The organism is Desulfurella multipotens, from assembly GCF_900101285.1.
Taxonomy (GTDB): domain Bacteria; phylum Campylobacterota_A; class Desulfurellia; order Desulfurellales; family Desulfurellaceae; genus Desulfurella; species Desulfurella acetivorans.
Genome location: NZ_FMYU01000003.1, coordinates 57,672 through 115,029, shown reverse-complemented (window position 1 = coordinate 115,029; position 57,358 = coordinate 57,672). Strand labels below are relative to the sequence as shown.

66 protein-coding genes and 1 pseudogene (2 of these 67 only partly in view) are annotated in these 57,358 nt (G+C 31.0%); 19 read left to right on the top strand and 48 right to left on the bottom strand.

Features of this window, described 5'->3' with window-relative positions; translation table 11 throughout:
- The 6 genes in view from BLQ93_RS02645 to rpsB are tightly spaced (at most 9 nt apart) and all read right to left on the bottom strand, a layout consistent with a single transcriptional unit that may run on beyond the window.
- A protein-coding gene (locus tag BLQ93_RS02645) for a phosphatidate cytidylyltransferase (RefSeq protein ID WP_092128002.1) crosses the window boundary here: on the bottom strand, window positions 1-662 show its 5' portion. 106 nt of this gene lie to the left of the window's left edge; only the first 662 of its 768 coding nucleotides appear in the window; it begins with the start codon at window positions 660-662; its stop codon lies off the left edge, out of view.
- Window positions 655-1,359, bottom strand: coding sequence for an undecaprenyl pyrophosphate synthase (locus tag BLQ93_RS02640; RefSeq protein WP_092128000.1), 705 nt, complete (start codon window positions 1,357-1,359; stop codon window positions 655-657). Before BLQ93_RS02640 ends, BLQ93_RS02645 begins: the two co-directional genes overlap by 8 nt.
- Before the next feature lies 1 nt (window position 1,360).
- Complete coding sequence (frr, locus tag BLQ93_RS02635) at window positions 1,361-1,915, bottom strand: ribosome recycling factor (RefSeq protein WP_025392105.1); 555 nt, start codon at window positions 1,913-1,915, stop codon at window positions 1,361-1,363.
- A 9-nt stretch (window positions 1,916-1,924) separates the two neighbouring features.
- A complete protein-coding gene (pyrH, locus tag BLQ93_RS02630) occupies window positions 1,925-2,638 on the bottom strand; it encodes a UMP kinase (RefSeq protein WP_025392106.1) in 714 nt (237 codons plus the stop codon).
- 3 nt (window positions 2,639-2,641) lie between these two features.
- The gene (gene tsf, locus BLQ93_RS02625; RefSeq protein WP_025392107.1) at window positions 2,642-3,238 is read right to left on the bottom strand and encodes a translation elongation factor Ts; all 597 of its coding nucleotides are present in this window, start codon (window positions 3,236-3,238) and stop codon (window positions 2,642-2,644) included.
- A gap of 3 nt (window positions 3,239-3,241) precedes the next feature.
- Entirely contained in the window at window positions 3,242-4,027 is a 786-nt protein-coding gene (gene rpsB, locus BLQ93_RS02620) for a 30S ribosomal protein S2 (RefSeq protein WP_025392108.1), read from the bottom strand.
- Between the two features lie 239 nt (window positions 4,028-4,266).
- Here rpsB and BLQ93_RS02615 point away from each other — a divergent pair, with 239 nt between their 5' ends.
- The 6 genes from BLQ93_RS02615 to murJ are packed head-to-tail and all read left to right on the top strand — an operon-like array spanning window position 4,267 to window position 11,087.
- Window positions 4,267-6,768, top strand: a complete 2,502-nt coding sequence (locus tag BLQ93_RS02615; RefSeq protein WP_092127998.1) for a sugar phosphate nucleotidyltransferase — start codon at window positions 4,267-4,269, stop codon at window positions 6,766-6,768.
- 13 nt (window positions 6,769-6,781) lie between these two features.
- Entirely contained in the window at window positions 6,782-8,038 is a 1,257-nt protein-coding gene (gene eno / locus BLQ93_RS02610; protein WP_092127996.1) for a phosphopyruvate hydratase, read from the top strand.
- A 22-nt stretch (window positions 8,039-8,060) separates the two neighbouring features.
- Window positions 8,061-8,297: an FtsB family cell division protein gene (locus BLQ93_RS02605; protein ID WP_159427475.1), complete on the top strand. Its 237-nt coding sequence runs from the start codon at window positions 8,061-8,063 to the stop codon at window positions 8,295-8,297.
- Window positions 8,298-8,300: 3 nt separating this feature from the next.
- Window positions 8,301-8,948 (top strand): FAD-dependent thymidylate synthase, encoded by a 648-nt coding sequence (gene thyX / locus BLQ93_RS02600; RefSeq protein ID WP_025392112.1) that lies wholly within the window; start codon window positions 8,301-8,303, stop codon window positions 8,946-8,948.
- Window positions 8,945-9,616 (top strand): 16S rRNA (cytidine(1402)-2'-O)-methyltransferase, encoded by a 672-nt coding sequence (rsmI, locus tag BLQ93_RS02595; RefSeq protein ID WP_025392113.1) that lies wholly within the window; start codon window positions 8,945-8,947, stop codon window positions 9,614-9,616. Before thyX ends, rsmI begins: the two co-directional genes overlap by 4 nt.
- On the top strand, window positions 9,609-11,087 hold the full coding sequence (gene murJ / locus BLQ93_RS02590; protein ID WP_092127994.1) for a murein biosynthesis integral membrane protein MurJ: 1,479 nt from the start codon (window positions 9,609-9,611) through the stop codon (window positions 11,085-11,087). Before rsmI ends, murJ begins: the two co-directional genes overlap by 8 nt.
- Here murJ and ftsY read toward each other — a convergent pair.
- From ftsY to BLQ93_RS02560, 6 genes are read right to left on the bottom strand one after another with little or no spacing between them, the layout of a single operon-like run.
- Window positions 11,064-11,957, bottom strand: a complete 894-nt coding sequence (gene ftsY, locus BLQ93_RS02585) for a signal recognition particle-docking protein FtsY (RefSeq protein WP_092127992.1) — start codon at window positions 11,955-11,957, stop codon at window positions 11,064-11,066. The genes murJ and ftsY overlap by 24 nt on opposite strands.
- The gene (locus BLQ93_RS02580) at window positions 11,954-12,709 is read right to left on the bottom strand and encodes an enoyl-CoA hydratase/isomerase family protein (RefSeq protein WP_025392116.1); all 756 of its coding nucleotides are present in this window, start codon (window positions 12,707-12,709) and stop codon (window positions 11,954-11,956) included. Before BLQ93_RS02580 ends, ftsY begins: the two co-directional genes overlap by 4 nt.
- Complete coding sequence (gene mtnA / locus BLQ93_RS02575; protein ID WP_092127990.1) at window positions 12,706-13,719, bottom strand: S-methyl-5-thioribose-1-phosphate isomerase; 1,014 nt, start codon at window positions 13,717-13,719, stop codon at window positions 12,706-12,708. The genes BLQ93_RS02580 and mtnA overlap by 4 nt, the downstream gene beginning before the upstream one ends.
- Complete coding sequence (locus BLQ93_RS02570; protein ID WP_092127987.1) at window positions 13,706-14,599, bottom strand: NAD-dependent epimerase/dehydratase family protein; 894 nt, start codon at window positions 14,597-14,599, stop codon at window positions 13,706-13,708. The genes mtnA and BLQ93_RS02570 overlap by 14 nt, the downstream gene beginning before the upstream one ends.
- Window positions 14,596-15,063 (bottom strand): BCAM0308 family protein, encoded by a 468-nt coding sequence (locus BLQ93_RS02565; protein WP_092127985.1) that lies wholly within the window; start codon window positions 15,061-15,063, stop codon window positions 14,596-14,598. The genes BLQ93_RS02570 and BLQ93_RS02565 overlap by 4 nt, the downstream gene beginning before the upstream one ends.
- Window positions 15,064-15,075: 12 nt before the next feature.
- On the bottom strand, window positions 15,076-15,930 hold the full coding sequence (locus BLQ93_RS02560; protein ID WP_143338664.1) for an HDOD domain-containing protein: 855 nt from the start codon (window positions 15,928-15,930) through the stop codon (window positions 15,076-15,078).
- 71 nt (window positions 15,931-16,001) lie between these two features.
- On the opposite strand from BLQ93_RS02560, the gene BLQ93_RS02555 reads away from it, so the two are divergent.
- Entirely contained in the window at window positions 16,002-16,772 is a 771-nt protein-coding gene (locus tag BLQ93_RS02555; protein WP_092127981.1) for a tetratricopeptide repeat protein, read from the top strand.
- On the opposite strand, the gene BLQ93_RS02550 is transcribed toward BLQ93_RS02555, so the two are convergent.
- From BLQ93_RS02550 to BLQ93_RS02495, 12 genes are all read right to left on the bottom strand, one after another.
- Entirely contained in the window at window positions 16,732-18,165 is a 1,434-nt protein-coding gene (locus tag BLQ93_RS02550; RefSeq protein WP_092127979.1) for a ComEC/Rec2 family competence protein, read from the bottom strand. The genes BLQ93_RS02555 and BLQ93_RS02550 overlap by 41 nt on opposite strands.
- Complete coding sequence (amrB, locus tag BLQ93_RS02545; RefSeq protein ID WP_025392123.1) at window positions 18,162-18,953, bottom strand: AmmeMemoRadiSam system protein B; 792 nt, start codon at window positions 18,951-18,953, stop codon at window positions 18,162-18,164. Before amrB ends, BLQ93_RS02550 begins: the two co-directional genes overlap by 4 nt.
- Window positions 18,946-19,209 carry a phasin family protein gene (locus tag BLQ93_RS02540; protein ID WP_025392124.1) on the bottom strand — a complete coding sequence of 88 codons (264 nt, stop codon included), beginning with the start codon at window positions 19,207-19,209 and terminating at the stop codon, window positions 18,946-18,948. Before BLQ93_RS02540 ends, amrB begins: the two co-directional genes overlap by 8 nt.
- Window position 19,210: 1 nt before the next feature.
- Window positions 19,211-21,799, bottom strand: coding sequence for an alanine--tRNA ligase (gene alaS / locus BLQ93_RS02535; RefSeq protein ID WP_092127977.1), 2,589 nt, complete (start codon window positions 21,797-21,799; stop codon window positions 19,211-19,213).
- Window positions 21,796-22,206 (bottom strand): regulatory protein RecX, encoded by a 411-nt coding sequence (locus BLQ93_RS02530; RefSeq protein ID WP_092127975.1) that lies wholly within the window; start codon window positions 22,204-22,206, stop codon window positions 21,796-21,798. Before BLQ93_RS02530 ends, alaS begins: the two co-directional genes overlap by 4 nt.
- Complete coding sequence (locus BLQ93_RS02525; protein ID WP_245670436.1) at window positions 22,206-23,276, bottom strand: type IV pilus twitching motility protein PilT; 1,071 nt, start codon at window positions 23,274-23,276, stop codon at window positions 22,206-22,208. The genes BLQ93_RS02530 and BLQ93_RS02525 overlap by 1 nt, the downstream gene beginning before the upstream one ends.
- Complete coding sequence (gene recA / locus BLQ93_RS02520) at window positions 23,263-24,279, bottom strand: recombinase RecA (RefSeq protein WP_025392128.1); 1,017 nt, start codon at window positions 24,277-24,279, stop codon at window positions 23,263-23,265. The genes BLQ93_RS02525 and recA overlap by 14 nt, the downstream gene beginning before the upstream one ends.
- Before the next feature lie 64 nt (window positions 24,280-24,343).
- Entirely contained in the window at window positions 24,344-26,101 is a 1,758-nt protein-coding gene (locus BLQ93_RS02515) for an acetate--CoA ligase (protein ID WP_092127973.1), read from the bottom strand.
- A 72-nt stretch (window positions 26,102-26,173) separates the two neighbouring features.
- Window positions 26,174-27,271, bottom strand: a complete 1,098-nt coding sequence (locus tag BLQ93_RS02510; RefSeq protein ID WP_092127971.1) for a polysaccharide deacetylase family protein — start codon at window positions 27,269-27,271, stop codon at window positions 26,174-26,176.
- Entirely contained in the window at window positions 27,264-28,214 is a 951-nt protein-coding gene (locus BLQ93_RS02505) for a glycosyltransferase family 9 protein (protein ID WP_092127969.1), read from the bottom strand. The genes BLQ93_RS02510 and BLQ93_RS02505 overlap by 8 nt, the downstream gene beginning before the upstream one ends.
- Entirely contained in the window at window positions 28,211-29,233 is a 1,023-nt protein-coding gene (waaF, locus tag BLQ93_RS02500; RefSeq protein WP_092127967.1) for a lipopolysaccharide heptosyltransferase II, read from the bottom strand. Before waaF ends, BLQ93_RS02505 begins: the two co-directional genes overlap by 4 nt.
- Window positions 29,230-29,973, bottom strand: a complete 744-nt coding sequence (locus BLQ93_RS02495) for a glutaredoxin family protein (protein WP_092127965.1) — start codon at window positions 29,971-29,973, stop codon at window positions 29,230-29,232. Before BLQ93_RS02495 ends, waaF begins: the two co-directional genes overlap by 4 nt.
- Before the next feature lie 80 nt (window positions 29,974-30,053).
- On the opposite strand from BLQ93_RS02495, the gene BLQ93_RS02490 reads away from it, so the two are divergent.
- From BLQ93_RS02490 to minE, 3 genes are read left to right on the top strand one after another with little or no spacing between them, the layout of a single operon-like run.
- Complete coding sequence (locus tag BLQ93_RS02490) at window positions 30,054-30,695, top strand: septum site-determining protein MinC (RefSeq protein ID WP_025392134.1); 642 nt, start codon at window positions 30,054-30,056, stop codon at window positions 30,693-30,695.
- 4 nt (window positions 30,696-30,699) lie between these two features.
- On the top strand, window positions 30,700-31,494 hold the full coding sequence (minD, locus tag BLQ93_RS02485) for a septum site-determining protein MinD (protein WP_025392135.1): 795 nt from the start codon (window positions 30,700-30,702) through the stop codon (window positions 31,492-31,494).
- A 2-nt stretch (window positions 31,495-31,496) separates the two neighbouring features.
- On the top strand, window positions 31,497-31,736 hold the full coding sequence (gene minE / locus BLQ93_RS02480; RefSeq protein WP_025392136.1) for a cell division topological specificity factor MinE: 240 nt from the start codon (window positions 31,497-31,499) through the stop codon (window positions 31,734-31,736).
- A gap of 4 nt (window positions 31,737-31,740) precedes the next feature.
- On the opposite strand, the gene BLQ93_RS02475 is transcribed toward minE, so the two are convergent.
- The 17 genes from BLQ93_RS02475 to BLQ93_RS02395 all read right to left on the bottom strand — a co-directional run bounded on the left by BLQ93_RS02475 (window position 31,741) and on the right by BLQ93_RS02395 (window position 44,721).
- The gene (locus BLQ93_RS02475) at window positions 31,741-33,138 is read right to left on the bottom strand and encodes a tRNA nucleotidyltransferase/poly(A) polymerase-related protein (RefSeq protein ID WP_092127963.1); all 1,398 of its coding nucleotides are present in this window, start codon (window positions 33,136-33,138) and stop codon (window positions 31,741-31,743) included.
- Window positions 33,135-33,779 carry an HAD family hydrolase gene (locus BLQ93_RS02470; RefSeq protein ID WP_092127961.1) on the bottom strand — a complete coding sequence of 215 codons (645 nt, stop codon included), beginning with the start codon at window positions 33,777-33,779 and terminating at the stop codon, window positions 33,135-33,137. Before BLQ93_RS02470 ends, BLQ93_RS02475 begins: the two co-directional genes overlap by 4 nt.
- Window positions 33,772-35,013, bottom strand: coding sequence for a beta-ketoacyl-ACP synthase II (gene fabF / locus BLQ93_RS02465; RefSeq protein WP_092127959.1), 1,242 nt, complete (start codon window positions 35,011-35,013; stop codon window positions 33,772-33,774). Before fabF ends, BLQ93_RS02470 begins: the two co-directional genes overlap by 8 nt.
- A 6-nt stretch (window positions 35,014-35,019) precedes the next feature.
- Window positions 35,020-35,259, bottom strand: a complete 240-nt coding sequence (gene acpP / locus BLQ93_RS02460) for an acyl carrier protein (protein WP_038572357.1) — start codon at window positions 35,257-35,259, stop codon at window positions 35,020-35,022.
- Window positions 35,260-35,288: 29 nt separating this feature from the next.
- A complete protein-coding gene (gene fabG / locus BLQ93_RS02455; RefSeq protein ID WP_092127957.1) occupies window positions 35,289-36,032 on the bottom strand; it encodes a 3-oxoacyl-[acyl-carrier-protein] reductase in 744 nt (247 codons plus the stop codon).
- Window positions 36,011-36,961, bottom strand: coding sequence for an ACP S-malonyltransferase (gene fabD / locus BLQ93_RS02450; protein WP_159427474.1), 951 nt, complete (start codon window positions 36,959-36,961; stop codon window positions 36,011-36,013). The genes fabG and fabD overlap by 22 nt, the downstream gene beginning before the upstream one ends.
- A 1-nt stretch (window position 36,962) precedes the next feature.
- On the bottom strand, window positions 36,963-37,907 hold the full coding sequence (gene fabK / locus BLQ93_RS02445; protein WP_092127954.1) for an enoyl-[acyl-carrier-protein] reductase FabK: 945 nt from the start codon (window positions 37,905-37,907) through the stop codon (window positions 36,963-36,965).
- Window positions 37,908-37,917: 10 nt separating this feature from the next.
- Window positions 37,918-38,886, bottom strand: a complete 969-nt coding sequence (locus BLQ93_RS02440; RefSeq protein WP_025392144.1) for a beta-ketoacyl-ACP synthase III — start codon at window positions 38,884-38,886, stop codon at window positions 37,918-37,920.
- Window positions 38,876-39,922: a phosphate acyltransferase PlsX gene (gene plsX, locus BLQ93_RS02435; RefSeq protein ID WP_025392145.1), complete on the bottom strand. Its 1,047-nt coding sequence runs from the start codon at window positions 39,920-39,922 to the stop codon at window positions 38,876-38,878. The genes BLQ93_RS02440 and plsX overlap by 11 nt, the downstream gene beginning before the upstream one ends.
- Entirely contained in the window at window positions 39,919-40,098 is a 180-nt protein-coding gene (gene rpmF / locus BLQ93_RS02430; protein ID WP_025392146.1) for a 50S ribosomal protein L32, read from the bottom strand. The genes plsX and rpmF overlap by 4 nt, the downstream gene beginning before the upstream one ends.
- 12 nt (window positions 40,099-40,110) lie before the next feature.
- A complete protein-coding gene (gene ndk / locus BLQ93_RS02425) occupies window positions 40,111-40,524 on the bottom strand; it encodes a nucleoside-diphosphate kinase (RefSeq protein WP_092128051.1) in 414 nt (137 codons plus the stop codon).
- The gene (locus tag BLQ93_RS02420) at window positions 40,499-40,759 is read right to left on the bottom strand and encodes an FmdB family zinc ribbon protein (protein ID WP_092127953.1); all 261 of its coding nucleotides are present in this window, start codon (window positions 40,757-40,759) and stop codon (window positions 40,499-40,501) included. Before BLQ93_RS02420 ends, ndk begins: the two co-directional genes overlap by 26 nt.
- A complete protein-coding gene (locus tag BLQ93_RS02415; protein ID WP_092127952.1) occupies window positions 40,746-41,021 on the bottom strand; it encodes a DUF167 domain-containing protein in 276 nt (91 codons plus the stop codon). The genes BLQ93_RS02420 and BLQ93_RS02415 overlap by 14 nt, the downstream gene beginning before the upstream one ends.
- A 64-nt stretch (window positions 41,022-41,085) precedes the next feature.
- Window positions 41,086-42,498, bottom strand: coding sequence for an undecaprenyl-phosphate galactose phosphotransferase WbaP (gene wbaP / locus BLQ93_RS02410; RefSeq protein WP_143338662.1), 1,413 nt, complete (start codon window positions 42,496-42,498; stop codon window positions 41,086-41,088).
- Window positions 42,488-43,333 carry a dTDP-4-dehydrorhamnose reductase gene (gene rfbD / locus BLQ93_RS02405; RefSeq protein WP_092127948.1) on the bottom strand — a complete coding sequence of 282 codons (846 nt, stop codon included), beginning with the start codon at window positions 43,331-43,333 and terminating at the stop codon, window positions 42,488-42,490. Before rfbD ends, wbaP begins: the two co-directional genes overlap by 11 nt.
- On the bottom strand, window positions 43,330-43,878 hold the full coding sequence (rfbC, locus tag BLQ93_RS02400) for a dTDP-4-dehydrorhamnose 3,5-epimerase (RefSeq protein ID WP_092127946.1): 549 nt from the start codon (window positions 43,876-43,878) through the stop codon (window positions 43,330-43,332). Before rfbC ends, rfbD begins: the two co-directional genes overlap by 4 nt.
- A 12-nt stretch (window positions 43,879-43,890) precedes the next feature.
- The gene (locus tag BLQ93_RS02395; RefSeq protein WP_092127944.1) at window positions 43,891-44,721 is read right to left on the bottom strand and encodes a glycosyltransferase family 2 protein; all 831 of its coding nucleotides are present in this window, start codon (window positions 44,719-44,721) and stop codon (window positions 43,891-43,893) included.
- Window positions 44,722-44,843: 122 nt separating this feature from the next.
- Here BLQ93_RS02395 and BLQ93_RS02390 point away from each other — a divergent pair, with 122 nt between their 5' ends.
- The gene (locus BLQ93_RS02390; RefSeq protein ID WP_092127942.1) at window positions 44,844-45,029 is read left to right on the top strand and encodes a ferredoxin; all 186 of its coding nucleotides are present in this window, start codon (window positions 44,844-44,846) and stop codon (window positions 45,027-45,029) included.
- Between the two features lie 27 nt (window positions 45,030-45,056).
- On the opposite strand, the gene BLQ93_RS02385 is transcribed toward BLQ93_RS02390, so the two are convergent.
- Window positions 45,057-45,674 carry an MBL fold metallo-hydrolase gene (locus tag BLQ93_RS02385; RefSeq protein ID WP_092127940.1) on the bottom strand — a complete coding sequence of 206 codons (618 nt, stop codon included), beginning with the start codon at window positions 45,672-45,674 and terminating at the stop codon, window positions 45,057-45,059.
- Window positions 45,675-45,756: 82 nt separating this feature from the next.
- Between BLQ93_RS02385 and bioB the strand changes: the two genes are divergently transcribed.
- Window positions 45,757-46,734 (top strand): biotin synthase BioB, encoded by a 978-nt coding sequence (bioB, locus tag BLQ93_RS02380; protein WP_092127938.1) that lies wholly within the window; start codon window positions 45,757-45,759, stop codon window positions 46,732-46,734.
- Here bioB and BLQ93_RS02375 read toward each other — a convergent pair.
- Window positions 46,694-48,568 (bottom strand): ATP-dependent DNA helicase, encoded by a 1,875-nt coding sequence (locus tag BLQ93_RS02375; protein ID WP_092127936.1) that lies wholly within the window; start codon window positions 48,566-48,568, stop codon window positions 46,694-46,696. The two genes, bioB and BLQ93_RS02375, sit on opposite strands and share 41 nt — an antisense overlap.
- Window positions 48,569-48,656: 88 nt before the next feature.
- Here BLQ93_RS02375 and BLQ93_RS02370 point away from each other — a divergent pair, with 88 nt between their 5' ends.
- The 4 genes from BLQ93_RS02370 to BLQ93_RS02355 are packed head-to-tail and all read left to right on the top strand — an operon-like array spanning window position 48,657 to window position 51,535.
- Entirely contained in the window at window positions 48,657-49,328 is a 672-nt protein-coding gene (locus BLQ93_RS02370) for a 2,3-bisphosphoglycerate-dependent phosphoglycerate mutase (protein WP_092127934.1), read from the top strand.
- Complete coding sequence (locus tag BLQ93_RS02365; RefSeq protein ID WP_092127932.1) at window positions 49,325-49,738, top strand: LUD domain-containing protein; 414 nt, start codon at window positions 49,325-49,327, stop codon at window positions 49,736-49,738. The genes BLQ93_RS02370 and BLQ93_RS02365 overlap by 4 nt, the downstream gene beginning before the upstream one ends.
- Window positions 49,726-50,130 (top strand): archease, encoded by a 405-nt coding sequence (locus BLQ93_RS02360; protein ID WP_092127930.1) that lies wholly within the window; start codon window positions 49,726-49,728, stop codon window positions 50,128-50,130. Before BLQ93_RS02365 ends, BLQ93_RS02360 begins: the two co-directional genes overlap by 13 nt.
- Window positions 50,123-51,535 carry an RtcB family protein gene (locus tag BLQ93_RS02355; protein WP_092127928.1) on the top strand — a complete coding sequence of 471 codons (1,413 nt, stop codon included), beginning with the start codon at window positions 50,123-50,125 and terminating at the stop codon, window positions 51,533-51,535. The genes BLQ93_RS02360 and BLQ93_RS02355 overlap by 8 nt, the downstream gene beginning before the upstream one ends.
- Window positions 51,536-51,566: 31 nt before the next feature.
- Here BLQ93_RS02355 and BLQ93_RS09855 read toward each other — a convergent pair whose 3' ends face one another.
- The 4 genes and pseudogenes from BLQ93_RS09855 to BLQ93_RS02335 form a co-directional block, all read right to left on the bottom strand.
- Window positions 51,567-52,265, bottom strand: a complete 699-nt coding sequence (locus BLQ93_RS09855; RefSeq protein ID WP_425389227.1) for a dehydroquinate synthase/iron-containing alcohol dehydrogenase family protein — start codon at window positions 52,263-52,265, stop codon at window positions 51,567-51,569.
- Window positions 52,266-52,313: 48 nt separating this feature from the next.
- Window positions 52,314-52,829, bottom strand: a pseudogene (locus BLQ93_RS09850) (iron-containing alcohol dehydrogenase); the annotation flags it as partial.
- A gap of 9 nt (window positions 52,830-52,838) precedes the next feature.
- The gene (locus tag BLQ93_RS02340; RefSeq protein WP_092127925.1) at window positions 52,839-54,131 is read right to left on the bottom strand and encodes an acetamidase/formamidase family protein; all 1,293 of its coding nucleotides are present in this window, start codon (window positions 54,129-54,131) and stop codon (window positions 52,839-52,841) included.
- A gap of 79 nt (window positions 54,132-54,210) precedes the next feature.
- Window positions 54,211-54,918: an N-acyl homoserine lactonase family protein gene (locus tag BLQ93_RS02335; RefSeq protein ID WP_092127924.1), complete on the bottom strand. Its 708-nt coding sequence runs from the start codon at window positions 54,916-54,918 to the stop codon at window positions 54,211-54,213.
- 150 nt (window positions 54,919-55,068) lie between these two features.
- Between BLQ93_RS02335 and BLQ93_RS02330 the strand changes: the two genes are divergently transcribed.
- The 3 genes from BLQ93_RS02330 to xerA are packed head-to-tail and all read left to right on the top strand — an operon-like array spanning window position 55,069 to window position 56,913.
- A complete protein-coding gene (locus BLQ93_RS02330; protein ID WP_025392175.1) occupies window positions 55,069-55,629 on the top strand; it encodes a D-sedoheptulose-7-phosphate isomerase in 561 nt (186 codons plus the stop codon).
- The gene (gene rfaE2 / locus BLQ93_RS02325; protein ID WP_216818723.1) at window positions 55,617-56,102 is read left to right on the top strand and encodes a D-glycero-beta-D-manno-heptose 1-phosphate adenylyltransferase; all 486 of its coding nucleotides are present in this window, start codon (window positions 55,617-55,619) and stop codon (window positions 56,100-56,102) included. The genes BLQ93_RS02330 and rfaE2 overlap by 13 nt, the downstream gene beginning before the upstream one ends.
- On the top strand, window positions 56,086-56,913 hold the full coding sequence (xerA, locus tag BLQ93_RS02320) for a site-specific tyrosine recombinase/integron integrase (RefSeq protein ID WP_092127920.1): 828 nt from the start codon (window positions 56,086-56,088) through the stop codon (window positions 56,911-56,913). Before rfaE2 ends, xerA begins: the two co-directional genes overlap by 17 nt.
- Before the next feature lies 1 nt (window position 56,914).
- Here xerA and BLQ93_RS02315 read toward each other — a convergent pair whose 3' ends face one another.
- Window positions 56,915-57,358 carry the 3' portion of a peroxiredoxin gene (locus BLQ93_RS02315; RefSeq protein ID WP_092127918.1) on the bottom strand. 216 nt of this gene lie beyond the right edge of the window, so the window shows 444 of its 660 coding nt (coding positions 217-660); the start codon falls outside the window, past its right edge; its stop codon occupies window positions 56,915-56,917.

The window sequence follows — 57,358 nt, the reverse complement described above, 5'->3', positions numbered from 1 at the left end:
TCTTTTTTGTTATATATACGCTTTACAACAGACTCAGACAAATCTCCAAAAATACCTGCCATATTAGATACTAAACCTACGCCAAAAGCTACTTTTAAATCAATATTTAAAAAATAAGCAAACATGATAGAAGAAATTGTGCCAAAAATTACGCCACATATGGCTCCTTCATAAGTTTTGTTTGGACTGATATTTGGAGCCAATTTAATTTTTCCAAATGATTTTCCACAAAAATATGCAAATGAATCACCAACCCATATGCTTACACAAACAAGCAAAAATAGCCATCTACCATTATCTAATTTTACAATGTTTACAAAAAATGTATATAGCGATACATATAATATACCACCAAGCAAATAGTAATGAGTCAAAATTCTATTTTTATCAATATTTTTAAAACCAATAATCATATGTATTAAAAAAATTAACATCAAAACAATAAATATATACTCAAAGTAAAACAAAACAGTTGATAAAAATACTGCAGTCAAAACAAAATACAAATATCTTTCTTTTAATCCAGTAAAATTTGACCATTCAAAGTATGATAATAATCCAACCATTAAAATTATAAGCTTTATAAGCCACAACGGCGCATATAAAATAATTGCAAGGACAAGAGGTATTAACAGACCTGCACTTATAATTCTTTTAATCATCAAGTCCACCAAATCGTCTTTTTCTTTCTGAAAATTCTTTTATGCAATACTCTAAATCATCTTCATTAAATTCTGGCCAGTATTTATCTAAAAAAATAATTTCCGCATATGCGATTTGCCATAGCAAGAAATTACTTATCCTTTTTTCACCACCAGTTCTAATTAACAAATCAACATCTGGTATATCTTTAGTATATAGGTATTGTTCAAATATATTTTCATCAATATTATCACAATTAAGTTTATTCAAACTAAAATCCATACATATGTTTTTACAGGCTCTTATAATTTCCATATAAGATCCGTAATTTATTGCAAAATTTATCGTTAAATCTGAATTGTTTTTTGTTTTTTCTTGAAGGTTTAATATAGCTTCCTGTTGCTTTTGAGGTAATTTTGTGATATCTCCAATACAGTTAAATTTTATATTTTCCTTCATCATAAAATCTGATTTTTTCCTTACCTGTATACCAAGTAATTTCATTAAAAAATTAACTTCATTTTGCGGTCTTTTCCAGTTTTCTGTAGAAAATGTATATAAAGTCAAATATTCGATTTTTAATTCTTTGGCTTTTTTTGCAATTTTATCAATAATTGTAGAGCCAATAAAATGACCATAAATTCTTTTTTTCCCTTGGAGGTTGGCCCAACGGCCATTACCATCCATTATAATAGCTATATGTTTGGGAATATTCATTTTAAACAGATAAAATCTCTTTTTCTTTTAGGCTAAATAAATTATCTATTTCTTTAATGTATTTATCCGTTAATTTCTGCATTTCATCTTCTTCTTTTTTTAGATCATCTTTAGATATAGCTTTATCTTTTTCTAAATCTTTTAGAATTGTATTTGCCTTTTTTCTTATGTTTCTAATATTTACTTTATATTTTTCACTTTCTTGTTTAAGTTGCTTCACAATACTTTTTCTATCTTCTTCGGTTAGTGGTGGCATGTTAATTTTAACAACTTTACCATCATTATTTGGTGTCAATCCTATATTTGATTTTAAAATCGCCTTCTCAATAGCTTTTAGTAAACTCAAATCCCACGGTTTAATTATTATCGTTGTAGCATCAGGAACCGAAATAGAAGCGACCTGCTTTAGCGGCATTTTTTTTTCGTAACTTTCAATAAGAATATTTTCAACAAGCAGACTGTGAGCTTTACCTGTTTTGAGAGACGTAACATAGTTTTTATAGGCTAAAAGAGCTTTTTCCATTTCAGAAGCAATGGGTTTAACTTCATCTATCATACTGCCTCCTTAGCTAACTAATGTGCCTACCTTTTTGCCTTCTATTATGCTTTTTAGAATACCCTCTTTGTTTATATTTAAAACAATAATAGGTAATTTATACTCCATACACATAGATATTGCCGTTGAGTCCATAACTTTTAAATTTTGATCAAGAACTTGAATGTATGTGATTTCTTCTATCAATTTGGCATTTTCATAAACCATTGGATCTTTATCGTAAACACCATCAACTTTCGTAGCTTTAAGTAATACTTGAGCGCCCATTTCCATAGCCCTAAGTGCTGCTGCTGTATCTGTAGTAAAGTAAGGGTTTCCAGTACCAGCAACAAATATTACCACCCTACCTTTTTCTAAGTGTCTCAAAGCCCTTCGTCTAATATATGGTTCAGAAATCTGCCTCATTTCTATTGCGCTAATAACGCGGGTGGGCACATCAAGTTTTTCTAAACTATCTTGTAGAGCTAAACCATTGATTACTGTAGCAAGCATACCCATATAGTCTGCACTTGCTCTATCCATACCAAGCGCAGCACCTTTAATACCTCTAAAAATATTTCCACCACCGATAACAATAGAAATACTTACACCCATTTCCCACACTTGTTTAACTTCGAAGGATATTTTTTTTATCATTTTGTCATCTATGCCAAAAGGAAGCTCGCCAAGCAAAGCTTCCCCACTGAGTTTTAATAAAATATTATTATAAGCAGGTTTAGCCACGACTTATTCTTCTCCTAACTTAAATCTTACAAATCTTCTAAGTATAATATTTTCGCCAAATTTTGCTATAGCATTATTAATTAAATCTCTTACTTTAATCATATCGTTTTTTACAAAAGGTTGATCAAGTACGCAAATTTCTTCAAGGTATTTGTTAATTTTGCCTTCTAATATTTTATCAATAACATTTTCAGGTTTACCACTTTTTATTAGCTGCTCCCTTTGAAAAGTTTTTTCCTTTTCAATTACTTCTTGAGGAACACTTTCTTTGTCAACATAAAGTGGATTTGTAGCCGCAATATGCATTGCTATGTCTTTTGCAAGTTGAGCAAACTCGTCTGTATTTGCTACAAAATCCGTTTCACAATTCAATTCTACCATTACGCCGATTTTACCACCTGCATGTATATAGCTTACTATTTTACCTTCATTTGCAACCCTAAGCGATTTTTTTCTAGCACTTGCAAGCCCCATTTCTCTGAGTTTTTCTATAGCTTTATCAATATCGCCATTTGCTTGCTCAAGAGCTTTTTTGCAATCCATCATACCAGCGCCAGTGCGTTCTCTTAACTCTTTAACTAATTGGGCATTTATTTCCATTTCTTATAAATCCTCCTCTTCACTAAACTCTTCTTCACTTTCAACTTTTTCAGCTACAGCTTCTTCAAATTTTTCTGCTTCTATTTTATCTGCTACTTCTTTATTGTAGCGTTCTCTTCCTCTCAACACAGCTTCTTGCATCTTTTGTGCAAGCAAACTTATTGATCTAATTGCATCGTCGTTGCCTGGAATAATGTAATCTATAGGATCTGGATCACAATTTGTATCAACTAGTGCAACTACAGGAATTTTTAATTTATTTGCTTCTTTAATAGCAAGTTCTTCTCGTTTGGTATCAACTGCTATAATTACATCCGGTAATTTTGTCATATTCTTTATGCCAGAGAGGTATTTTTCTAGCTTTTCTTTCTTTTTCATTAAAATTTTTGCTTCTTTTTTGGTATACTTATTTATCTCGCCACTTTCTTCAAGTTCTGTAAGTCTTTTTAGATTCTCTACGCCTTTTTTGACAGTAGAAAAATTTGTAAGCAAACCGCCAAGCCACTTATAAGTAACATAAGGCATACCGCAAGCTATAGCTGCCTCCCTAATTTCGTCTTGACCTTGTTTCTTTGTGCAAACAAACAATATTGTTTTGTTTGCAGCAGCCTGTTCTTCTACAAATTCGTAAGCTTTCTCAAAGTAATAGAGTGTTTGCTGCAAATCAATAATGTGAATACCTTTCCTTGCAGCAAAAATGTAAGGTTTCATTTTTGGGTTCCAGCGTTTGGTTTGGTGACCAAAGTGAACCCCTGCTTCTAAAAGTTCTTTCATCGTAATGTGCGACATACAAACTCCTTAAAAAATGGATTTACCACCACTTGCTAAATGTGCACAAATCTAATATTAGACTCCATGTGCACACAAGATTAAGCAAGTGTGCGTTTTTTCAGATTGGCATTTTATCATAAACTCTATTATATTACAATAATAAAATTTTAGCAGCATCGTGTGTAATTTTTTAATTTACAAACAACAGAAACTGAAGTATAATTCAAATAAATGAACCAAACATTGAGGTGAAAAAAGTGAAAACAATACTAATGGCAGGCGGATTTGGAACAAGACTTAGACCTCTTACTATTAAAATACCCAAACCAATGGTTCCGGTAGTCAATAAACCTATCATGCTACATGTAATTAATTTACTAAAACGTCATCAACTGCTCAACATAAGTGCTTTGTTATTTTTTCAACATGATGTTATAAAAAATTTCTTCCAAGATGGACAGGAATTTGGTGTTGATTTAAGTTATATTCTGCCAGATGAAGATTATGGCACAGCTGGAGCGGTAAAATATGCAATTGTAGAAGAAAATATAAACGAAACAATACTTGTTATAAGTTCTGATATACTATGCGATTTTGATCTCACAAAAGCAATTGAATCACATAAAAAAAAGCATGCAAAAGCTACAATTATTTTAACACACACAAAAGATCCCACATCATATGGCATAGTGATTACAGATTCCAATTCAAATATTGAAAAATTTTTAGAAAAACCATCATGGGGTGAAGTATTTTCTGATCTTATAAATACAGGAATATACATATTGGAAAAAGAAGCGTATGATCTTATACCAGAAAAAACAGAGTTTGATTTTAGCAAGGATCTTTTTCCACTTTTGCTTGAAAAAAACATAAAAATAAATGCATATATAGATAATGGTTACTGGAAAGATATAGGGAATATATCTGAGTATTTTGCAGCAAATATGGATTGCTTAGAAAGTAAAGTACGCATTGAATTAAACGAAGAAAGGATTGAAAATACAAATTTTTATGTTGGTAAAAATACAAATATAAATTTCACATCAACTTTAGAAGGTAGTGTTGTTATTGGTGAAAATTCTATCATTGAACCCAAGGCAAGAATCAAAAACTCTATTATTGGTAAAAATGTACACATTGGAAAAAATTGCAATATAGAAAACACTATTGTATGGGACAATACACAAATTTTGCAAGATAGTCAGATAAGAAACTCGATAATTTTAGATAATGTTACAATAGGCTGTCAAACAATTATTGATGATAATTGTGTTGTATCAAGTTCAGTAAAAATAGGCAATAATGTTATTATAAAACCAAATGTTAAAATCTGGCCAAACAAAGAAGTAGAATCAGGTGCAATTTTATCATCATCTCTAATTTGGGCCGAAAAATGGTCATACATGCTATTTGCAAAGTACGGTGTTACCGGACTTGCAAATTTGGAAATTACACCTGAGTTTTGTACAAAACTTGGCTCGGCATATGCAACAAGCTTAAAAGAAAAATCTACTGTAGTCTGCGGTAGAGATACGCACCCCGTATCGAGATTGCTAAATAGAGCTTTAATGTCTGGTGTTTTATCATGCGGTGTAAATGTAGAAGATTTAAGTGATACACCAATACCTATTATAAGGTACATTATAAAAACTACGGGTAAATCAGGTGGTTTTTACTTGAGACGTTCACCATTTGACACAGAATTTGTGGATATTAAGTTTTTTGATAACAATGGGATGGATATTGTTAGTTCAAAAGAAAAAACTATAGAAAGGCTTTTTTTTAGAGAAGATTTTAGAAAGTCACCTATTAATAAAGTGGGAAATTTAAATTTTCCATATCATGTAATAGAAAGCTACAATAACTCAATTTTGAATAAGCTAAACATCGATAGTATAAAACAAAAGAGCTTAAGGGTTGTTATTGACTACTCATATGGCAGTGCATCAAAAATTTTACCAAATATTTTAGGCAAAATAGGTATTGAAGTAATAAGCTTAAATGCTTTTATAGAACCCAATAAAACAACACGTACTAAAGAAGAATTTGATCAAGCTCAACACACATTATCAATTATTACAAAAAGTACAAATGCAGATTTAGGTATAATGCTTGATTCTGGTTGTGAAAAAGTTTTTTTAGTTGACAACCATGGAGAAATAGTAGATAATGAAAGTGCTGTAAGAGCATTAATCTTACTCCAGGCTCAAAAACTAAAGGGCAAAAAGATTATTTTGCCAATAAATGCTTCTTTTATGTGCGAAAAGCTTTGCAACGATTTAAATATAGAATTTTATGAATCGCCATTCACTATGAAAGAATTAATGTATAATGCTTATAATTTAAAAGCTGATTTTAGTGCAGATGCAAATGGTGGTTTTTTGTTTAGCGAATACCAGTATTTTTTTGATGGTATATACTCTACACTTAAAATACTAGAACTATTGAGTTTACAAGAAAAAAGCATATCTCAGTTCGTAAATATGTATGAATCAACACCAAAAAGAAAAGTTTTGATTCCTTGCCCTTTTGACAAAAAAGGTAGTGTAATGAGAAAGTTGTTTGAAGATACACAAAATACAGATAGACTAACTACCTTTGGTATTAAAATATACCATAAAGATATGGAAGGTTGGGTTTTGCTTTATCCAGAAGAAGATAAGTCTTATTTTGCCATAGAAGCAAATGCAAAAACTCAAAAAGATTTGGAAAATCTTATTGACACTTACAAAGAAATGGTAAAAAAATATATTTAATTTAGGAGGAAACATGAGCGCAATAATTGAAGTTAACGCGATTGAAATTTTAGATTCAAGGGGAAATCCTACCATTAAAACTATCATTAAAACAGAAGATGGTGCTATTGGAAAAGCTGAAATCCCATCCGGAGCATCAACTGGCTCAAAAGAAGCTTTAGAATTAAGGGACAACGATCCACAAAGGTACAATGGCAAGGGTGTACTTCAAGCTGTATCCAATGTAAATGATAGAATTGCAGATGAAATAATTGGGATGGAAGTTTTAGAACAATCAGAAATCGATAATTTATTAATAGAACTTGACGGAACTGAAAACAAATCAAATTTAGGCGCAAATGCAATTTTATCTGTATCGCTTGCCTGTGCAAAAGCAGCTAGCAGAGAGCTCAACATACCTCTTTATAGATACATTGGCGGTCTTGGAGCAAAAACACTGCCTATTCCAATGCTTAATGTAATTAATGGTGGTGTTCATGCAGATAATAACATTGATTTTCAAGAATACATGATCGTACCTGTTGGTGCCCAAAATTTTGCAAGCGCAATGCAAATGGCATCAGAAACATTTCAAATGCTTAAAAAACTTCTAAAAGAAGATGGTCATTCAACAGGTGTTGGTGACGAAGGTGGCTTTGCACCAAACCTAAAATCAAACGAAGAACCACTACAATACTTAGTAGATGCAATTGAAAAAGCCGGATATGTTCCAGGTGAAGATATCGACATTGCACTCGATTTAGCAGCAAGCGAGTTTTACAAAGATGGATATTATTATGTTTCAAATAAAAAAATATCCAGCAATGAGCTTATAGATTTGCTTGGCAACTTAATAGAAAAATACCCAATTTTCTCAATTGAAGATCCAATGTCAGAAGATGATTTAGAAGGCTGGGCAAAAATTACAGAAGAGCTTGGTGAACATATAATGCTTGTTGGAGACGATGTATTTGTAACAAACGAAAAAATCTTTGCAGAAGGTATAGAAAAAGGTATTGCTAATGCTATTTTGATCAAACTAAATCAAATTGGAACGTTGACTGAAACACTTAATGTTATAAATATGGCTCAAGAAAACGGCTATAACTATGTAATTTCTCACAGATCCGGTGAAACAAAAGATACATTTATAGCTGATTTAGCTGTTGCTGTAAATTCTGGATTTATTAAAACAGGTTCTGTTAATAGAGGAGAACGCATTGCAAAATACAATAGACTACTCGAAATTGAACAAGAGTTAAAATCTAATGCGATTTACCCGACTTGGTAAAATTTTTGAAAATGTTCTTATTGTGATTTTTATTATTGTCATAGGAGTTTTAATAAAAAGCTTCTATGACAACTATACAAATTTAAAAACACTTCAGCAAACTAAAGAACAACTAAACAAAGAAATATCAAAAGAAAAAAAAGATGTGCAACATCTCAAAGAAAATGTAAATTCTACAAACTCGACAATTGAACAAAAAGCAAGGAGCCAATATTACATGCAAAAAGATAACGAAACTGTTATAATATTTAAGAAGTAAGTTATGGAAGTAAAACTATTAAATTTCACACCAAATCCCGATGATATTTGTTTTGAAACAGCAAAAATTTGCTATCAATCAAAAACTAAAGATAAAGAAGGTTTACTCAGCAAAATTATCAAATCAGGTCATTTATCTATTTTAGAACATGCAAGTTTTACGTTTTTAATAAAAGGTATAAGCCGCGTAGCATCTCATCAGCTTGTAAGGCATAGAATCGCAAGCTTTACTCAACAATCTCATAGATATACAAAAGCTTCTGGTTTTTTTGTGCCTGAAAAAATCTTAAACAATACTAAAGCAAAAGAAATCTTTGATGATATAATCAAGAAAGCTCAGTCTGCCTATGAAGAACTATTAAACTTAGATTTACCAAAGGAAGATGCCAGATATGTTTTGCCTTGCGCAATAGTATCCGATATAATTGTTACTATGAATGCCAGAGAATTACTTCATTTTTTTACATTAAGAACGTGCAAAAAAGCCCAAAAAGAAATCCAAGATATTGCGATCGAAATGTTGAAAATTTGCAAAAAAACTGCCCCTATTATCTTTAAAAATGCTGGTCCTTCATGCATACGAGGCAGATGTTATGAAGCAAAACCATGCGATGATATTAGCCAGATAAGGCAATTTTTCGCCAACCTATGAATACCAGACTTTATGTAGTTGCCACCCCTATTGGTAATTTAAAAGACATAACATATAGAGCCATCGAAACATTAAATTCTGTAGATGTAATTTTTGCAGAAAATCCTAAGCATTCAAAGATATTGCTATCAACATACAACATAAAAAAAGACGTAACATCCTACAATGATCATAATTATCAAAAAAAAATACCAATTGCTTTAAATATAGCAAGTCAGGGTAAAACCATAGCTCTAATTACAGATGCTGGCACACCAACTATACAGGATCCAGGATATAGAATTGTTAAAGCTTTTATAGAGCACGGATACAAAGTAGAACCCATACCTGGAGCAAGCGCATTTGTATGTGCTCTACAAGCAAGTGGTCTTGCAACAGATAAATTTATATTTTTGGGTTTTTTACCAAAATCACTATCTAAACAATCAAAAATTCTTTTAAAATATGACCTTGACGCAACAATAATTATATATGAATCGCCAAACAGACTTATAAAAACACTTGAAAATATAAAACAAACTCTAGGAAATAGGCATATCGTATTAGCTAGAGAATTAACAAAAGTCCATGAAGAATTTATAAGAGGACCTGTTGATGATGTAATCAAATTGTTTGAAACAAAGAAAATCATAGGTGAATTTGTTATTTTAATAAAAAAAAATGTTTAAAAATATAAAAATTATTGCTTTTTTTACAATACTATCTAGAATTTTAGGTTTTTTCAGAGATTTTTTGATAACACGGTATTTTGGTGCAGATATTTATACAGATATGTTCTTTGTAGCTTTTAAAATACCAAACCATTTTAGGAGAATATTTGGTGAAGGTGCAATAAATTCTTCTGTGGTACCTGTTTTATCAAAAATAGATAAAGATAACCCAGAAAAAGCAAAAGTTGCTATAGGAAATTTAATTATAATTTTTGGAACTATATTGCTTATCTTTACAATTATTGGCATAATTTTTTCAAAAGTCTTAATTTTAATTTCTGCGCCTGGCTTACTTTTGGACCCTCATGTTAAAACATTAGATTTGCTTGTTAAGATCAATTTTAGCTACATATTCTTTATTGGTATGGCAATATGTTTTATGGGTATAATGAATAGCTATAACCAGTTTGGTGTTGGAGCTTTTTCCCCATCTTTACTAAATATCAGCATGATTGTATCTATATTAATTCTATATGATTTTTTTAAACCTCATATTTTTACTTTATGCTTTGGTGTTGTGCTTGGTGGGATACTTCAGATGATTTTTTCTTACTATGGTTTAAAATGGGGTAAAATTCCAATTCAATATACATTTAAAATAGAAGACTCAACAAAACAGATTTTAAAACTAATGTCAGTTACAGCAATTAGCGGCTCTGTCTTACAAATTGGTGATATGATAGATACATTCATTGCCAGTTTTTTAAAAGTAGGCAGTATATCTTACCTTTATTATGCCAATATTTTATTTCAGTTGCCATTTGCTATTGTTGTTCTTGCAATCTCTCAAGCCACATTACCTCAGCTTAGTAAATTAGAAAAGCCTCAATTGGTAGAAAATACAAACCAATTACTAAAAATCATACTTAACTTATCCATACCAATTACATTGTATTTTATATTTTTTGGTAAAGATCTGATTACAATAATTTTTCAACATGGCAAATTCACATCAAGTGATACTGCAAATACCGATATAGCGTTAACCATGTTTATGTTAGGTTTTTTGTTTTTTTCACAATTAAGAATAGTAAATAACGCATTTTATGCTATAAAAGATGTAAAAACTCCACTTAAAGCATCAATGATCTCAGTTTTAGCAAAACTAATAACCTCTGTTGTATGTGCCTATCTATTTGGTTTTTGGGGGCTAGCTTTATCTTTAAGTATTGTAGGATTTATTAATTTAGCAATACTGAACCACTATTTTAAAAGAAAAATTGGAAAAATTGTATATAAAATACCAAAAGAAAGTCTAGTTATTTTTTTTGTACTTATTTTCTTATCAATTGGGCTAAAAAACATAAATTTTAGTAAAACATACGTTGTCAACGCTTTATTTCGTTTACTATTATCTGCTTTAATTTATGGACCAATAGGGTTTTATATAATAAAAAAAGAATTACTAAGCTATAGGATCAAGCAATGATTCAATAAAATCTCTTGCAACAAATGCCCTTAGGTCTTCTATTTTTTCACCCATGCCAATGTATCTAATTGGAATTTTAAGTTCTTGGCTTATTGCAAAAATAATACCACCTTTGGAAGTACTATCAAGTTTGGTTAAAACTATTCCGCTTACACCTAATGCATTATTAAACTCTTTTGCTTGTACAAGTGCATTTTGACCGATTGTTGAATCGAGTACAAGTAATATTTCTTGTGGGTAATTGCCTAGTTTTGCAATAGAACGCTTTATCTTTTTTACTTCTTCCATTAAATGCTTTTGTGTATGGAGTCTACCAGCCGTATCAATTAAAACTACATCGTAATTTTTTGCAATTGCTTTGTGAACACCGTCATATGCAACAGCTGCAGGATCAGCTTTAGTTTGTAATGCTAAAATATCGCATGAGCTTTTTTTAGCCCATTCCTGAAGTTGCTCAATTGCCGCAGCCCTGAATGTATCCGCTGCAACAAGCAACACATTTTTACCCCTTTCTGAGTATAAACTTGCAAGTTTTCCAATAGTTGTAGTTTTTCCAGAACCATTTATTCCAACAACCATAATAACAAATGGAGATCCTTTTAGATAAAGAGGTTTCTCGACGCTTTCAAGAACACTTAAAAGAATATTTCTAATTACAAACTCAGCATCTCTAATTGTTTTAACAGATCCACCAATATTTTTGTTTATTTCTTCAATAATTTTCTGTGTAATTTCAACTCCAAAATCCGAAGTAATAAGTAATTCTTCAAGCTGATCTAAGTAATTTTGATCTATAGGCTTATCTTTGAGTGTTTCTTTTTCTTGAGTAAAACCAGATTTTATTTTTTTAAATATATCAAAAATGCTCATTTTCTCCTCTTTGTAAATTTATCCATTACAAATTGCCTTTTCCCAAGCATCCATGTATCAGAAAAAATATCACGTTCTAAAGCCATAGCATTAAAGTTATTCAAATGCTCCGATTCTTTAACAAGAGTTTTGATTGATTTAATAAGATCTAAATTTTCTTTCGAAAAACTTTTACAAAACTTTAAAGCTTCTTGAACTATTATTTCTTTGTCAAAGTAATTATTAATTAAGCCGATGCTTAAAGCCTCCTCTGGCATTATTGGCCTTGCACAAAGCAAAATCTCTAAAGCTTTAGATCTACCCACAAGATTTACCAACCTATAAGTACCCCCCCACCCTGTAGTTACACCCATTTGTATTTCTTTAAATTGAATAAAACTATCACTTTGTAAAAATCTAATATCAAAAGCCAAAATAAACTCTGCACCACCACCAACTGCACTACCATTTATACAGGCTATTGTTGGAATTTGCAAATTTTCTATCTCATTTAATATATTATGCATTAAAAAAGCCATATCTTTAGCTTTTTCTTTTGAATCCAAAGTTGCAAAATAATCAATATCACCACCTGAGCAAAAAACATTACCGCTGGATTTAACAAGCAAAGCTTTGATATCCAAATTTTTAATATCAGATATAATTTTACTAAGCTCATACATAAATTCTAAATTAATAGCGTTTCTTTTTTGGTAACGATTTAATGTCAAAATACCTATGTCGTCAATATTTTCAAATATGATATAACTCATAGCTCAAAATCAGGCCTGTATATACCTTTTTCGGTAATTATAGAATCTATCAAATAATTCGGTGTAACATCAAAGGCAAAATAAAGGGCTTTTGCGCCATCTGGTGCTAAATTAACACCATTAAAATTTAATATTTCGCTTGAATCTCTAATTTCGATATCAAGATCACTTAGATTATTAAGACTTCTATCTATTGTAGACTCTGGTGCAGCGACAAAAAATTTTACATTATGCAATTTTGCAAGTTGTGCTAAGCAATATGTACCTACTTTATTTGCTACATCACCATTTTTTGCAATTCTATCAGCACCAACAATTATACAATCGATCAACTTTTTTTGCATTAAAATGCCACATGCACTGTCAGTTACAATTTTATAATTAATATTTTCTTTTGATAACTCAAAAGCAGTTATTCTACTTCCTTGAAAATACGGTCTTGTTTCATCAACATAAACTTCTTCCACTAGATTTTGTTGTGCTGCATATTTTATTATTCCAAGAGCTGTGCCTATACCACCTGTAGCAAAGCTTCCCGTATTGCAATGTGTTAAAATTCTCATTTTTTTATCGAATAAAACAAGTGCGTTTTTTGCCATTTCATAATCAGCTTTCTTTTGGTCTTCAAAAATACCAAAAGCGTTCGCTCTTACTTTTTTTATTATTTTTTCTACAGGCAAAAATGCATTTTGTTCTATTAGTTTCTTTTGACTTTCAACAGCCCATTTCAGGTTTACAGCGGTAGGTCTTGTCGCAAGAAGGTTTGTATATGCTGTCAAAGAAGCTTGATTAAGTTCGTCTAAATCTTTAGCGTTTTTTATTGCAAGATAATAACCAAACGCAGCTACAATGCCAATCAGTGGTGCACCTCTTACAATCATATCCTTTATGGCCATACAGGTATCGTTTAAATTTTCTAATTTCACTTTTTTTATCTGAGGTAAAAACCGCTGATCTATAACAATAAATTCATCGTTATCAGTAAATATAAAAGGACTATAACCACCCATTTTGCCTATACCACCTTATGGTTTTATACATCCCATTAAATAAATTGAACTTAGGTTCAAATCCAAAGTCTAAGCAAAATTCATTTGGCTTACAAACCCATTTTTGTACTCTAATTTCATTTAGCTTATCAAAAAAAATCCCACCTGTTTTTAAACCAAAATTTATTGAATCAAATAAAATTTCAGGTAAAACAATTTTATTTAGACGTTTCCCTAAATGATATTCGATAATGTCTGCTATTTTATAAAAATCATAACAGTAATTTTCGCATATTGTATATATTTTTGTTCCAAAAAAGCTATAATTAAGAGCATAATCAATAGCATCAATTAGATCATCAATATAAATAAAACTTAATTTCATTTTTTTTACAATAAAAAACAAACTAGTTTCATATGCAAATTTAATCAGTTTATATACTTCTTGCTCATGTGGTCCATAAATAACAGGGGGCCTTAAAATTAACAAATTGTATTTGTGCGAATTTTTTAACAATTCTAGCTCTGCAAGTCTTTTTGTATAGCCATAATAAGAAACAGGCTCATTTTTTTCTAAAGGGCCTCTTGCAGCTAGTGAACTCACATATATTAGCTTTTTTACATTATGTTTAGCAGAAAGCTGACTTAAATTTTTTGCACCCTCAACATTTGTTTTATAAAAGGCTTTTTTTGAGCCCTTAATTAAACCAGCTAAATGTACTACAGTATCTACATGTGCTATAGCATTTTCTAAATCCTTAATATTTGATATATCTCCCTGAAAGTATTCAATTCCATTAATCTTTCTTCTTGAGAAACCATAGATTTTATATTTAAAGGATAACTTATCAATTAAATTTTTACCAACAAAACCGCTTGCACCTGTTAGGAGTATTTTCATTTAACCCAATAAACCCTTGCTACTTTATCATTTTCTTTATATTTAATATCCAAATCACCTTTAAAAGCTCTCTGAATAGCTTTGCCAATAGCTACTGCTAAGTGTTCAAATGTAGTGTATACATTCATTTCATTATCACTTATTTGTTCAATTTTTCCTATTCTTCTTAATGGATTAATATTTTCACTCTCTTTTTCTTTATTTTTCATTAAATTAATTATTTCTTCTTTTTTTGATTTTATAATGTCGCTTTTTAAATTCAATATACCTCCGTAATAATTATCTTGAATCCTTCTGCAAGCTGGGCATATATCTTCATAATATTCTCCTCTTGGTTTTTCAATTTTTTTCCAAATACCATCAATAAAAACAAGCCCACAAACTTTACAAACTGTTGGTTCTTTGTATTTCTTGTTTTTAAGATAAAGCCTTTCGTTCCTTTGCGCATAAAGGTTTGTTTTCATAAAAACCTCCATTTAAAAAATATCTTTTGAAAAATTTATTCTTGCTAATATTTCTTGCAAAAAATCATCCATATTATCAATACGGATTTTTAAAAAATTAAACGATTCTAGGTCTTGCAAAGGAACAGCTCTATAAGGCTTTATCCTTCCAATCGACAGCCAGTTAACTACATAATCAGAAAAATTAACAATAGCTGAAAGTTTGCCTGCATCTGTATCAACAAATTTATCGCTATGGTGAAGATAGATTGCCTCAACAATCAAATTATCAAAGTTCCATAAACCCAGTAATTCTTTTGCTACATCACAATGATTAAAACCATACAATTCATTTTCTAATTTTATACTCAATAAATTATCGTTGGAATCAACCTGTTTTATTACAGTTTCATATCTTATTAGTTTACTTTTATACATAACTGTTTTGCCTATATCGTGTAGTAAACCTGCTACATAACTTACGTTTTCATTAAATAAATTAAACTTAAAGCTAATTGCTTGTGCACATGTAGCTACGCCAATCATATGTTCCCATAAAAGTTTATCAAACTCATCATAGTCTTTGAATATTGATCTTGCACTAATGGTTAAAACTAACCTTTTTACACTTTCTAAACCAATAATTGATATAGCATGCATTAGGTCTGTAACTTTATTTTTAACACCATAAAAAGGAGAATTAGCCAATCTTATTAGAGTAGCTGCTATATATGAATCATGCGAAACCACTTTGGATAAACTATAAATACTGACATTTTCATCGTTTAAAAGATTGAGTATTTGATTTGCAGCTTGAGGAAAAGCTTCTAAATGAACTTGCTCAATCATGTTTTGTATTAAAAATCTTTTTTCTTGTTCTAAAGCCACCAATAAACACTCCTTATTAATATTGTTACTTGCAAATTATACACAATTCAAGTATAATTTACAATTGAAATATGAGAAAGATTGCAATTGTTTTAATTTTATTAGTTAGTTTTTCTATAGTATCGTGTCAAACTATGCCTTCAAGTACACAAAGCGATGGTAGTAAAGTAGCTCAAATATACTATGAAATGGCAAAAAATATCATAGTAAATAAAGATTATTCTAAACTTTCCGAAGCTTTTGTTTATCTCAATAAAGCAAAAGATATTGAACCATCAAATCCTAATATTTACTTTATTTACGCTTTAGCTTATAGGCTTAAAAAAGATGATAACACAGCAAAACAATATTTGGAAAAAACTATTAATTTAGATAAAAATTACTATGATGCATACAATGAATTAGGTGTAATTTATTATGAAGAAGGTAATTATTCAAAAGCAAAAGAGTTATTTGATAAACTTATTGACACACTTACTTATCCAAATATCGATGTGGCATATTATAACCGTGCTATTTTGTATTTGACGCTAAAAGAAAATCATAAAGCAGTAAACGACTTAGAAAGCGCCATAATGTACTCTGACTACAAAAATCCTCTATACTGGCAAAAACTTATAGAAGTGTATTTAAATGAAAATAATTACCAAAAAGTACTTATTGTGGCTCAAGAAATGGAAAGCCATTTAGGTCCATCCGATTACATACATTACATAAAAGCGTTATGTTATTATCATTTAGGCTTATTTGATCAAGCAAAAGATTCTTTATCAAAAATAAATAATCAAGATAATTACTTTTCTATTGAGAAAGATTTGCTTTTGAAAAAGATGCAGCGCTAATTTTACTTACTATCAATTCAACTAAAGCAATTAAAACAATGTATAAAAGCACCACAACTACGTTATTAATAGGGTTTATATGAATTATTTTTGTAAGATTGCTCAAAAAAACCAATATTTGAAAATAAATTTTGATTACAAAATCAAAAATAGCAAAAAATGGCCATTTAAAATAATATGGTAAAAAAGTAAATACAATACTCAAAAACGACATAGGCATTATTAAAAAACCAAAATAAGGATCAAGGATTAGGTTTGAAACAAAACTTGTTGTAGAAACATATCCAAAATAATAAACTGACAGTGGTATTGAAAATACACTCATGCAAAAACTAAAAACAAAAAATGCATACAATTTTTTTAATTTCAGCCTTTGAATTACAAATGCAGTGTAAATAGCAAAAAATGTCATTACAAAAGATAAAACAAAAGAAATATCACTAAAAATTTCAAATCCATAAAAAATAAAAAATAGAGTTGCAACAAAAAATAATATATTATAAGCATTTTTCTGCAAACCAAATATCATTGATAAAACAAAAAGCATAATCATAATAAAAGAGCGCACAGCAGGAATCTGTCCACCGCTTATACTAAAATATACCAATGTAGATACGATACCAAAAATAGATGAAATAATTTTTAAATTGTACCGTTGGTATATTGATTTTATATTTGAAACAATCTTGAAAAATAAAAAGTAAAATATAGCAAAAGCAAAACTCATATGTACACCGGAAACACTCAAAATGTGAATAGTTTGAGTATTTTTAAAATAATCTATAATAGGAAAGAGACGTTTTGTATCCCCAAAGACTGCAGCTTCTATCAATCTATCATGCGGATCTTTTAAAAAATAATAGTTTTCAGTTATGATTTTTCGTCTAAAATTATCTAGCATATTGCCAGTTGACAAACATTTTGCATAATAAGCAAATCCGTAATAATAAATACCTTTACTTTTTAAGAAATCTCTAAAATCATCATCTTTTAGCGCATCAATGCTTTTGATTTTAGCATAAAATAGGTATTTGCCACTATCGTTTATTGTATATTTTTTTGGTACATACAAAAAAACATTTTTAGAACTTTCGCTTCTTGCAATAACACTCAAAAATCTACTTTGTTCTTTTACCGATATTATTTTAGCTTTAAATTCACTGTCTTGTTCGAAATTTAGTGGCAAGGTTTGACTTTTTTTAAAAGCAAAAACCAAAATTACTAAAAATGCAGTTAAAATAATTAGTTTAAACCTAAATATTGCAATTGTAAAAGCTATAAGACTAAAAATTAGTAAAGAACTTTTTGTAAGAAAAAAATAAGTACTTAATATCCCGCTTAAAACAAAAGCAAATGGATATTGCCAAAGGATTTTGGAGATTTTCGATCTCATTGAATTAAAATACTTGCATATCCTACAGTTTGGTCCATTTGTCCATTTACATCAAAACTCGTTTTATGCTCAATTAGCTTTGCATTTTTAGCACCAAGATCTTTGCTTGCTACAAGCGCTGCATAAGCAATATTGGCACCACACATTGAAATATCGTATTTTTCAATAGTATTTGCAAATTCATTTTCAGATAGAGAAAGAATTTTTTCTATTGCTAAATTATCTTTATAAATGGTTGTTTTTTGATCTTCATAATGATTAAAATCACTACTTACAATAATTAAAGCATTTTTTGACTTTAAAGCATTGCTAAGCAAATGCCCAAATTCTGCCAATATATTCCAATCAGCTGTTCCAACAACAATAGGTACAATACAAAAATTATTTTTATTTGTAAATTGTATAAATGGTAACTGTACCTCAATGCTATGCTCTTTTATATGAGCCAGACTATCTTTTTTAACCAAATAACTTTTTGTTATTTCGTTAATTATTGACTCGCATGGCTTTATTTTGCCAAGTGGCGTTTCGTATATTCCATCAAATACAGATATATATTCTCCAAGTCCAGTGTGGTTTGGTCCTAGAACAACATATATGTCATATGGTTCGATAATACTGTATGCTTTTGCTGCAATATAGCCACTATAAACATATCCAGCATGCGGTACAATTATAGCTTTTGGCTTATACAATGGTTTATAATCAATTACACTATTTAGATATTCTATAAGCTCAATCTTGTCTGATGGGTAAAAATAACCAGCTACAATAGGCTTTCTATTCATGTTTAAAGTTTTTAAGTTCCTGTCTTAATTTTTCTATATCCTCTTTTGTTGCCATCCCAATTTTAGAAAAAAATTCATTCAAAGATTCTGATATAATTTTGTCAATATCTTCTTTCTTTTTTGTTACTTCAGAACTAATATACTCGCTTACATTTTTTTCTTTTAATATGCTTTTGCCATCTTCAATTGCTTTTGTTATTTTCTGGTTTATGTTGTATGCCAAACCAACACCTGCATAAAATAAATCTTTTAGCATACTATTCCTCCTTTTTATAAAGCGATTCATCAAAAACAAGTTCTTTATTTATTTTATCAATACTTACACCCGCCTGGGCGTATTGTTCTTTTCCGCCACCTTTCGCTCCAAATTTTTTGCAAATATTTTTAATAATTTCATTAGCTTTAAAATAATTTTTACATTCACCACTTACCATACATACAATATAAACCTTTTCTTCAAATTTTCCATACAAGACTACAACAATATCTTTTACACGATTTTTTACTGCATCACCATATTTTTTTAGCATTTCGATATTGCCTTCAACAAAATCAATATAAAAATTGCACATATCTATGTTTTTTATTTTTTCTTGGTTAAATTCAATCTTAAAGGTTTTTGATTTTTCTTTTGGTTGTTGTTTTAATTCTGTTATTTTTTTAGGAAGTTCATCAACATTTGTTGATAATTCCTTTAAAACAAAATTTAGTGCTTTTTCCAGTTTTAAAACATGGTCGTATGCAGACATACCAACTTTTGCTTCGATTCTTCTTACGCCTTTAGATAGTGCTTCTTCTGAAATAATTTTGAAAAATCCTATTTCTCCAGTATTTTTAACATGAGTACCACCACACAGCTCTCTACTAACATTACCCATTTCCACAACACGCACAAATTCATCGTATTTTTCACTAAATAATGCTATGGCACCTGATTCAATTGCGTCTTTAGTATTCATAATTGTAGTCTTAACAGGGTATGCTTCCTGTATCCAGCTATTTACTATGATTTCTATATCTTTAATTTCTTCTTCTGTAAGTTTAAAATTATGTGTAAAATCAAACCTAAGTCTTGTTGGTTCAACTAAAGAACCAGCTTGCTTAACATGATTTCCAAGCCTCCTAATAAGAGCAGAATCAAGCAAATGAACTGCACTATGGTGACGCGCTATATCTTTTCTTCTAGCAACGTTAATACTCAATGTATAGCTTTTGTCTTTTTCAAATTCGCCTTCTAAAATTTCAACTTTATGAATAAAATACTTATCTAAATGTTTAAAAACATCTGATACATAAGCTTTTGAAGTTTCAGAAAAAATAAATCCGCTATCTGCAACTTGACCACCACTTGTTGCATAAAATGGCGTTTTATCAAAAACAAAATAAGCAATTTCTTTAGCATTAACAACGTTTTTATTGTTAAAATTCAAATCAAATATTGCTATTAAGTGTCCTTTGTATTCTAAATTATCGTACCCTACAAATTCTGTAGGCTCTAAGTCTCTAAGAGCTAAAGCCAAACTGTCTTTTAAATCTATATTCATACTAAAGCTTGACTTTGACTTTTGTCTTTGTGTTTCTAGGTGTCTATTAAAACCCTCAATATCGACAAAAATATTTTGTTCTTTTGCTATATCAAGTGTTAAATCGATTGGAAAACCATATGTATCGTATAATTTAAAAGCTTTTTGTCCATCCAAGATATTATTTGACCTATCAACAAGTTTATCAAATAAAGCAAGTCCTTCTTCAAGCGTATTTAAAAATTGCTCTTCTTCCAGTTTTATAGTATTTTTAACAAATATTTGATTTTGAACAATCTCAGGGTAAATATCACCAAGAGATTCATTTACGCTATCAACAAGTTTAAACAAAAACGGTTCTCTTGCACCTAATTTTGTACCAAACCTCATAGCTCTTCTTATAATTTTTCTTAACACATAACCTCTGCCTTCTTTATCTGGCAATACTCCATCAGCTATTAAAAAATCCATAGCTCTTAGGTGGTCTGCTATTACTCTAAGGGCTACATCTGTACTTTCATTATTTTTATATTCAACAGAAAAATAATCACATACACTATGTATAATCGGGATAAACAGATCTGTATCAAAATTGCTGTAAACACCTTCTAATACTGCGCTTATTCTCTCAAGACCCATACCTGTATCAATACTTGGTTTTGGAAGTGGGGTAAGTTTACCATCTATTGACCTATCAAATTGCATAAAAACTAAATTCCATATCTCTAAAAATCTATCGCAATCACATTCTATAGAGCATTCAGGACGTCTACAACCTACATTTTCTCCTTGATCTATGTGTATTTCTGAACACGGTCCGCATGGTCCTGTATCACCCATTGACCAGAAGTTATCTTTTTCGCCCATTCTAACGATGCGAGACGCATCAACACCTTCTTGTTTGTGCCATATTTCAAAAGCTTCATCATCTTCTTTAAAAATTGTAATCCAAAGCTTTTCTTTGGGTAAACCATAAACATTTGTAACTAAATCCCATGCATAATGTATAGCTTCTTTTTTAAAATAGTCACCGAATGAAAAATTACCCAGCATCTCAAAAAATGTGTGATGCCTTGCAGTGTAGCCTACATTTTCCAAATCATTATGCTTGCCACCTGCCCTTACGCATTTCTGAGAACTACAGGCTCGTGTATAATTCCTCTTTTCGTTACCCAAAAATACATTTTTAAATTGCACCATCCCTGCATTTGTAAAAAGCAAAGTAGGGTCATTTTGTGGTACCAGCGAAGAACTTTTCACACGAGTGTGAGAGTTTTTTTCAAAATACTCTAAAAAAGTTTCCCTTACAATTTTTGAATTCATAATTTATCCTCATACTTGTAAATTAAATTTTTAATGTCACTACTATCAAAGCCTCTATTTATTAAAAATGCGTATATTTTTTGTTTTTTATTATCCTTTATTTTTTGAATCTTACTTAAAAAAATCTCTTCTAATTTGCTATTTGAAAATTCTAAATTATTTAAAATATCTTCACTTATACCCTTATTTTTTAAGTGAAATAAAATTTTATACTTACCATAGCCTTCGTTTTGCTTTTTGTTTTTATAATCTATGGCATATTCCAAGTCATTTAGATAATTAAGTTCTTTTAATCTATTAATAATGGGTTCTGGATCAATGCCTTTTTTTTCAAGTTTTTCCTGCAGTTCTTTTGAAGTATATCGTTTTTTTGATATCAACTTAAATGCGTAATCTAAGCCTTCCACTAATAAATGCCTTTAAACTTCAAAGATAGGTCATTTGGATTGTTGGCAAATTCCAAAGCGCTCTCAATGCTAATTAGTCCTTTATTGTAAAGTTCCATTAAAGAAAAATCAAATGTACGCATTCCGTTAGTGCCTAAAATTAATGCTTTAGATAAATCAGAGCTTTTTTGTGGATCTAATATAGCCTGTCTAACAAAATCTGTACCCAAAAGTATTTCTGTAGCAACAACCCTTGACCTTTCTTTTGATGTGCTTTTTATTAGCCTTTGAGAAATCACTGCTTCAATAACGTTTGATAGCTGACTTCTAATTTGTTTTTGGTCTTTATAATCAAATGTTGACACAATTCTATTTACGGTTTCTGTAGCATTTAAAGTATGAAGTGTTGACAAAACCAAATGTCCAGTTTCTGCAGCTTCAAGTGCAATTTTAATAGTTTCACTATCTCGCATTTCTCCAACCATAATTACATCTGGGTCTTCTCTTAAAGCACCTCTTAGTCCCCATGCAAAATCAATACAGTCAAAACCTACCTGTCTTTGGATAACTATACTTTTTTTATCATTAAAGATATACTCAATTGGATCCTCTATTGTAATAATATTTTTTGCTTTTTGTTCATTTATTAGCTCAATCATAGAAGCAAGCGTAGTTGACTTACCACTACCTGTTACACCAGTAATCAAAACCAAACCTCTGGGCTTTAGAGCAATCTCTCTTACAACATCTGGTAAACCTAATTCTTCAAGTGTCGGTATATTATATGGTAAAAACCTGAATACAGCAGCATAAGAGCCGCGTTGATAAAATACATTAACCCTGAATCTACCAATACCTTCCAAGCCATATCCTATATCAATTTGTCTGTTTTTTATCAGTTTATCCATTTGGTAACTTGTTAAATCAAGTGTATCCAAAATAGATTCGAAATCATTTGCAGAAATTATATCAAAATTACTTTCCTGAATATCACCTGCTATTCTATATTTTGGTTTTGTACCTACCTTCAAATGAATATCAGATGCTTTATTCTCTATAGCATCTTTTAAAACTTCTTTAATCTGCAACATCTTCTTTTTTTTGCGTAAAACAATTTAATTTTGTTTTGATTTCGTCTATAAGATTATTCAGTAGGTCAGGATTTTCTTTTAGAAAATCCCTTGCATTGTCTCTGCCTTGACCTAAACGCTGATTTTGATAGGCAAACCAAGATCCGCTTTTTTCTACAATTTCATGATTAACAGCTAAATCAAGTGCATCTCCAATATAATCTATACCTTTGCCGTATATGATATCAACTTCTGCCTCTTTGAATGGCGGTGCTACTTTGTTTTTAACTATTTTCACTTTAGTGCGATTGCCAACAATATCTTGGCCTTGTTTTATGTTATTTACTTTTCTAATATCAATTCTAACAGAAGCGTAAAATTTTAGCGCATTGCCACCAGTTGTTGTTTCTGGATTGCCAAACATAACGCCAATTTTACTTCTTATTTGATTCAAAAAAATTATGGCAGTATTCGTTTTGCTTATAGCACCTGTTAGTTTTCTCAACGCTTGACTCATCAGTCTAGCCTGCAAACCCATATGGGCATCACCCATATCTCCTTCAATTTCAGCTTGTGGTACAAGAGCTGCAACAGAATCAAGTACGATAATATCTACTGCATTGCTTCTAACTAGCGTATCAATAATTTCAAGTGCCTGTTCTCCAGAATCAGGCTGACTAATTAAAAGATTATCAACATCTACACCTAAATTTTTCGCGTACTCTACATCTAAAGCATGTTCTGCATCTACAAACGCAGCGATACCACCTTCTTTTTGAGCATTTGCAACACAATGCAAAGCAAGTGTAGTTTTACCACTTGATTCCGGTCCATAAATTTCTGTTATTCTACCTCTTGGTATTCCACACACGCCTATTGCGTAATCAATAGATAGCGAGCCTGTTGGTATAACATCTATTTTAACTGCTTCGTGTTCACCAAGTTTCATTAATGAACCCTTGCCAAAACGTTTTTCTATACTTGATATGGCAACTTTTAACGATTCCAGTTTCTTTTCATCCATACAATCTCCCCTTTTGATATTTTACAATATTTACAAAATATTTTCAATTCAATGTTGAAAAAAATTAGCTTCTTCTAAGATTTAATTCATCTGCAAAATCTGACTCTTTGAATTCAAATTCACCTCTTATGCCTTTTTTTCTTAATTCTTGATCGTAAGCTTTTAAATCTTTTCTCATAACTTTAGCACTTATTGTTTTTGGAAATGCGCTCATAAACTCAATTACCCTTGGCCTTTTATATGGTGCCATATGGTCTCTTATAAATCTAAAAATATCTAATGCCATTTCTTTTGAAGCTATATAATCGGGTTTCAACACTATAAATGCTTTTGGCACAATTCTGTCTTTTTCATCTACAGTTGGTATTACGCCTACTTCTAAAACTGCATGGTGAACCATAATTTCACTTTCTACTTCAAACGGACTTATCCTATAATCAAGACTCTTGAATACATCGTCTGCTCTGCCAACAAAATAAAAATAACCATCCTCATCTATAGAAGCTACATCACCGGTTAAATAATAACCACCTTTAAAAATTGCCGCATTCTTTTCTGGATCACCTAAAGCCGTCAATAAACCAAGTGGTTTTACAGGATAAATTTTAACGGCAAGCTGACCGTCTTCTTTTGGTTTAACTGGATCAAGAAATTCATTTAATGCAAAAAGCTCATAGCCCGGTGCGGTTTTGCCCATAGAACCTTCTTTAATAGGCTCTCCAATAAAATTTCCCACCATAGCAGTGCTTTCTGTTTGACCATAACCTTCCCTTAAATCGATATTTAATTTTTCTTTTACCTTTTTTATTATTTCTGGGTTTAGTGGCTCTCCTGCACTTACAAGTTGCTTTAGAGAAAATTTATATTGACTTAAATCTTCAATTAAAAACAATTTCCAAACACTCAGTGGCGCACAAAGCGTTGTTACTTTATATTTTTCTATTGCAGATAAAACTTTTTTAGCATTAAATTGCTTATATCGATAAGTAAAAATAGTGCTTTGAGCGTTCCACGGTGCATAAAAACTACTCCAAGCATGTTTTGCCCAACCTGGTGCGCTAATATTGTAATGAATATCGCCTTTTTTGCAACCAATCCAGTAAGTTGTTGTTAAGTGGCCAACTGGATAATGATGAGAATGCATAACAAGCTTTGGTTTTGCAGTTGTGCCGGAAGTAAAAAAAGAATACATTTCATCTGTAGAGTACGTTATAAATGTAGGTACGTATTCATCTTTGTATTTATCTACTTCTTTGTAATTAAACCAGAGTGGTACTTTATCCGAATCTTCTTCCAAAACCGTATCCAATGGATCTCCAACATTTATTCGAGCGACCAAATCAAATAATGCTTCCTTTGCTTTCATTACCTTATCTACATATTCACTGTTAACGAATAAAAACTTTATATTTGCCGATTTAATCCTATCTGCTACATCTTCGGGAGGCAACATTGTAGCAGCTGGTATAATTACGCCACCTGCTTTCATCAAACCAAGTAAAATTTCATACAAATACACCGAGTTTTCCATCATAATCATGGCTCTATCGCCTTTTTGCAAACCTAAATCCTTAAAAAAATTCGCAGCTTGATTAGAACGTCTTCTCATCTCATCAAATGTAACCTTTTTTTCTAAACCATTTTCATCTGCACAAATTAGTGCCACATCGTTATTATCTTTTGCAATATAATCAAAATAGTCTAATGCCCAATTGAATTTAACCAAATGAGGCCATTTAAATTCTTTTTTGCATGTATTGTAATCAGGTCCACTTAAAATAAAATCCCTAAGCTTCAAGAACTCCGATAATTCTTTTTTCATAAAAACCCCCTTTTTTAATTAGTTTATATTTAATAGTAGTATACATAAAAAGCATAATATGTCAATAAAAAACTATTTTTTTAAGTAAGAGTAAACTCTGGCTAAAAGAGGACTTGAATACATTTGCAAACGCATTTTAAACCAATTTAGATCAGACTTCCAAACCCTAAACCTCTTTATCTCAAGCACATTAGATCCAACTATATTCGCTCCTGTTTTAGTTGTAAATAAATATTTAAACCCAGCCTCTTTTGCTGCTTTTATACTAATCTCATCGTATGCACCCCACGGCCATGCAAATGAATATGTTTTTCTTTTAATTTCTGTTTCAAGTTCACCTTTTACAAGTTTTAATTCTCTCAAAACCCTCATGTATCTTTGTTCATCCGTTTCAAATACACCAATTGAACCTTTTTCTTGTCTATAATTTTCAACAATCTCGTCAAGTTCTCTTTTGTAGTTTTCTTTTTTAAAAAAATCCAAGTAACCATTATCCAAAACATGCTTGTGCAACATATCGTTTAAATCTTTGTCAGGAATAAATTCATTGTAAGCAAACTCAGGCTTTCTGTCAAAATCAAGTGTACCATACCTTTTGTCACCTGCTACATCACCAAAATATGATAGTTTTTCTCTTGGTCTATTGTAGCCAATAATTTTATCGCTTGCATACACCTTTTGATGCATTTTAGAGTGAGGTAAAACTTTTATTATTCCACTTTTGTCCATAAAACGCACTTCGCTCCAGCATAGTTTACTTTCTACTTTATGTCTAAAACCATCAATTATAGCATATTGCGCTTCACACTTTGGTAGTTTATCCATTTGAATTTTACCAGCATACACATCATCTAAATTAAAACCTAAAGACTCTTCTTCTTCTACATTCCATGTAACCAAAAAAAGTAAGGCTTTAAAACCATATTTTTTAAGTAAAGGATATGCCCACACCCAAGTATCTAAATACCCATCATCAAATGTTATAACAACAGCCTTTTGCCAATCTTTTTTGCCTTCAATCATATATTGAGCCAGTTCTTCATCGTCTATACTTACATAGCCTTCCTGTTTTAAATATTTCAAATGTTCTTCAAATACTTCTGGGCTAATAGATAAAACATCGTTATCGTAATTTATATGGTGATATAGTAATACTGGTACACTAAACATTGTTTTCCTCCAATAAACTTTTAACAGCTAAAAAAACCTCTTGTGGATGAATGTCTTTCATACATCTAAAATGACCCTCTTTGCAAACATTGCCCCCATGCAGGTGACACGGTCTGCAATCAAGTTGTTTTTCTATTATAACAGATTTTGTTCGTGGATAAAACCCAAATTCTTTCACAGTTGGCCCAAAAATAGCAACAATTGGTATATTGCAGGCGCTTGCAATATGCATTAAACCTGAATCATTTGTAACGAAAACATCGCACAAACCTATTTTATTTACAAGCTCACTTAAAGATAAAGCACCAGTGTAATTTTTTATACTATATGGGAGTTTATCGAAATCTTCTGATAGAATTTTTTCTTGTTTGGACCCAAAAATAAAAAATGTTTTTTCTGAAAAATAAGCATCTAAAAGCTTAATCAGTTCTATAAAACTTTGCTTTGGCCACATTTTGTTTTTCCATGCAGCAAAAGGCGCTATACCAATTATTAATTCCTTATTTTTTTGTTTTTTGCAAGTTAGTTTCGGGTAACCTTCTTTTTTGCCAATAAGGCTTAAATAATCTTCTATAATATCTTTTTGTTTTTTTTCTTTTATAAAATTGAAAGGAAATCGTGACTTGTATAAAATTTTTAACCTATACAACCTGTGTTTTGGTACCCTATATACTTTGCCTTTTAGTTTGGTTGATATCAAAAAACTTCTAAGATTAACCTGCAAATCGTATATTGCATCAAATTTTATGTTCTTTAAACATTTTATTTGATTAAAATCCAATACTTTGTCAACAAAATCTATATTTTTAAATAAATCAATAAAGGCTTTTTTTGTTACATAAAAGATCTTGCTATCTGGGTACTTTTTCTTTAACTCTTCAATAAAAGCTGTTGTTAAAACAATATCTCCAAGTGAGCTTAAGCGAATAATACAAAAGTTCATCCCAAAAACTCTATAGCTGTTTTAAATACTTCCTGAGGAATGATGCGCATCATACAATCAAAATGAGATTTTTTGCATGAATTGCCTCCATGTGTGCCACATGGTCTACAGTCTAAATCTTTTATTTCAAAGATCGCTTTTTTTTCACTCAAAGAATAAAAACCAAATTCTGGCAATGTTGGACCATATATTTCAATCGTTGGGATATTAAAAGCAGATGCAATGTGTACAGGTGCCGAATCGTTTGAAATAAGCAAATTTGCTTTTGAGATTACAGCAAAAAGTTCTTTTAAAGTTGTTTGACCCATTAAATTAACAATATTTTTTCTATTATTTTTTATATATTCTCCGATATTAATATCTTTTTGAGTACCAACCAATACTATCAAATACCCGCTTTGCTCAAGCATAAAAGCTAATTCTTTGTAATATTCTTTTGGCCATCTCTTTGTTGGCCAGGCTGAAACTGGGTTAATAACAACAATCCTTTTTGTATGATTAATAGAATAAGCTTCCAGCACACCATTTATAAGTTTTTCATCATCTTTTGAAAAAAACAAATTTATTTTTCTAATCAAATCTTTTTCCTCAAAATCCAATAACGTAAGCAATGCAAGGTTCTTATCGATTTGATGTGGCATAGATTCCACGCTGATTGTATTTGTATATAAAAAACTTAGAGAAACACTTGATGGTGCAATACGACATCCGGCTCTACTAAAGTAACTAATAATTGCCGTTCTTGCACTTGGATGAGGTGTAACTATGCAGTCAAAACCAATGCTTTTTAATAGTTTAATTTTTTTTATCATACTAAATATATCATTTTCTAAACCATGCTTATCATACAAAATAATCTTATCTATATTTGGATTAAGCGTGTAAACATCTTTGTTTTGTGGAATCGTAAGAACAAAAACTTCTGCATTTTTATGTTTGTTTTTTATTGAATCCGCTATAGGTACACTAAGTATTGCATCGCCTAAAAACGCTGTTTGAATAACTAGGAATCGTTTCATTTCGTACAATTATTACCTATTATGCATGTTTGGTTTTCGTTAAAAAAATTGTAATTAATATTGGGCTTAGGTTTAGAAAAATATTTTTCAATATTTTCTTGTCCTACTATAAATTTCTTTTGATCTTTTAAATTCACAAAAAGAACTGGTACCTGGTTAATACCGATATTATTTAAAAAATTTTTATATTCATTCACATTGTATAAATTTACATTGATATGAGCATTTTTTAAAAAAGCAATAGTTCTTTCACAATGTGGACAAGTTTTAGAGTAAAATAAATCATACCCGTAACTTAGAGGAGAAAGGTTAGGCATTACAAGATAGCCTACAAAAAAAACGCTTATGAAACTGACAAACGCAAAAATCATTAAATAGTGTTTTTGTATCAACCTTACAATCACTATAATTAAAAAAATCAAAAAAATTGAAAAACAAAAATAACAAATAACCTTTAAAGAAAAAATCTGAAAAGATAAAAGTAAGCCTTCACTTGATAATGCAGCTATCAAAATCGCGTCAATTAGGTGCTCTTTTAATCTCAATTTTGATAGCTCAAGCAATATTAAGCTCAAAAAAGTAACCACACCAATTAAAATTAATATAGATTCGCCGTATCTAACATAATTTGCAACCAATTTACAAGAATATGCATCACACAGGCTTTTATTAAAAAAAGATAAAACAAGTTCTATAAAAGATAAAGTAAAGCCTAAAAAATAAACAACAATTTTTTTCACGCTACAAAGTATACATAAAGAGCTTTCAATTTTCAATAATTCTTGAAAATATTATTATTTTATGGTATTTATAAAATGCCATGGAAAATTTAGCAATAAAAGGTAGAAACTATTTAGGTTACGAAATACAAATAGACAAATCCAGCTCAAATGAAGAAATTATTAATTTTTTTAATAGCCATCTAATAAAAAATATTGAATTTTTTAAGAATTCCATACTTACTATAAAACTAGACTCACAAAGAAACATAGATTTTGCAATAGATTATTTAAAAAAACATAATTTATATATAAACGCAATTTATATAGATAATACAAAAACTGTAAATAACCTTGATGTACCTACTTTAACGCAAGCCATTACACACCCAAATTCTGTGGTATTCAAAGGTAATATAAGAAGTGGACAAACACTCGAATCCGATGATAATCTAATAATTATGGGCAATGTGAATAGAGATGCCTATATATATGCCAAAAAAAATATTTTTGTTTTAGGCAGCCTTGAAGGTATACCTCATGCTGGTTTTAAAACTAATAAAGAAGCATTTATATTTGCCTTTGAACTTAATAGTCCCCAAATTCGTATATTTGACTATCTTGCCAAAGCTCCAGATAAACCAAAAAATACTATTAAAAAAGAACCAGAAGTTGCATTTATTGAAAATGATAATATAATTGTACTAGCATATAAAGAATGGTTAAACTATAAAATGGAGTGAGTAAATGGGAAAAGTAATAACTATAACATCCGGCAAAGGCGGTGTTGGAAAATCGACAACAAGCGCAAATATTGCACTTGGTCTTGCACTTGCTGGAAAAAAATGTGTCGCAATTGATCTAGATATTGGTCTTAGAAATCTTGATATGATTTTAGGTTTAGAAAACCGAATAGTATATGATGTTGTAAATGTTATCGAAAATGTGGCCAAAGTTAGTCAAGCCCTCATAAGAGATAAAAGAACAGAAAATCTGTATCTTATAGCAGCTGCCCAAACACGAGATAAATCAGCAGTTAAACCAGAACAGATAGTTAAATTAACAAATGAATTAAAAGAAGAATTTGATTTTATTATTTTAGACTCACCTGCTGGTATTGAAGGGGGATTTAAAAACGCAATGATACCAGCAGACGAAGTATTAATTGTCACAACACCAGAAATTTCTTCTATAAGAGATGCTGATAGAGTTGTAGGCATACTTGAAGCTAATGAGAAAAGAAACATTAAACTTATAATCAACAGAATAAACCCACTTTTAGTAAAAAATGGCGATATGCTCAGTAAAGATGATGTTTTACAAATTCTTAGCATACCGCTTATCGGTCTTGTACCTGAAGACAAAAATATTATAAGCTATACAAATATGGGTGAGCCATCAGTATTACATAAAGATAGCCCATCAGGAAAAGCTTACTTTAATATTGTACGAAGAATTTTGGGTGATAACGTTGAATTCAATGAAATCAAAGAGGAAAAAAAGGGTTTTTTGCAAACAATTATTGGTTTTTTTAAGGAATGAAAATGAGATTGTTGGATTTTTTTACTAAAAGACGAGAATCTGCAAATGTTGCTAAAGACAGATTGCAAATAATACTTGCGCACGAAAGACAGCTCAATAGCGCACCTTTTGTAGAAGATTTAAGAAAAGATTTAATCTCTGTTATATCAAAATATGTTAATATTGATCCAACACGTATAGATGTTAAGTTAGAGCGCGATAATCATCTTGAAATATTGGAAATCAATATACCATTGCGCTAGACATTTACAAAAATTCTTTTACAAAAGCTATTGCTTCGTCTTTTGTTTTAATTTTTTGCAAAAATACATTTTTTCTAAGCAACCTAATAACTACAGATAATTTTTTATTTTCTATGCCAAGCTTAAGTATCTCATCTGATTTTAAAATTTGTGGAATTTTTAAAAAATTCAAATATCTTTGAAAATAAAAACAAGTCATGTCTTTTAAAAAATCTATAAATACTTCTCTATTTACCATTTTTATTTTGCCTTTTGCCAAAGTGTCTGCTAAAGCAAAAACAAGAAGATCCACACCATTAATGCCAAATTTATCAAAAAAATCATATAGCAGCTCGTCAGTTAAAGTATTATTTTTCCAGTTTAAAAAAAGCCTAGCAGGTTCAATATGATTTAAAATCAAAAAAATTGTAATTTTGACAATTTTCTTTTGAAAATTGTACTGTTTGGCGTATTTTTTAAAAATTTCTGCACTATAAATTTCGTGATTTTTAAATGAAATTTCGCCGTTGTCTATCTGCTTTACAAAAGGTTTTGCACAATCATGAAATAAAGCCGCTAATTTTAGTGCAATTATAATTTGTTTTCTATTACTTTTGTAATAATCAAAATAATACTCAAAACATTCTTCACCAACAATTCTTTTCATTCTCAAAATTGACCATTCAACAAAATTATAAACGTTTAAAGAATGTGATTTCACATCAAACAAATGACTTGAGCTTTGCATGCATCCATTTTCATATGCTAATTCTTCAAAAAGTTCATCGAGTAAACCAATTTTATCCATTAGCAATAAATAATTAAATGTATCATTTATAAGAAAAAACTTTTCCAGTTCCTGGGTTATTCTGTCATTTGCTATATTATGAATAAGATAAATACAACTTTTAGCTTTTTCTAAAGTGTTTTTTTCTATATCAAACTTTAGTTGTGCAGCTATGCGAAATAACCTAATTAACCTTATTGGATCGTCTTTAAATACATCAGCGCTTATACATTTAACTACACGATTTTTAATATCCCCAATACCTTTTGTTGGATCGATTATTGATTTCGTATCTAAATCAAAAGCAATTGCATTAATTGTAAAATCGCGCCTTTTTAGTTCTGAATCAAGATCATTAAAATCAAATTCTAATAAATCAACTATACAATCATTAAAAACATATCTAAAAACCCTAATTTTTTTTTCAAATAAAATATATTTTGTGTTTGTTACTTGCGAAAATTCTGCAGCTATCTTATCTATTTTACTAGATACTAAAAAGTCAAAATCAATAGGCCTTTTATTTAACAAAATATCTCTTACGGCACCACCCACTAAATAAAGTTTAACATTATATCTATCACATATTATTTTTAAAGATTTTAAAATTTGATAAGATTCAATATCAAAATTCATAAAGTTATATTTAATATATACTCGAATTTATCAAAAATAAAGTCAGGAGTAATTTTTTTTAAAATTGATTCGTTTTTATAGCCAAAACTAACCCACCCCATTTTTAGATTTGATGCTCTTGCAGCAAAGTAATCATTTTCGCTATCACCCACAAAAAGTGAACTATGTGGATTTATTTTATATTTTTTAATTAAATTTAGAATAGGTTGTGGGTCTGGTTTTTTATTTTCAAAGCTGTCTCCACCTATTATTTCTTCAAAAAAATTTTCTATTTCTAACTCATTTAATAATTTTTTGGAAAATTTTTCTAATTTATTGCTCACAACAAATAATTTATACTGTTTTGTTAATAGCTGAAGTGTAGGTTTAACGTTATTATAAAGGTAACTATTATCACAAATATGCTCGTAATAGTATGATAAAAATATTTTTAAAAACTGTTCGTAATAATCAGTTGCATTTATAGAAACTAAATAATCATTAATTAGCCTATATATTCCATTTCCTACCAATGACAATATATATTCTTTATCTAAAATTTCTAATTTAAGTTTTAAAGCAGTGGAAACCACTGCTTTTTCCAAATCTTTTTTTGAGTCTACAAGGGTTCCATCTAAGTCAAAAAATATAGCACTATCCATTAAATTTCTTGAAAACTAAAACAGCATTTGCACCACCAAAGCCAAAAGAATTTGACATAACAGCATTAACTTTCTTTTCAATAGATTTATTTGGCACATAAAATAAATCACATTCAGGATCCTGATGCTCTAAGTTTATTGTTGGTGGTATAATCGAATTTTCAATTGTCATAACACTAAAAACAGCCTCAACTCCACCTGCTGCCCCAAGTAAGTGACCTGTCATTGATTTTGTAGAACTTACAGCTAATTTATATGCATGATCTTTAAACACACTTTTGATACTTAACGTTTCAATTTTGTCGTTGAAATATGTTGATGTGCCATGAGCATTAATGTAATCAATATCTTCTGGGTTTAGTCCTGCATCATTTAAAGCCATTTGCATAGCAAAAATGGCACCCTTGCCTTCTGGATCTGGCGCAGTTATATGGTAACCATCATCACTCATACCAAACCCAACAAGTTCGGCAATAATGTTAGCATTGCGCCTTTTAGCAAATTCATATTCTTCTAAAATCAAGATACCTGCCCCTTCTCCAACAATGAAGCCATCTCTATCTTTATCAAACGGACGTGACGCTTTTTGAGGCTCATCATTCCTGGTAGAAAGTGCTTTCATATTCTGAAAACCTGCTATAGCAAGTGGCGTAATTGTAGATTCACAACCACCAGCCACCATAACGTCAGCATCACCGTACATTATATTTCTTGCTGCAAAACCTATTGCGTGCGTAGCTGATGCACAGGCTGTAACTGTTGCATAATTTGGGCCTTTAAAACCGTACTTTATAGCAATGTTGCCCCCTGCCATATTTATAACAGCAGTAGGTATAAAAAAAGGAGATACGCCTTTGTAACCTCTTTCTAACAAAGCATGATCGTATTTTTCTATTGTTCCAAGACCACCAATACCAGAACCTACACTAACACCGCACCTAAATAAATTATATTTTTCCAGTTCTAAACCAGAATGCTCTATGGCTTCTTGAGCTGCAGCTAAAGCATATAAACTAAATAAATCATACTTTTTAACTTCTTTTTTTTCTACATATTTTTCTGGCTCAAAACCTTTTACTTCAGCAGCTATTTGAACTTCAAAATTAGAAGCATCAAATCTAGTAATTTTATCAATTCCACTTATACCGTTTATTGCATTCTTATAGCTTTCTTTAGCAGACAGACCTATGGGCGATACCATCCCATAGCCTGTTACAACAACTCTTTTTTTCATAATGTTTTATTTGTTGATATGACTTTCTACATAATTTATTGCATCTTGAACAGTTAAAATTTTTTCGGCGTCTGAATCGGGAATTTCTATGCCAAATTTCTCTTCCATAGCCATAACTAGCTCAACAGTATCCAAAGAGTCCGCTCCCAGATCTTCAATAAACTTTGCTTCTGGTTTAATTTCTTCTTCTTCTACCCCAAGTTGTTCTTTAATAATTTCTTTTACCTGATCTGCAATAGATGACATCTATTTATTCCTCCTTGTACAATTATTTTTTATATAGTAAGTCCACCGCTTACGTTTATTACTTCACCTGTAATGTAACTTGACTCTTCGCTAAGTAAAAACGCAACTACATTAGCTATATCCTCGCCACTGCCAAGTCTTTTTAAAGAAATTTTATCTGTTAAAAGCTTTTTTTGTATTATATTAAGGCTCTCAGTCATGTCTGTTTCAATAAATCCAGGGGCAACTGCATTAACTCGGATATTTCTTGAACCAAGCTCCTTTGCTAAACTTTTTGTAAAACCTATTATCCCAGCCTTTGAAGCAGCGTAATTTGATTGACCTGCATTACCAAAAATACCTATAATCGAGCTAATATTTACTATCACGCCAAATTTTTGTTTTATCATGTATTTTGCAGCAATTTTGGAGCAATTAAACACACCGTATAAGTTTGTTTTTATTACTCGATCAAATTCTTCTTCTTTCATTTTAATTATCAGATTATCTGAAACGATACCCGCATTGTTTACGAGATAATCAATTGTCTTATACTTATCAACAACTTCCGCAAATGCAGCTTCAACTTCTGCGAAATTTGAAACGTCAAATTTCTTAATTTCACATTTACCCTGTTCTTTTTTTATAGTTTCGCTTAATTTCATAGCTTGTTCTTCGCTTGCATTGTAATTTATAATTACATTTAAACCTTTTTTTGCAAGCTCTACAGCAATAGCTGCTCCTATACCTTTTGAAGCTCCACTAATAATAGCTACACTGCCTTTGTAACCCATACACTTTCCTTAAATGTATTATAGCTTTTTAAATCAAAAATTCCACTAATATTTACATTTTTTATATTTCTTTTCAACATTGCAGATAAAACATCCTTTGGACCGCATTCAACGATTAATTCTATAGGATAACTCAAAGCTTTATTTACATTATCAATCCATCTTACAGGTTTTGCTATTTGATCAAGTAATGAATGTTTTATTTCATCGGGAAATTTAATGATATTTGAATTAACATTTTCTATAATAATTTTGCTAGCAGGATTTATCTTTATGCTATCAAGTATTTTTTGCATTTTTTCTACAACTGGCTCCATTAATTTACAATGAAATGGTGCTGATACATCAAGCATAATTGTTTTGCCTAAATTGTTTTCTTTTATAATTGACTGGAGTTTCTCAACACCTTTTTTATAACCAGAAACTATAATCTGCGTTGGGGCATTGTAATTTGCAATGTCACAGTAATAATCACTTTCTTTAGAAATTTCTTTACATAAATCTTCAACTTCTTTTATATTGTTACCTATTACAGCCATCATCGCACCAGTACCTATGCTGACGGCCTCTTGCATATATTTGCCACGATTGTAAACAGCAAAAACAGCATCTTCAAAACTTAAAGAGCCAGCGGCAACGAGACTTGAGTATTGCCCTAAAGAGTGCCCTGCGCTTATATCAAAATCGAATCCTAATTCTGATTTTAAAAGTTCGTAAATTGCAATTGAAGCTGTTAGTATTGCCGGTTGGGCATTTTGAGTTAAAACAAGCTCAGTTGAAGGTCCATTAAACATCAAATTACTTAAATTAAAAGGTAGTGATTCATCAGCTTTTTTTACAATTTTTTTTACTATATCAAAATTGTCATACAAATCTTTTATCATCCCTACAAACTGCGAACCCTGGCCAGTGAAAATCAAAAATTTCATATTAGGCTCCAAGTGCATTCAAATTTTCCAATGTTTTTTTTGCCTGACTGATTATATCATTTATGATTTCTTTAACAGGCTTTATATCTTTTACTAAACCAGAAATCTGACCTGCCATCACACTTCCATTTTCTACATCTCCATCTACTACAGCAAGTCTAAGCTTCCCAGAACCTAATTTTTCAATTTCTTCAATGGATGCTTCTTGTTTTTCTAATTTTTCGAACTCTCTTGCAAGTTTATTTCTAATAATTCTAACAGGATGACCCGTAGATAATCCAGTTACAACTGTATCTCGATCTTTTGCTTTAATTATAGCCTGTTTGTAATTATCTGATGCCTGGCACTCAATTGAAGCAATAAATCTTGTACCAATTTGGACACCTTTTGCACCCAAAGATAAAGCAGCCAAAAATCCTCTACCATCTGCTATGCCTCCAGCTGCTATAACAGGAATTTTCACAGCGTCTACTACTTGAGGTACAAGTGCCATAGTTGTAAGCTCGCCAATGTGTCCGCCAGATTCCATACCTTCTGCTACAACTGCTACTGCACCAATAGACTCCATACGTTTTGCTAAAGCTACAGCCCCAACTACTGGTATAACTTTAATATTGGCTTCTGCAAAAGCTTGCATGTACTTACCAGGATTTCCAGCACCAGTCGTAACAACTTTTACTTTATGCTTTATCACCAATCTAACAATTTCTTCAACATACGGCGATAACAACATTATATTTACGCCAAATGGCTTATCTGTCATTTCTTTTGCAAGTAAAATCTGGCTCTCTAACCACTGTGGCGTTGCATGACCTGCTGCTATTATACCAAGTGCACCCGCTTGACTTACACTTGAAGCTAATTTTGCATCTGAAACCCAGGCCATGCCACCTTGAAATATAGGATACTCTATGCCAAGTATATCACAAATTTCTGTTTTAAACACCTGTTGCCTCCTACCAAACAATCACGCAAGCACCCCATGTTAAACTTGCGCCAAAACTATTAAGTAAAATTTTATCATTCTTTTTAATTTTTCCCTGATTATAAGCTAAATCTAAAGCCAATGGTATAGAAGCCGCAGCAGTATTTCCATGAATGTCAAGTGCAATTTGTACTTTCTCCATAGGTAGATGTATTCTTTTTGCAACACCTTCTATAATTCTAATATTTGCTTGGTGACTAACCATTAAATCTATATCATTATAACTTAAATTGCATTTGTTTATAGCTTCTTCTGATACAGCTGCGATACTTTGCACTGCCATTTTAAATGTCTGATTGCCAAGCATTTTTATATAAATGTCATGATTATCTACAGCCTCTTTTGAACAAGGTGATAAACTGCCACCTGCTGGTATCTGCATAAGATCCGTGTAATCTCCGTCTGAGTGTAATACAATATTTAAAATACCACTATCATCATCGCTTGGCTGTAACAATACAGCAGCTGCTCCATCTCCAAAAATTACACACGTACTTCTATCTGTCCAGTCTACAAACTTACTCAATACTTCAGCACCAATTATAAGTACATTTTTTGCAACACCAGATCGTATATAAGAATCACCTACGCTTAATGCATACAAAAAACCGCTACATGCAGCATTTATATCAAAACAAAAAGCATTTTTCGCCTTAAGTTGTGATTGCACAAATAAAGCCGTAGCAGGTAAGATTTTATCCGGAGTTACTGTAGCGACTATTATTACATCGATTTCTTCTGGACTAATAACACCTTCTATGGTTTTTTTAGCTGCCATATAGGCTAGATAGCTTGTAGGTTTATCTGAAATATGACGCTCTTTAATTCCCGTTCGTTGCACAATCCATTCATTTGATGTATCAACTATTTTTTCAAGATCAAAATTTGTTAAAACTTTATCTGGCAAATAAGAACCAATAGAAACAATTTTAGATCGCATTTTCCACACCTCTTTGAATATACTTTAGCGCTGAGCATTTTTCAATAGCTTCTTCAATTTTTGTATTTATATCAAGGCTTGCAAACTTTGCAGCTTTTAAAATGGCATTTTTTATGGCATAAGCTTTACTTCTGCCATGGCTTACAATACAAGCACCATTTACACCTAATAAAGGTGCACCCCCAAATTCTGCATAATCAGTTTTCTTTTTTAACATTCTAAATGCTGGTTTTGATAATAAATAGCCAATTTTATACACCAAACTTTTAGAAATTTGTGCTTTTAAAAATTCTCCAATTATACTAGGTACAGATTCAGATGTTTTTAAAATAATATTGCCTACAAAGCCATCACATACAGCTACATCTACTTTATCTGAAAATATTTCATTACCTTCTATATTTCCGTAAAAATTTAATGCTGATGATTTAATTAAATCATAAGATTTAATTACTAGGCTATTACCTTTGCCTGGCTCAGAACCGTTGCTAATTAAGCCTATTTTTGGTTTTTGTATGCCAAGCATATGTTTAATAAAAACAGAACCCATAATACTAAATTCAAGTAAATGAATAGGCTTACAATCAACATTTGCTCCAGCGTCTAAAAGCAAAACACTGCCATTAATAGTAGGCAATAAAGCACCTATCGCAGGTCTTGAAACACCTTTTAGTTTTCCCAAAACCATCATAGCAATAGCCATAACGGCACCAGAATTTCCTGCGCTTATGAAAGCACTAGCTTCATCATGTTTAACAAGCTCCATGCCTACATGCATTGAAGAATTTCTTTTCCTTACAGCTACGCTTGGTTTATCAAACATAGTAATGACAGTTGGAGCATCTTTTATTGTAATTCTTTGTGCTAGATTTGAGCTAAAATCTTTAGAAATAATTTCTATACTTTTTTCTATCTCATGTCTTTTACCGACCAACACTATATCTAAATTAAATTCTTTGGCAGCAAGAAATGCCCCTAAGATAATTTCTTTTGGAGCATGGTCACCACCAAAGGCATCTACGACTATCGGCTTCATTCTTCAATTTTGAGAATTTCCTCATCTTTGTAGTAGCCACAAGATGGGCATACTGTATGCGGTAACTTCACAGCACCGCATCGAGGGCACTTTGCCATAGCAGGCATAGATGCTTTTTTGTGCGTTGCTCTTTTTGCAGCTCTTGAATGACAGGATTTTCTTTTTGGTTGAGCCATTTTTATCTCCTTCTATAATATTTCTATTGAACTAAAAAAATATGGTATTTCAAAATCAGCCGATTCTTTAGAGTCAGATCCATGTACAGCGTTTTCTTCTATATTTTTTCCATACAAAGCCCTGATTGTGCCACGCTGAGCTTTAGCTGGATCCGTAGCACCCATTAAATTTCTGTAATCAGCAATCGCATTTTCTTTTTCTAAAACCATAACAATTATGTTACCGCTCGACATAAATGTCGTAAGCGAGTCATAAAACGGCCTATTCTTGTGTACAATATAAAAACCTTCAGCTTGTTTTTTGGTTAAACGAATTTTTTTCATAGCTTTAATTTCAAAGCCGTTTTCTTCAAGCATAGTTATAATTTTACCGCTATAGCCAGCTTTTACTGCATCTGGTTTAATGATTGACAGCGTTTTTTCCAGCATCTTTTTGTTCTCCTTTATTAGATTCATTATTAGAATTTAGTTTTGAATTATTTTTATAATCTGTGACATACCAACCAGACCCTTTTAGCTCAAAAGATGAATGCGAAATAAGTTTTTTTAGAGTATCATTTGCACCACATACAGGGCATTTTTTTGGAGCTTTAGAACCCATCTTTTGCATTAACTCGATTTTTTGCCCACAAGCAGAGCATTTATACTCATAAATTGGCATTTTTAACCACCTTCTCTAATTTGGTATTAAAAATTTGTTCATCTATATCTATATCAAGTGTCTTTAAAGGCGACCTTTCTCCGCTTATAATTTTAATCTTAGATTTTTTTATATTAAAATAAGAAGATATTAATGAAATTAATGCTTTATTAGCCTTACCTTCGCATGCAGGCTTTGAAACTTTAACTTTCAAATATCCTCCTTCGAAACTACAGATTGAATCTTGCTTAGCATTTGCTATAACTTTCAAATGCACAATCATAAAAAAGCCAGACTACAAACTACCATAATTTTTTTTATCAGTCAATATAGAAGCTACACATTTTTTAATAAACACCTTCTTTTTTTACCACAACAACAAATGTTTTTACTATAATAATAACATCAAGCCATAAAGACCAATTAGTTACATACCAAGTATCCATTTTGATCCGAAAATCATAACTAGTATCGTTTCTACCACTTACCTGCCACAAACCGGTAAGTCCTGGATTTACCATATAGTAAAACTTGGCATATTCTCTGTAATATTTTTCAACTTCTTCTTTCACAACAGGCCGTGGACCTACAAATGACATTTCGTTTTTGATAATATTTATTATCTGCGGCAACTCATCAAGTGAAGTTTTTCTTAAAAAATTACCTACTTTAGTTATTCTAGGATCATTTTTTAACTTAAAAAACTGATTCCACTCACGTCTTAATTCTTCGTTGTTTTCAAGTAAAACCTTTAGGCGTTCTTGTGCATCTTCGTACATACTTCTAAACTTATATATTTTAATAATTTTCCCATTTTTACCAATGCGCTCATGTTTAAAAAAAATAGGGCCTTTTGATGTAGATTTTATAGCTATACTTATAAAAATTAACGCTACTAAAAATAATGGAAATATAATAACTACCAATACAAGATCGAAAACTCTTTTAAGGATTTTGTTTGCAATAGATTCTAAATTATTTTTTGTATGAATAAATAGAAGTTTCTGAGAAAAATTAAAATTAACTTTTGTATTAAAAATAGATAATCCATCGAAACTTGGTATCACTATTACATTTTTAAAGATTGTTTGAAGGCTTGTTAAATCAACCTTTGCATTGCATGCAGATATTATAAAAATAGTATCAATGCAGTTAGATTTAATTTCCGAAGAAAGTTCAATAAAAGATCTAATAACTTTTTTATCATTAATGTATTTTGTATTTGATTTTTGATCAAAAAAAGCTACGACATTATAGCCTAAATAATGTTGGCTATCTAACGATTTTTGAAATGATAATGCTTGAGAACAAGTACCGCAGATTATTACATTTTTTTGCCAGAGTTTGATTTTAAATAGAAAAAATTTTGATAATGCATGAAAAAAAGAAAATATAACTAAACCATACAACCAGAATAAAAATATCAAAAGTCTTGAAAATAATAAACTGGATTTAGTTATTGAAACTAGTGAAAGTATGATAATTACAATAATTGTTATTGAGTTAAATATTTTCTTAACATCCTCCCAAATATCATAACGTTTTGTGTAAATACCCTCATAATAAAACAAGAAAAATACAACAAAAAAAACAAAAAAATACTCATAGTAATAAGAAAACGGTTTTTTATATTGAACAATATTGAATACATTTAAAAAAATTCTTGTTTGGTGAGCTAAATATAAGCTTACTATAAAAGCAATAAAATCAAAAAAAGCTATTATTAAGATTGAAATATATTCTTTAGTTTTATTTTTCATAGTAATTTTGCAAAAAATCAATTAAAGCATTTTGCCAATCTCTAATTTCAACATTTAAATTCCTGCAAAAAAGTTCGTTTGACATAGCACTAAAAAATGGCCTATTTGCTTTAAGATTAAATATTGACCTGTCTACTGGATACAAAAATTTATTAATACCAAGCAAAGAAAGTGTTAGCTTTGCCCACTCAAATCTCGAACAAAAACCACTGTTAACCAAATGATAAACACCGCTTAAACCTTTATTTATTGCAATTAAACTATAATAAGCAATATCATAAGCACTTGTTGGAACAGAAAATTCATTATATGCAATTTTTAGATATTCATTGTTTTTACACCAACCCATAAGTTTTGATATAAAGTTGTTTTTTGAGTTACCATAAACCCAGCTGGTGCGCAAAATTAAGCATTCACTTTGAGACTGCAATAAAAATTTCTCTCCTAAAAGTTTGGATTTTCCATACTCATTTAGCGGGTTTGGACTATCATTTTCACAATACAAACCACACTTTGAACCATCAAACACATAATCAGTACTAAAATGAACAAAAAAACTGCCAAATTTTTTAGATAAATCTGTCATATGAGCTACTGAAAAAGCATTTACTTTAAAGCCTTCAAAATAATTTACCTCGCACTCATCCACTAAATTGTATGCAGAAGCATTTATAACAATTTTAGGCCTGAAGGTTTCAAATGCACTTTTTAGCTGAATATAATCTGTTACATCGCACTGTTTTCTGTTTAAAGCGATAAATTTTTTATTTTCTTTTTCGAGTTGAAATTGAAAGGCTTTTGCAAGCTGGCCATTGCCACCAAAAACCAATATCATTTGTATGCCTCAAACTCTAAAAAATTTTTAAGAAGCATATCTTTTTGTGATACGATAGGTTTTTGCACTTTCCAATCAATATTAAGCGTTTTGTCATTAAAAATCACACCATCTTCGCAGTCTGGACAATACTCATTTGAAGCTTTGTAATGGACAATTGCAGCATCACTTAACACAACAAAACCATGCAAAAAGCCTTCTGGCACATACAAAATATGCTGGTTGCTATCATTTAGCTCAAAAGATAGCCACTTACCAAATGTGTTTGAGTTTAGCCTCACATCAACTACAACATCCAGTATCTCGCCTTTGATGCATCTTACAAGCTTTGATTGTGGTTTTGGCTTTCTTTGCAAATGCAAACCTCTCACAACTCCTTTTTTTGAAAAAGAAAAATTATCTTGAAAGAAATCTTCACTAATGCCTGCTTCTAAAAACTGGCTTTTTTTATAAGTTTCTAAAAAAAAACCTCTCTCATCAAAAAATACTTTAGGTTTTATAAGCAAAACACCTTCTATATTTGCTTTTTCAAACTCAAATGGCATAAAACCTCCATTTTAAGCGATTTTGTAAGCAAAAAACTTTAATACATCTTTAAGTAAAAACTGAGGAAGCAACTCAAATCTACCTGATTTAGCAATAAAACTAAATTGATCAGTAATATAGTTTAAACCTTCTTTTGTAGTTTTACCAAAGGTTTGCATAATCCAATTTTGTGATTTATAAAACTTACCTACAGCCAGGTAACGCTCAAATTCTTCCTTTAAGCTATAATTATGGGAGTGATAGACACAAGCTTTGTTATCATAATACACAGCCCATCCTGCAAGCAAAACTTTTGCAGCCATATATACATCTTCACCAAAATCCAATTTTGGAAAACCGCCTAGACTTTGCACTACATCCTTTTTATATGCTGAAAACGAGTTAGAGTTAAATGCTAATTTTACACCATACACATCTTTTTTATCAAAAGTCTTTTTTATAGAGTAATTTGGATAATTAAAGTATCTTAAATGTTTAGAAAAAGCATCTGCATTTTTATGAGGCAATTGTCTACCATAGACAATAGCTACATCTTTTTGATCAAAATTTCTAATTAGCTTTGCAATTGAGTCTTTACACAAAATAGCATCCTGAGTTAAAAATACAACTATATTAAATTTTGCCATATCAAGGGCTAAATTTCTAGTTAAACCATGATTAAAATTTGCTCTTTTAATTACATAAACTCTATCTGTAAAAGCATTTGCAATTTTTTGCGTATTATCATCCGATGAACTATCTATTATAATAATATCTTTAACATCTTCCTGTCTTAATCTTAAAAGAACAGCAGCTATTGTTTTTTGCGCGTTTAATGTAGGAATTACAACAGATACATTCATATGAGTTCTTATAGCCTATTAACAGTAATTTTTCAAGCATTATTTTAAAATCTATACAAAGCAATTGCACTTGACACAATTGAAATAGTATAATACAATCCAAAAAAAAAGCGGAGGTTTGTATGGCAAAAGTTACAGTAGATCAGTCAACATGCATTGGTTGCGAAGTATGTGTTGATACAGCACCTGATGTATTTGAAATGGTTGATGGAAAAGCTCAGGTAAAAAATCCTGATGGCGCTCCTATTGATGTTATCAAAGAAGCAGCTGAAGCATGTCCAACTGAATCTATCAAAGTAGAAGAGTAAATAAAAAAGGGGAGGTTTTCCCCTTTTTTATTGAATAAACGGATTATTTGATAGTTCGTGTTTTATGGTTGTCTTTGGACCGTGGCCTGGGTAGACAACACATTCATCGTCTAAAGTAAGTATTTTTTTAAGTGATTTCATTAGTTGGTTATAATTTCCAGTTGGTAGGTCGTATCTGCCTATCGATTCATAAAACAATGTATCGCCACTAAAGAGCACATGGTTATCTTTGTTAAACAAACAAATTGAGCCAATAGTATGTCCAGGTGTTTCAATTACAATAAGTTTAATATTGTTAAGTTCAATTTCATCGTTTTCTTTAAGCAAAATATCGGCTTTTGGCGACTTTTTGGCATCGATCATAAATAAATGGGCATCAAGATAGGCATCTTCTAAATATTTTGCATCATTTATACCAATTGCAATGGGTATATTAAAAGCAATCTTTATATCCAGGTTAGCACCTGTATGATCAAAATGGTAATGAGTATTAACTATTAATTTTGGCTGCAAATTTTTTTCTTCTATAATTTTTATTATTTTCTTTGCATCGCTACCTGGATCAATTATTATGGCTTGCTTATTATCGTGCACTATATAACAGTTTGTTTCCAATACACCAACGACTAAAGTTTCGATTTCCATATTTTTAAATTATAACCAGCAAACAGTTGAAATTCAAATGTTAATTTTATATACTTTGCTTAATTAACAAGTTGGAGGCCTAATGCATTTAGACAAGCTTTTTGATAAAGCTCTGGAAAAAAATATAGACTTTAACAATGCAATGGATATTTTAAAAACACCACAAAATGCTATGCTGGATCTGTTTAGCGTTTCAAACAAATTAAGACAATTTTTTAAAGGAAATACAATAAGTTTGTGTTCGATTGTAAATGCAAAAAGCGGTCGTTGCAGCGAAAATTGTGCTTTTTGTGCACAATCGGCTCACTTTAATACAAATATTGAATCTTACGATTTTCTACCACCAAGTACTATTGAACAAAAAGCAAAATACATTGCAAATTATCCAGTCGAGCGTTTTAGCATAGTAACAAGTGGACTTAGCTTAAATAACAAACAGGATTTTGAAAACCTAAAAATTTCTATCAATAAGATTTCTAAATTAGCTTTGATACCTGGTGTATCTATAGGCTTGCAAACAAAAAATCAGCTTCTTGAGTTAAAAAAAGCTGGACTTTTGGAGTTTCATCACAACTTAGAAACCTCAAGGGAATTTTTTCCAAAAATCTGCACAACGCACAGCTACGATGATGATGTAAATACTGTAAAAGTTGCAAAACAGCTAGGTTTTTATGTTTGCAGCGGCGGTATATTTGGTATAGGCGAATCTTTAGAAGATAGAATTAGTCTTGCTTTTGAGCTTAAAAATTTAGATGTTGATTCTATACCCGTAAATTTTTTGATTAGTATTAAAGGTACACCACTTGAAAACCAAAAACCTCTTGAACCATTTGAAGCGTTAAAAATTATATCCATGTTCAGATTTATAATGCCAGACAAAGACATAAGAGTATGTGGTGGTAGAGAACATGTTTTAAAACAACTTCATGCGCTAGTTTTTTTTGCTGGAGCAAATGGAATAATGGTAAGTGATTATTTAACACAAAAAGGTCGCAGTATTCAAGATGATTTAGATATGATTAAGAATTTAGGCTTAAATGTAAATCCTCAACGCTTTTAATCTCAATATCAACTTCCGGGAGTGATTTCAAAAAAATTTTACCATAAGATTTTTTTAACAACCTGTTATCTGCAATAATAATAAAGCCAGTATCTTTTTTTGTTCTAATCAATCTGCCAAACCCCTGTTTGAATTTTAAAATTGCTTTTTGAAGAGAATAATCTATAAATGCATTTTTACCTTTTTGTGCAAAGTTAGCGTACTTTGCTTTTTCAATCGGGTGTGTGGGTACTTCGAAAGGTAGTTTTGTAATAATTACGCAAGATAGGTTATCTCCTTTTATATCAATTCCTTCCCAGAAACTATTTACACCAAAAAGTATAGTTTTGCTTTTAAAAAATACTTTTTGCATATTGTAGTTATCCATAAAACCTTGTTTTAAAACATTATAACCAAAATCATTGAGTAAGGTATTTGTTTTATTGTAGACTTCATTTAAAGTTTTATATGATGTAAAAAGCACTAAAATTCCTTTATTAAAGTTTGATGCAACACTCAAAACCAACTTTGCAATATCTTCTTCATAATTGTTACTTTGTGGGTTATTTATATTGTTTATTACAAAAAGTCTGGCTTGTTTTTTATAGTCAAACTCCGTTTTAAATGTTTTTTCAAATGCATCTTCTATACCCAGAATGTTTTTTATAAAACTAAAATCACCATTAATAGAAAGTGTAGCAGAAGTAAAAATTATACTTTCAACTTTTGGATATAAATTTTTTCTTAGCAAATCAGCAAAATTTAAGTTTGTGATATTGAATAACACTACGTCTTTAAATCTTTCAAGCCAGTAAACACATGATAGAGCATCTTGATTTGCAAAAGATTTAAGTATTTTGAGATTGAAATTTAATTTATCAATAATAGCTTTAAAATCAACACTAAGCTCAATGTCAATTTTGTCTTTAAAATTTACAAAATCAAATACAAGCTGTTCTTGTAATTTTAAGATATTCAGTAAATATGTCTTTGCAAACTCTTCGTCATAGTTTACGCTAAAATCAATCAAATTAGAAAGTTTTAATAATTCTTCTTTGATACCATCCATTGTCTTTGTAGCATTATTTATTAGCTCAAATAGTCTTAATTTACCCATAATATTAAAAAAATTTTTAATTGCATTTAGCTGGTCATAAAAATTAAATGATAATGTCGCAAAGCTTGTTAGATTTTTTTCAATATTATGGGCTTCATCAAAAATAATCACATCAATTGTATCAAATACTTCTCCTATCTCAAACAAATCACTAAAAACAAGGTGATGATTTGTGATAACGATATCAGCATCTTTTAGTCTTGATCTTGCATTGAAGAAAAAACAATTCCGAAATTGCGGACAAAAACGTCCCATACAAGAATCTTTATCAGATTTTATTTGTTCAAATAAACCTTCTTCAAGCAAGTCGAATTCATCTTTTGTACCATTTTTTAAACCTGATAAAAACGATTTAGGGTCATCTATATTGCTAAATATACTCGCTGCATATGCATAAAATTTTCTCTTGCAAGCATAATTTTGTCTACCAAGAGCTATTTCAAATACAATATCGTCAAAAATCTCTCTAATTACAGGTATATCTTTCAGGATAAGCTGTTTTTGAAGGTTAATAGTACTCGTTGCAATAATTGTTTTTTTCTTAAATTTTTTTGCAAATAAACTTGCTGCAACAAGATAAGCAAAACTTTTGCCAGTACCTGTTGGTGCTTCAATTAAAGCTATTTGTCCGTTTAGCATCAAATTATATATATCTTTTGACATTTCTATCTGAGATTGTCTTTTCTCGTAATTATCAACTTTCTGGCGTAGAATTTCAAAAATTTCGTCTATACACATAAAGCTAATCTAAATTAAAATAATTCTTATGTCAATAGTTAAACTTGAAAGTAGGCAAAAAAATGCTAATATAACAAGGGGGTGAAATATGTCACATTTAATTTTAATAAGACACGGTCAATCAATTTGGAACGATAAAAATTTATTTACCGGGTGGGTAGACATTCCTCTTAGCCAAAAGGGCATTTTTGAGGCATTAAATGCAGGCGAAAAGCTCTCAAAATTTAACATCGATATCGTATATACTTCAAAATTAGCAAGGGCTATACAAACAGCACTAATTTTACTATCAAAACTTGACACGCAAAAAACACCCGTTATTATTCACACAAAAGGAAAGATGAAAAAATGGTCAAACTATGCAAGCAGTATCGAAATAATACCAATTATACAAAAAAAAGAATTAAATGAGCGATATTATGGCACACTACAGGGTTTAAACAAAAAAGAAGTAGGTTTAAAATATGGCGAACAACAGTTAAAACTCTGGCGCAGGAGCTTTGATGTAGCACCACCTGGTGGAGAATCGCTAAAAGACAATCTGAAACGCACACTACCTTTTTTCAAACAAAAAGTTGTCGAACAACTGGAAGATGGTAAGGATGTTTTAATTGTAGCTCATGGAAATAGCTTGAGAGCTATTACAAAATACATAGAAAATTTGGATGAAAACCAAATTATTAAAGTTGAAATACCAACGGGCACACCTATTGTTTATAATTACGAAAACAAAATATTTAAAGACAAGGTTATTTTATGATTAATAAACTAAAAGAATCCTTAAAAATCAACAAAATAGAGCTACTGGAAGTTCAAAGTTTTGTTTTTTTGGCTGAAATGGGACTTGATATTTCAAAAGATTACGACTGCCTAGGCAACATTGGCTTTGTGAAAGCTCTTAGTGTATCAGCAGAAAGTGCTCAAGCTATAATAGACATTGATAAAAAAGAAAAATTAGAAAAAATAATGACTGTTCAAACACTCTATATTCTATTTAGCTTTAACGATATAAAAGAAAACCTCATCGAAGCTTATAATCTTGCAAAGCAAAAAAAGCCAAGTGCATATTTTATTTTTGTTTCACAGGAAAGCAAAACAGCCGATATAGAAAAAACACTTGTAAGTGGTGTACAAGGACCAAAAAAAGTAATTTTTGTATGCGAAAAATAGAAGATTACTCAAGCGATATTGCAATAATAATAAAATCTAAAACCAAAAAAGGACTAATAAAAGAAGCAATATATGCATGTTTTGAATACCTATTGGGCAAAAAACCTATGTTAGGTAAAGAAAAAAAAGTTATCTTTTTTGAAATAAAAGGCAACTTAGAAGACGGTATAGTTGATGCATTGAATTTTTTTCTAAAGACATTTTATATTGAAAAATATGTCCCATATAGAATTTATGTAAAAGAAACAAAAGAAAAAAATTTTGAAATTAAAGCTTTTGCACGTTTGTTTAACGGTAATTTAATCCATTACATAAAAGCCGCAACATACCAGGACAATAAAATAGTCCAAAAAGGCGATATGTTTACTTTAAAGGTAGTTTTTGATGTTTAATATTGAAAAAGTTACAGATTACTTCTATAAAATCAAAACAAATACTGTTGATATAGAAATTTACGCAAACAAAACAATTCTAAAAAAAATAGGAGAAGATGATACTTTAAAACAGGCTCTAGATATAACAAAACTACCTGGCATAAAAAAAGTTTTACTAATGAGCGATGCACATCAAGGCTATGGTTTTCCCATAGGAAGTGTTGCTGCTTTTGATTATGAAGAAGGTATCATATCACCTGGCGGTGTTGGATATGATATAAATTGCGGTGTTAGAGCTATTAGCTTAAATGTTGATGTTGAAGAAGTGCAAAAAAACGCGGAAAGGATTCTATATGGACTATATGCACAAATTCCAAAAGGCGCTGTAAGTGATAAGGCAATCTACTATTTAAACGAAAAAAAACTCAGACAGGTAACATTTGAAGGTGCTGAATTTGCAATAAAAAATGGTTTTGGAGAAAAACTGGACCTTCAGGCAATCGAAGATAATGGTCGTATAGAAATTAACAATGATTGTCTGACAAATGATGCTGTTGAAAGAGGAAAAACAGAGCTTGGATCACTTGGTAGTGGTAATCATTTTTTAGAAATCGATAAAGTTGAAGAGATATTCGATAAAAAAATAGCCAGTGCTTTTGGTATTTATCAGAACTACCCTATCTTACTCTTACATACAGGCTCAAGGGGTCTTGGTCACCAAATTGCAATTGACTATTTAAGATTATTTAAAGAAAACGCTAACCAAAAAAAATTATCGTTTCCAAATAAAGAACTTACCAGCTTACCATTTTCTGACAAATTAGCTAAAGATTACTTTGAAGCAGCAAATCAAGCTGCAAATTATGCTTTTGCAAACAGGCAAATTTTAGGTTTTAAAGCTTTACAGATAATTTTTGAGATTTTAAAAAAGCCCATTAACTACACATTAATTTACGATATTGTTCATAATATCGCAAAAATAGAGCAACATAACATAAATGGCAAAAACCAAAAATTAATAATCCACAGAAAAGGTGCAACGCGGGCATTTTATGCAAAACACTCAGCTTTGAAAAATTCACGTTATTTTGAGATAGGTCACCCTATCCTTATACCAGGTACAATGGGAAGCAACTCTTATATTTTAGTTGCCAATGAGTCAGACCAAACTCTAAATAGTATATGCCATGGTGCAGGCAGAGTGTTGGGCAGAAGGCAAGCTATAAAAACACTAAAAAATCAAGACTTAATAGCTCAATTAAAACAAAAAGGTATACTGCTTCTTGGAGATTCAAAAAAAGGCTTGCTTGAAGAAGCACCGCTAGCCTATAAAGACATAGACGAAGTTATTGATATAACGATAAAAGCTAACATCGCAAAAAAAGTCGCAAAACTAAAACCCATTCTTGTTATTAAAGGTTAATAATAAATTTTAGTTTTATGTTTACTTTTTATTACCAATTCTTCAAACTCTTTCTGTAAATCTCCCTTATATTTTCAATCTTTACCGGCCTTGGACTACATACAAGAAGCCTTTGAACCTGCATAGCAGCCTGGGATAGTTCTTCTATGTCTTTTTCACTAAAGCCAACTGCTTCTATACCTGATGGAAAATCAATATCTTTCATTAATTCCACAACAGCTTCTTTTGCCAGATAAGCACCTTCTATATCGCTTAAACCATCTGTATTTTTGCCCATTAGCTGCGCAACCTTTTTTAGTTTAGATGCACTTGTTGGTATAATAAACTCAAGTGCAGCTTTAGCTGTAACGCATACCGATATACCATGCGGTAACTGATGGTTTCTTCCAGCTAAAGGATATGCAAGAGAATGTGGTATATGAACACCTGCGTTTCCAAATGCGCCGCCTAAGTGAGCAGCCAAAAGCATATTGCTTCTTGCTTCTAAATCGTATGGGTTATGACAGGCTCTCCTTAGATATTTGCCAATAAGCTCAATGCTTTTTTCTACAAATAGATCAGAAACAGGGTTTGCACCAATATAGACTGGTCTTTTATCTGGAGAATCTGGTCTTATTCTTGCATAATATGGAAGAGCAGTATAAGCTTCTATTGAATGCAGCAATGCATCCATACCGGTAGAAGCAGTATAGTAGCTAGGAAGTGTTACAGTTAAAACCGGGTCAAGCAAAGCTAAACTTGGCAGTAAATACTGATGGGATATGCCTACTTTAAGTTTTTCCTTTTCTAAATCAACAATAGCAACAGGCGTATTTTCGCTACCTGTGCCTGCTGTTGTTGGAATTGCAATTAAAGGCTTAAGTGGTCCTGGTATGGTTTTGCCAAGACCTGTGGGTGGTGCTACATAATCTTTGAAGTCTTACGTTGGGTATGTGGTGTAGAGGTTAAGCATTTTTGCTGTATCTATGGATGAGCCACCACCAACGCCGACAAAAGCATCATACGTATTGCCTTTTATAGATTCGAGGCCTTTCATAAAAGCAGTGTCTATTGGTTCAACCGGAGAAGAGTCAAACACATCAAAACCAATACCAGCTTTTTCCAGGCTATCTTTTATAGTATTTAGTATATCTGTATTTTTGCTAATATTTTCATCTGTAACTATAAGAACCTTTTTTGCACCCATTCTTTTTACTTCATAGCCTACTTCACTTGCAACACCTTCGCCAAACTTTACCTGAACATTTCTGACAGTAAAAACACTGTCATTAGGAGAAAAATAGGATAAATTCATTTTAACCTCCTAACTTTCGTATTTTTTACAAACAATATCATATAAACCAGCGTTTTTTAACAAACTTATTGGTGCTAAAAAAGTAGCTGACACAGTACCTGGTAATCTACCTATTTCAATAGCACCTGTAATTGTGGCTCTATTTTTTACTTCAGGTATTGATATTCCTAAAACTTTAGACGCTCTTTGCAAAGCATTATCTGTTGCTTCATTTATGTTGGCACCACTTCCAACAAAAGAAATAGGCAAAGATTCTTCAAGTTCAACCATACCCCATATAGAAGCTAGTTTTTTTGCAATATCTTTCTCCTGGCATGAAAATGGTTTTGCTAAATAAGGTAAATCTTCAATATTAGGTAAAATAATTGGTCCTTCAAGTTCGACATTTTTTAAAATCTCAACTTGAGTTACAATAATACCGGATACATCTGTTGTATGACCTGCAATTTCACCATCACCCTGCATAGCGTGCATATCACCAAAGTAAACTCCAGCGCCATCGACTTTAACAGGCGCAATTACTATAGCACCTTGCCTTACTTTATTAATATCCATATGACCGTCTGTGCGCAAAGATAATTGTTCTTTTTCTATAGCATATTCATGCGGTGAGCCTATTAAAAATTGGCCAAAATCTCCAGCATTGTGAGAATCTGGCATAGCAATAGCAGGAAGCGTGCCAAGTTGACCCATAAACGGCCTTAAGCGAGCAGTTAATCCTGCTATGTCGGATTGTGCAAAAACAACAATTGGATTTTGTATAGAATTATCAGGTATTTGCATATAATTTTTTGCATCTTTTGCAGCAATTTCTGCAGCATTTTTGTTAAGTGTTATACCTATTTTATAGTTTTCATCAAATGCTATTGTGTATCCATTTGTAAATTCAAAAGGAGCTATACTCTCGCCGCATACTTTACATTTTATGGCATCTTTACCAATCCCATCTATATAGGTTTCTGGGTATAAAGTGTTGCATTTTGGACATTTAGCTGCAACAAAAGGATCACCTATAAATCTACCTTCAATAGCTTTTTCATTTCCAGATGAAGTCACAATTGAAGTAACTTTTATTGAATGAATTTTTATCGCAACACTGTCACCTACTTTTGCACCTTCTATAAAAACAGGCTTTGTTACTTCATGACCACCTCTTATGGCTGGAGTTATCATTGGACCCCAACATCCCGGTGCAGTGTTTGCAATAATGTAACCACCATTTTGTAATGGACCAAGCATTGAAGCTTTAGGATCTAATATTCCATTTGTAAACTCATTAACAAATACAATTCTACCTGACATATAACCCTTCCTTTTACTCATAATATTCTGGTGCTAATTTTATTGTTTTAAAGAATTCAGGATCATGCCCAAACCAGATCTAAGCATCTTCTGCTTTTGCAAGCTCACCCAGGGATTGTACAGAGTATGCAGCATCTGCAAAGTTAAGTGCAAAGCCAGATGGTATGTTTTTTTCAAAATTATCTTTTAAGTAAATAGAATCACCAGTAATAATTACGTTCTTGTGCTTTTTAAGTCTAACAAGAACACTTTGATGTCCTGGAGTATGACCTGGCGTTGGAATAATAAATATTGCACCATTAAACATACTTCTGAAGCCTACAATAGGTTCCCACTTGATATTTGGATCTTTAATATCATTTTTGATATAGGCTGCATCCATTAATGGGTCAGGAAAAAATGCATACCTTAATTCGTTTAGCTGGACAATTACTTTAGCGTTTGGGAAAAACCTTGTGCTTCCTGCATGATCTAGATGAAGGTGTGTTTGTATGATATAGGAAATATCTTCTGGTTTTATACCAAGTTTGGATAGTGCTACAACTGGCTGTTCTTCTTCTTTCATAACCGGGTAGTAAACATTGATAATATCACCCCATGTACCTTGCGGATCCTTTATGCAACCTGGAGATATTCCGCTATCTATAAGTACTTTTGTGCCATCTATATCAACCATAAAATATGGCACAGGAATATCAAAAGGCTCACCAATACCCGTGTTGAATAAAAACTTTTCTTTAGTGGATTTTAAAATTCCACTACTGAATGCATACAATTTAACACTCATCTAAACCTCCTTTTAAAAAATACTTTTTAAATTAAAATATACCATAATTAACTAATTTCAATAAAAGATACAAAATTAATAACTTTATAAACAAAAATACTTGACCTTGTTATAATTTTAAAATATGATACATTAAAAAAGGGAGTTGTTATGGATTTTGTAGAACTATGTGAGCAAACCGCGCAAAAATTTTTACAATTACAAAGTAGACAAAAAGAACTAGAAAATATTTCCACAGTTATATTTAATGCCTTAAGTAATAACAATAAACTGTTGATTTTTGGCAATGGCGGCTCTGCAGCAGATGCACAACATATGGCAGCAGAACTTGTTGGCCGGTTTTTAAAAGAAAGAAAAGCCATAAGTGCAATTGCACTAACAACAGACACATCCATAATAACAAGCATTGCAAACGATTATAGTTTTGACAAAGTTTTTGAGCGTCAAATAGATGCTCTTGGTAAAAGAGGTGATATAGCCTTTGGTATATCAACAAGTGGTAACTCAAAAAATGTTTATTTAGCCATTAAAAAAGCAAACGAAATAGGTCTTACAACAATTGCGCTTTTAGGTAAAGATGGCGGTATAATAAAAGATATTGCCAAAATTAGCTTTATAGTTGATTCAAATTATACACCAACGATTCAGGAGTTGCATATCTTTATAATTCACAATATATGCAAAATCATAGAGGATTTATGGACAAAATAAAATCTTTCGAACAGATAAAAGAAATCATTGACAAACTAAAATCCTTCAATAAAAAAATTGTTTTTACAAATGGCTGTTTTGATATCATTCACGCAGGTCATGTAAATTACCTTCAAAAAGCAAAGCAGTTAGGCGATGTACTTATTGTAGGTTTAAACTCTGACAAATCCGTTAAATCAATAAAAGGTGAAAAAAGACCAATAAACAATCAAGACGATAGAGCCTGCGTTTTAAGCGCATTTTATTTTGTTGACTATGTTGTAATTTTTGATCAAGACACACCATACGAACTAATCAAGATTATTCAACCGAATGTTTTGGCAAAAGGCGCAGACTGGGAAGGTAAAAACATAGTAGGAAAAGATATTGTAGAAAAATCGAATGGCAAAATAGTATTGATTGACTATTTAGAAGGCAAATCAACAACATCGATTATAGATAAAATTCTTAAAGCATATGGATATACTGGATAAATTTTTAAATTTTTTGCAAAATAATTATCAATCTAAATACACAATAAATGCGTACTATATAGATGTTTGCCAATTTATTGATTACAAAAAAACTTATGTTATAAACGAAAATGATATAAATGCTTACGTTTTATTTTTAAACAAAAACAAAAAAAGTCCATCAACAATAAAACGAAAATTATCTGCACTCAGTGTTTTTTACGATTTTTTGAAAAAAAGCGGCATTTATAACTTTGATCTAAAGGGTTTAGTAAGACCAAAATCACCAAAACCTCTACCAAAATTTTTAGATATAGACGAAACACTTTCATTTTTAGAAAATGTAAGTTCTCTGCGAGATAAAGCGATAATTTCTCTACTTTATTCAAGCGCACTTAGAGTTTCTGAACTTGTAAATCTAAACATTGAAGACATTAATTTTTCAAACAATACAATTTTAATAACTAGAAAAGGCAATAAACAAATGAGTGTCCCAGTCAGTCCAAAAACCCTAAATATATTAAAAAAATATTTAGGTAACAGACAAAAAGGCAGCGTTTTTTTAAATAAATTTGGCAAAAGGTTAAGTCAACGCTCCATTGAAAACATAGTCAAAAAACACGCTAAAAAAACACTTTTAAAGGACATCTCGCCACACACCCTAAGGCATTCTCGCGCTACGCATCTTTTAAATAACGGTATGGATCTAAGGATCCTGCAACGTTTTTTAGGGCATTCATCTATACTTGCAACCCAAATCTATACGCATCTTTCGCTGCAGGATCTAATTAAAGCATACGATACATTCCACCCTTTAAACAAAAAAGATTAAATTATTTCTTAAAGCATAAATACCAATCTATACATTGGTAATTTTCATTAAGTCTTTGTTTTGCGCCTTCAACGGTAAGCGGTGCTCCAACAATAACTTTTTCTTCGCTAAATTCCCAGGTTTGTTTGGAACTTACCCAGTTTGCGGGTGTAGCAACTTTATCAGAATCGGTTTTTTGCAAAGCTTCAAGAAGTCTGATTATTTCTTTAATGTTTCGACCATTTGTTAAGGGATAATACAAAATAGCCCTAATAATACCTTCTGGATCAATAAAAAATACAGCTCTAACAGTAGCTGATGCACTTGCTTTTGGATGTAGCATTCCATACAGTGAGGCTACTTTGCCCATTGGGTCTCCAACAACGGCAAACTGTATTTTTTCGTTCGCTTTTTCTTCGATGTTCATTATCCAAGAAATGTGGGAATAAATTGAGTCTACAGAAAG

Coding starts and splice junctions, on each gene's coding strand:
- minD (WP_025392135.1), top strand. CDS start 30,700: ATGGGAAAAGTAATAACTATAACATCCGGCAAAGGCGGTGTTGGAAAA.
- BLQ93_RS02355 (WP_092127928.1), top strand. CDS start 50,123: ATGTTTAATATTGAAAAAGTTACAGATTACTTCTATAAAATCAAAACA.
- BLQ93_RS02475 (WP_092127963.1), bottom strand. CDS start 33,138: ATGAATTTTGATATTGAATCTTATCAAATTTTAAAATCTTTAAAAATA.
- fabD (WP_159427474.1), bottom strand. CDS start 36,961: ATGAAATTTTTGATTTTCACTGGCCAGGGTTCGCAGTTTGTAGGGATG.
- BLQ93_RS02540 (WP_025392124.1), bottom strand. CDS start 19,209: ATGCTAAAAGATTTATTTTATGCAGGTGTTGGTTTGGCATACAACATA.
- BLQ93_RS02505 (WP_092127969.1), bottom strand. CDS start 28,214: ATGAACTTTTGTATTATTCGCTTAAGCTCACTTGGAGATATTGTTTTA.
- BLQ93_RS02385 (WP_092127940.1), bottom strand. CDS start 45,674: ATGGAAATCGAAACTTTAGTCGTTGGTGTATTGGAAACAAACTGTTAT.
- BLQ93_RS02330 (WP_025392175.1), top strand. CDS start 55,069: ATGGATTTTGTAGAACTATGTGAGCAAACCGCGCAAAAATTTTTACAA.
- BLQ93_RS02420 (WP_092127953.1), bottom strand. CDS start 40,759: ATGCCAATTTATGAGTATAAATGCTCTGCTTGTGGGCAAAAAATCGAG.
- waaF (WP_092127967.1), bottom strand. CDS start 29,233: ATGAAACGATTCCTAGTTATTCAAACAGCGTTTTTAGGCGATGCAATA.
- BLQ93_RS02395 (WP_092127944.1), bottom strand. CDS start 44,721: ATGAATGTATCTGTTGTAATTCCTACATTAAACGCGCAAAAAACAATA.
- rfbC (WP_092127946.1), bottom strand. CDS start 43,878: ATGCCATTTGAGTTTGAAAAAGCAAATATAGAAGGTGTTTTGCTTATA.
- BLQ93_RS02550 (WP_092127979.1), bottom strand. CDS start 18,165: ATGAGATCGAAAATCTCCAAAATCCTTTGGCAATATCCATTTGCTTTT.
- alaS (WP_092127977.1), bottom strand. CDS start 21,799: ATGAATTCAAAAATTGTAAGGGAAACTTTTTTAGAGTATTTTGAAAAA.
- BLQ93_RS02390 (WP_092127942.1), top strand. CDS start 44,844: ATGGCAAAAGTTACAGTAGATCAGTCAACATGCATTGGTTGCGAAGTA.
- rfaE2 (WP_216818723.1), top strand. CDS start 55,617: ATGGACAAAATAAAATCTTTCGAACAGATAAAAGAAATCATTGACAAA.
- BLQ93_RS02525 (WP_245670436.1), bottom strand. CDS start 23,276: ATGTTGCAGATTAAAGAAGTTTTAAAAGATGCTATAGAGAATAAAGCA.
- BLQ93_RS02640 (WP_092128000.1), bottom strand. CDS start 1,359: ATGAATATTCCCAAACATATAGCTATTATAATGGATGGTAATGGCCGT.
- rpsB (WP_025392108.1), bottom strand. CDS start 4,027: ATGTCGCACATTACGATGAAAGAACTTTTAGAAGCAGGGGTTCACTTT.
- tsf (WP_025392107.1), bottom strand. CDS start 3,238: ATGGAAATAAATGCCCAATTAGTTAAAGAGTTAAGAGAACGCACTGGC.
- recA (WP_025392128.1), bottom strand. CDS start 24,279: ATGGATGAAAAGAAACTGGAATCGTTAAAAGTTGCCATATCAAGTATA.
- plsX (WP_025392145.1), bottom strand. CDS start 39,922: ATGAAGCCGATAGTCGTAGATGCCTTTGGTGGTGACCATGCTCCAAAA.
- xerA (WP_092127920.1), top strand. CDS start 56,086: ATGGATATACTGGATAAATTTTTAAATTTTTTGCAAAATAATTATCAA.
- thyX (WP_025392112.1), top strand. CDS start 8,301: ATGGAAGTAAAACTATTAAATTTCACACCAAATCCCGATGATATTTGT.
- BLQ93_RS02570 (WP_092127987.1), bottom strand. CDS start 14,599: ATGAAAATACTCCTAACAGGTGCAAGCGGTTTTGTTGGTAAAAATTTA.
- bioB (WP_092127938.1), top strand. CDS start 45,757: ATGCATTTAGACAAGCTTTTTGATAAAGCTCTGGAAAAAAATATAGAC.
- BLQ93_RS02360 (WP_092127930.1), top strand. CDS start 49,726: ATGCGAAAAATAGAAGATTACTCAAGCGATATTGCAATAATAATAAAA.
- BLQ93_RS02370 (WP_092127934.1), top strand. CDS start 48,657: ATGTCACATTTAATTTTAATAAGACACGGTCAATCAATTTGGAACGAT.
- BLQ93_RS02470 (WP_092127961.1), bottom strand. CDS start 33,779: ATGGATAGTGCTATATTTTTTGACTTAGATGGAACCCTTGTAGACTCA.
- BLQ93_RS02515 (WP_092127973.1), bottom strand. CDS start 26,101: ATGAAAAAAGAATTATCGGAGTTCTTGAAGCTTAGGGATTTTATTTTA.
- BLQ93_RS02565 (WP_092127985.1), bottom strand. CDS start 15,063: ATGAAAACAAACCTTTATGCGCAAAGGAACGAAAGGCTTTATCTTAAA.
- ftsY (WP_092127992.1), bottom strand. CDS start 11,957: ATGAGCATTTTTGATATATTTAAAAAAATAAAATCTGGTTTTACTCAA.
- rsmI (WP_025392113.1), top strand. CDS start 8,945: ATGAATACCAGACTTTATGTAGTTGCCACCCCTATTGGTAATTTAAAA.
- eno (WP_092127996.1), top strand. CDS start 6,782: ATGAGCGCAATAATTGAAGTTAACGCGATTGAAATTTTAGATTCAAGG.
- mtnA (WP_092127990.1), bottom strand. CDS start 13,719: ATGGGTGGTTATAGTCCTTTTATATTTACTGATAACGATGAATTTATT.
- rfbD (WP_092127948.1), bottom strand. CDS start 43,333: ATGATATTGGTTTTTGGTGGCAATGGCCAGCTTGCAAAAGCCTTTCAA.
- acpP (WP_038572357.1), bottom strand. CDS start 35,259: ATGTCATCTATTGCAGATCAGGTAAAAGAAATTATTAAAGAACAACTT.
- fabF (WP_092127959.1), bottom strand. CDS start 35,013: ATGAAAAAAAGAGTTGTTGTAACAGGCTATGGGATGGTATCGCCCATA.
- wbaP (WP_143338662.1), bottom strand. CDS start 42,498: ATGAAAAATAAAACTAAAGAATATATTTCAATCTTAATAATAGCTTTT.
- rpmF (WP_025392146.1), bottom strand. CDS start 40,098: ATGGCTCAACCAAAAAGAAAATCCTGTCATTCAAGAGCTGCAAAAAGA.
- amrB (WP_025392123.1), bottom strand. CDS start 18,953: ATGAATAGAAAGCCTATTGTAGCTGGTTATTTTTACCCATCAGACAAG.
- fabG (WP_092127957.1), bottom strand. CDS start 36,032: ATGGGTTACAAAGGCAGTGTAGCTATTATTAGTGGAGCTTCAAAAGGT.
- BLQ93_RS02365 (WP_092127932.1), top strand. CDS start 49,325: ATGATTAATAAACTAAAAGAATCCTTAAAAATCAACAAAATAGAGCTA.
- BLQ93_RS02440 (WP_025392144.1), bottom strand. CDS start 38,886: ATGCGATCTAAAATTGTTTCTATTGGTTCTTATTTGCCAGATAAAGTT.
- BLQ93_RS02510 (WP_092127971.1), bottom strand. CDS start 27,271: ATGTTTAGTGTACCAGTATTACTATATCACCATATAAATTACGATAAC.
- minE (WP_025392136.1), top strand. CDS start 31,497: ATGAGATTGTTGGATTTTTTTACTAAAAGACGAGAATCTGCAAATGTT.
- BLQ93_RS02490 (WP_025392134.1), top strand. CDS start 30,054: ATGGAAAATTTAGCAATAAAAGGTAGAAACTATTTAGGTTACGAAATA.
- BLQ93_RS02340 (WP_092127925.1), bottom strand. CDS start 54,131: ATGTCAGGTAGAATTGTATTTGTTAATGAGTTTACAAATGGAATATTA.
- BLQ93_RS02415 (WP_092127952.1), bottom strand. CDS start 41,021: ATGATTGTGCATTTGAAAGTTATAGCAAATGCTAAGCAAGATTCAATC.
- BLQ93_RS02375 (WP_092127936.1), bottom strand. CDS start 48,568: ATGTGTATAGACGAAATTTTTGAAATTCTACGCCAGAAAGTTGATAAT.
- murJ (WP_092127994.1), top strand. CDS start 9,609: ATGTTTAAAAATATAAAAATTATTGCTTTTTTTACAATACTATCTAGA.
- BLQ93_RS02555 (WP_092127981.1), top strand. CDS start 16,002: ATGAGAAAGATTGCAATTGTTTTAATTTTATTAGTTAGTTTTTCTATA.
- frr (WP_025392105.1), bottom strand. CDS start 1,915: ATGATAGATGAAGTTAAACCCATTGCTTCTGAAATGGAAAAAGCTCTT.
- BLQ93_RS02580 (WP_025392116.1), bottom strand. CDS start 12,709: ATGAGTTATATCATATTTGAAAATATTGACGACATAGGTATTTTGACA.
- BLQ93_RS02335 (WP_092127924.1), bottom strand. CDS start 54,918: ATGAGTGTTAAATTGTATGCATTCAGTAGTGGAATTTTAAAATCCACT.